Origin of the sequence: Arhodomonas aquaeolei DSM 8974 (assembly GCF_000374645.1) — a bacterium.
GTDB classification, from domain to species: domain Bacteria; phylum Pseudomonadota; class Gammaproteobacteria; order Nitrococcales; family Nitrococcaceae; genus Arhodomonas; species Arhodomonas aquaeolei.
On the sequence record NZ_KB894806.1, the window covers coordinates 1 to 56,948 of the forward strand.

Here is a 56,948-nt window from a genome sequence, read left to right on the forward strand (position 1 = left end):
AGTCGCTCGTCGCCTTCGCCGGGCTCGACCCCAGGCCCTACGAGTCAGGCACCAGCGTGCGTGCCCCGCGCCGGATCTCCAAATGCGGCGACGCCGCCCTGCGCAAGGCGCTGTACTTCCCCACCCTGTGCGCGATGAAACACAACCCCGTGATCCGCGCCTATGTCGAGCGGCTCAAACAGCGTGGCGTAAGAGGTAAATCCCTCGTGTGCGCCGCCGCCAGAAAGCTCCTCCACCTCATCCACGGCGTGCTCAAGTCCGGCCAATCCTTCGATCCCAACATCCCCTTGCAAGCACAGGGGTAAGACGGTATCTACAACACCGGTCTACCCTACAGGCATTCCGTAAGGGATTGGCCGGTGGCAAAGCCGATACCCATTGATAATGGCCGTAGGTCGGCTGCTCGAGGCAGCCGACGTCTCCGGTTTTCCGGACTCCGCCGCCGGCTACCCGCCGCTCGCCGCGGCATCGAGCGGCGGATTGGGCCGGCTGCTGTTACCGGGGCTGCCCGCGAGGCGCTCGTAGCGGCGCTGGCGTTCGTGGCTCGGCGAATGGCCGAAGTGGTCGTGGTAGCACTTGGTGAAGTGGGGCGGCGAGACGAAGCCGCAGGCCAGGGCGACGTCGGTGATGGGCATGTGGGTCTGCTGCAGTAGCTGCCGTGCCCGGGTCAGGCGCAGGTCCATGTAGTAGCGCGCCGGCGGGCAGCCCACGTAGCGCTGGAACAGCCGTTCGAGCTGGCGCCGGGACAGCCGTGCGTGGCCGGCGAGCTCGTCCAGCGACAGCGGTTCGTGGAGGTTCGCCTCCATGAGCGTGACGACCTCCTCGAGCTTGGGCTGGCTGTGACCGAGGCGCACCCGCAGCGGCGCGCGCTGGCGGTCGTCCACGTCGCGGATGCGCTCGTGGAGGAATTCCTCGGCGATGGCCTCGGCGAGCTCCGGGCCCTGCTGGCGTCCGACCAGGGTGAGCATCATGTCCAGCGGGGCGACACCGCCGGAGCAGGTGTAGCGGTCACGGTCGATGACGAACAGCTGGGAGGTGAAAGTCACCTCCGGGAACATCAGCGCCTCGTGGATGCTGGAGATGTGTTCCCAGTGCAGGGTGCAGCGGTAGCCGTTGAGCACCCCGGCGCGGGCGAGCACGTAGCCACCGGTGCACACCGCGGCCAGCGGAACCTGGCGGCCGGCCATACGGCGCAGCCACGTCAGGGTCTCGCGGTCGCAGTGGCTCTGCACGTCCACGCCGGCGCAGACAACCACCATGTCGAGGGGCAGAGGCTCCTCGAGGGCGCACTCAACGCGGGTCTCCAGGCCGCTGCTGGCGCTCACCGGTGCACCGTCCACGCTCATGAGGTGCCAGGTGTAGAGGCGCCGGTCCGCGAGCTGGTTGGCCATGCGGAACGGCTCCAGGGCCGAGGAAAAGGCGAGCTGGGAGTAGCCCGGCACGAGCACGAAGCCGACATCCAGGTGCTCTCGCGGTGAGCCGGATAGCGCTGCCATGAGACCCCTCCTCCTAAGGCCTGATGGATCATGTTATTCGGTGGACAATAAGTAAACGCGCCGCGCTCCCCTCCCGGCTTGCGTGTCTGCGCCGCCCATTTACCCGGCGGCGGCGTTTACCGGTGACGCCTCCGGGAAAGGCGTTGCCGCCCCCTCATAAAACCGCCTCCTGACAGAAACTTAGCCCAATCGGGGCGGTGTCGCTAGGACCATGGTGACCGGCGCCGGTGAGCAAACCCGCGGGCCCCGTGCCGCCGATAATCACACCGTCAACGTCCTCGAAACCGATGAACGACGGAGGAGCGGCCATGGCGAGCAACGCGCAGGAAATAACCGGGGCGTCCCGGCCGGTGGCGGGTAACCTCGAGATCGCCCGGGAGGCCCGGCTCTGGCCGATCGAGGAGATCGCCGGGCGCATGGGCGTGCCGGGCGCCAGTGTCGAGCCCTACGGCCGGGGCATCGCCAAGCTGGATCTCGACGCCGTCCGCGCGGTGGCGGACCGGCCCCGGGGGCGTTACGTGGTGGTCTCGGCGATCACGCCCACGCCCCTCGGCGAGGGTAAGACCACCACCTCCATCGGCCTCGCCCAGGGGCTGCACCACGTCGGGCGTACCGCCACCGTTGCGATCCGCCAGCCCTCCATGGGGCCGACCCTCGGGATCAAGGGCGGGGCCGCCGGCGGCGGCTACAGCCAGGTGGTGCCGATGGAGCGGATCAACCTCCACCTCACCGGCGACATCCATGCGGTCACCGCCGCCCACAACCTGCTCGCGGCGATGATCGACAACCACCTCCACCACGGCCGCGGGGTGGACCTCGACCCGCAGCGCGTGCGCTGGCAGCGGGTGGTGGACATCAACGACCGCGCCCTGCGCAGCACCGTCATCGGCCTCGGTCCGCGGGCCGACGGGGTGCCCCGCCAGGCGGGCTTCGAGATCACCGCGGCCTCGGAGGTCATGGCGGTGCTCGCCCTCGCCGACTCGGTTACCGACCTGCGCCGGCGTCTTGGGCGCATGGTGGTCGGCGAGAACCGCGACGGCGAGCCGGTCACCGCCGAGGACATCGGTGCCGCCGGGGCGATGACCGCCCTGCTCAAGGAGGCGATCAAGCCGAACCTGCTGCAGACCCTGGAGCACACCCCGGCGCTGATCCACACCGGGCCTTTCGGCAACATCGCCCACGGTAACTCCTCCATCGTCGCCGACAACATCGGCATCCACGGCGGCGACTTCCTGGTCACCGAGGCCGGCTTCGGTGCCGACATGGGGGCGGAGCGGTTCTTCAACATCAAGTGCCGCGCCTCCGGGTTGACCCCGGACGCCGCGGTGCTCGTCGCCACCGTGCGCGGGCTGAAGTTTCATTCCGGACGCTATCGCGTGGTCCCGGGCCGGCCGCTGCCCGAGGGCATGAAGGCGGAGAGCCCGGAGGACGTGCACGCTGGCGCCGCCAACCTCACCAAGCAGATCGACAACATCCGCGCCCACGGGGTGACGCCGGTGGTGGCGATCAACGCGTTCCCCTCGGACTATGACAGCGAGCATCAGGCCATCCGCGAGATCGCCGAGGCGGCCGGGGCACGGGCGGCGGTGTGCACCCACGTGCGCGACGGCGGCGCCGGCGCCGCCGAGCTCGCGGAGGCGGTGGCCGAGGCCGCCGAGGCGGGCGGTGACTTCGAGTTCCTATACCCGGACGACATGGCCCTGGACGCCAAGATCGAGCGGATCGCCACGCGCATCTACGGGGCCGACGACGTGTCGTTCAGCGCCGATGCCCGGCGCCAGATCGACACCTATCAGCGCCAGGGCTACGGCGAGCTGCCGGTGTGCGTCGCCAAGACCCACCTCTCGCTGTCCGCGGACGCCAGTCTTCGGGGCGCGCCCACGGGCTGGACGCTTCCCGTGCGCGAGGTCCGGCTGTCCGCGGGTGCCGGGTTCGTCTACGCGCTGTGCGGCGACATCCGGACCATGCCCGGCCTCGGTGCCGACCCCGCCGCCGCCCACATCGATGTGGACGAGAACGGCGAAATCACGGGGCTGTTCTGATGGCCGCCCGGGTGGATGCGCTGGACGGCGCCCCGCAGGCCGGCATCGCGGGCTTCCTGGAGGCGCTCGCCGCGCGCCGCTCCGCCCCGTCGGGCGGCGCGGGTGCGGGCCTGTCGCTGGCCACCGCGGCGGCGCTGGCGGCGATGGCCGCACGCTTTGCGGACACGCGCATGGCCGACGCCGCGGCACTGGCGGGGGAGGCGGACGCGATCCGCGAGCGCGCGCTGGTGCTTATGGACGTCGATGCGGAGTCCTTCGCCCCGGTGCTGAAGGCCAGCCGCTGGGGCGATGCCGGGGCGCTGGAGGACGCCCTGGAGGCGGCCTGCGAGGTGCCGCTGGAGGTACTGGAGACGGCGTTGCGCCTGTGCCGCATGGGCGACCGGCTGGTCCGTGAGGGCAATCCGCGGCTGGTGGGCGACGCCCGCGCGGCGGTGGCGCTGGCCGCCGGGGCCGGGCGGGCCGCGGCGGCGCTCATCGACGAGAACCTGGACGGTGACCGGGACGACGGCCTTGCCGCGCGCACCGAGGCGCTGGTCGCGGCACTGCCGCCGTGAGCGGCCACGGGAGGTCTGCCTGAGCCCGCCGGGCTAGCGTCGCGGCCAGGCGCTCAGCCAGAACAGCCCGCCCAGGGCGCCGAGCACCAGGCTGGCGAGCGGCGTGCCCGCAGCGACCATTACCGGCGTGTAGCCGTCCAGCCCGGCGATGATGAACGCCGAGAGCACGAGGCTCGCGCCGATCACCGCGGCGAAGTTGCGCCGGCCGTTGCGGCGCACGTCTTCGCGCAGGCCCTCCAGGGTGCGCTCCTGTTCGGCGACGCGCTCGCGCAGCTGCTCGGCCTCGGAGAGGGCGGCGTCGAGCCGACCGGGCAGACGCGGCAGGTACTCGCCCCACTTGGGCAGCTCGGTGCGCAGGTTGCGGATGAGCGCACGGGCGCCGAGCTGCTCGCGCATCCACTGCTCCATGTAGGGCTTGGCGGTGCGCCAGAGGTCCAGGTCGGGGTAGAGGTCGCGTCCCAGCCCCTCGATGGCGAGCAGCGTCTTCTGCAGCAGCACCAGCTGGGGCTGGACCTCCATGTTGAACCGTCGCCCGGTCTGGAACAGCCGCAGCAGCAGCGCGCCGAAGGAGATCTCGCCCAGCGGGCGCTCGAAGATCGGCTCGCAGACCACGCGCATGGCGGCCTCGAACTCGTCCACCCGAGTGTCCGCCGGCACCCATCCCGACTCCACGTGCAGCTCGGCGACACGGCGGTAGTCGCGGTTGAAGAAGGCGAGGAAGTTTTCCGCGAGGTAGCGGTGGTCCCGCGGGCCGAGGGTGCCGATGATGCCGAAGTCCACGGCGATGTAGCGCGGCGTATCCGGCTCGTCCGGGTCGACGAAGATGTTGCCCGGGTGCATGTCGGCGTGGAAGAAGCTGTCGCGGAAGACCTGGGTGAAGAAGATCTCCACGCCGCGCTCTGCCAGCGCCTGCATATTCACGCCGCGTTCGCGCAGGGTCTCCACGTGGCTGATGGGGATGCCGTGGATGCGCTCCATGACCATCACCCGGGTGCGGGTGCCGGGCCAGTAGACCTCGGGCACGTAGAGGAGATCCGAGCCCTCGAAGTTGCGCCGCAGCTGCGAGGCGTTGGCCGCTTCGCGCATCAGGTCGAGCTCGTCGTGGATGGTCTTGTCGAACTCGCGCACCACCTCCACCGGGCGCAGCCGGAAGGCCTCGCGCCAGTAGCGGTGGGCCAGCCGGGCGATGGTGTAGAGTAGCTGCAGGTCGCCGTCGATGGTGCGCTGGATGCCCGGGCGCACCACCTTGACCACCACCTCGCGCCCGTCGTGAAGCACCGCGCCATGCACCTGGGCGATGGAGGCGGAGGCCAGTGGCTGCTCCTCGAAGCGCGCGAACATCGCTTCCAGCGGCTGGCCGAGTTCCGCCTCGACCAGGGCCCGGGCGCGCTCGCCGGGGAACGGCGGCACCCGGTCCTGCAGCCGGGCGAGCTCGGTGGCGATATCCGGGGGAACGAGGTCGCGCCGGGTCGAGAGGATCTGGCCGAACTTCACGAAGATCGGGCCGAGGTCCTCCAGGGCGCAGCGGATGCGCTCGCCGCGGGACTGGCGGTAGCGCCGGAACCAGCGCCAGGGCATGAACAGCCCGAGGAAACGCAGCGGCCGGAATAGGTGGGTGGCGAGGATGACCTCGTCCAGGCCGTGCTTGATGAGGATGAGGTTGATGTAGATCAGGCGCAGCAGCAGCGCGGGACGCAGGATCACCGCTCGCCTCCCGCGCCGCCGCGGCGGCGCTCCAGCCGCCGGATGCGCGCCTCCAGGCGGTCCGTGTCGGCGCGCAGGCGGTCGACGTCGCGGATGAAGGCGTCCGCCTCCGCCGCCGGGGGCAGCAGCCGGCGCTCCTCGGTGAGGTAGGCGCCCACGTCCTGGACGAACGCCGCCGCCGTGCGCTCGCCCCAGCGGCGGCCACCGCGCACGCCGCGGCCGACCTGGTGAGCGATGACGTCACCGGTGATCCGCGAGAGCTGTTCCTCCCAGTCCACGTCGAGCTCGGTGAACAGGGCGCGGACCTCCTGGATCACGCCGACGTCGCCGCGGAAGACCACGTCCCGGCTGCGCCGGCCGCGGGAGGTCGCCAGCGTCGCCAGCCCGGCCAGGGTGGCCTCCACCTCGGCGTCGGCGGTCTCCGCCTCGCCCGGCTGTGCCAGGCGCAGTCCGTCGGCCAGGAAGTGCACCCGTGCGGCCACCGTGGGCTCGCTCAGGCGCACGGCGAGGGTGCGTCCGGCCAGCGGTGCGAGCCGGCGGTGCGTCTCCGGGTCGAGGGTGAGTACCCGGTTGAGCGCGCCCTCGACGACGCGCATCAGGCCGGTGCCGAGCATGCCGGGGGTTTCCGTCATAGGGCCGGGCTAGTAGACGTAGCCGCGGTGAATGGCCACGACGCCGCCGGAGAGGTTGGTGTACTCGCAGTCCTCGAAGCCCGCCTGTTCCATCATCCCGGCCAGCGTCTGCTGGTCGGGGTGCATGCGGATGGACTCGGCGAGGTAGCGGTAGCTCTCCGCGTCGTGGGCGACGAGCCGGCCCATGGCGGGCAGCACGCCGAAGGAATAGGCGTCGTAGAGCGGACGCAGCGCGGTGATGTAGAGCCGCGAGAATTCCAGCACCATGAGGTGTCCGCCCGGGCGCAGGACCCGCCGGATCGCGGCGAGGGCGCGCTCCTTGCGGGTGACGTTGCGCAGCCCGAAGGCCATGGTCACGCGGTCGAAGCTCGCGTCCGGGAAGGGCAGCTGCTCAGCGTCGGCGATGACGTAGTCGATGTTGTCCACCGCGCCCTCGTCGATCAGCCGGTCGCGGCCGCGGGCGAGCATCGCCGGGTTGATGTCGGAGCTCACCACCCGCCCCTCGCGGCCGACCCGCCGGGACAGCGCGAGGCTGAGATCGCCGGTGCCGGCGGCGAGGTCGAGGACGTGATGGCCGCGGCGGGTGCGGGTGGCGGCCATGGCCTGGTGCTTCCAGATGCGGTGCAGGCCGAACGACATGAGGTCGTTCATGAGGTCGTAGCGCTCCGCGACGGACTGGAACACGGCACCGACGCGCTGGCGTTTCTCGGCCAGCGGGACCTGCTGGTAGCCGAAGTGGGTGGTGCCGCTGTCCTGCTGCTCGTCGCCGCTCGCCACGGCCTACTCCTTGTTCGGGTTGGTGCGGCGCGCGTGCCCGGCATGGGCGAGCGCGTCGAGATAGTCCTGCCAGTAGCGCGACTGGCCGGTGCCCAGCTCGTAGAGCAGGTCGAACGAGTATAACCCAGAGTCGTGGCCGTCATCGAAGACCAGACGCAGGGCATAGTTGCCCACCGGCTGGACGTCGGTCAGGCCCACGTCCTCCTTGCCGGTGACCAGGACCGCCTGGCCCGGGCCGTGTCCGCGCACCTCCGCGGACGGCGAGTACACGCGGAGGTACTCCGCCGGCAGCTCGAAGCGCGAGCCGTCGTCGAAGGCGATCTCCAGCACCGCCGAGCGCCGGTGCAGGCGGATGTCGGTGGGCGTGCGGCCGGTGTCGGTACGTGGCGGGTGCTGCATGGGGACCTCGCGGTGCCGTCAGGGGGCGGCCGGCTATGGGATGCCGCCGTGGCGGCGTCGTGATTCACGACCGGGAAACGTCCGGCCCGGGCCATCCATGGCCCGGGCCCGGTGTCCGTGTACCGGATTCTAACGCGGCGGCGCGGGCCCGGTGCCAGGGGCGGGACCCGCAGCCGCGCTCAGAGGATGTAGCGGCTGAGGTCCTCGTCCCGGGCGAGGCCGCCCAGGTGCTCGTCCACGTAGGCGGCGTCGACGGTCACCGTCTCGCCGCTGCGGTCCGGGGCCTCGTAGGAGATCGCCTCCAGCAGCCGCTCCATGACCGTGTGCAGCCGCCGGGCGCCGATGTTCTCGGTGCGTTCGTTGACCTCCCAGGCGACCTCGGCGATGCGGGCGACGCCCTCCTCGGCGAAGCGCACGGTCACGCCCTCGGTGCTCATCAGGGCCTCGTACTGGCGCACCAGCGAGGCGTCCGGCTCGGTGAGGATGCTCACGAAGTCCTCCACCGCCAGGGCCTCGAGCTCCACGCGGATGGGCAGCCGACCCTGGAGCTCCGGGATGAGGTCGGAGGGCTTGGAGACGTGGAACGCACCGGAGGCGATGAACAGGATGTGGTTGGTGTTCACCATGCCGTGCTTGGTGGAGACCGTGGAGCCCTCCACCAGGGGCAGCAGGTCGCGCTGCACGCCCTCGCGGGAGACGTCGCCGCCGCTGCCGCTCTCGGCGCGCTTGGCCACCTTGTCGATCTCGTCGAGGAAGACGATGCCGTTCTGCTCGACCCGTTCCAGGGCCTGCTGCTTGACCTCCTCCTCGTTGACCAGCCGTGCGGCCTCCTCCTCCTCGAGCAGCGGCCGTGCCTCGCGGATCGGGAGCTTGCGGGTGCGGGTGCGCTCGCCGCCCATGTTCTGGAACAGGCTCTGGAGCTGGTTGGTCATCTCCTCCATGCCCGGCGGCGCCATGATGTCCACGCCGCCGCCCTGGGTGCGCAGCTCGATCTCGATCTCGCGCTCGTCGAGCTCGCCCTCGCGCAGCTTCTTGCGCATCTTCTGCCGGGTGCCGCTGCCGGCCTCGTCGTCCTCCCAGCCGCGGGCACGGGGGAGCAGCGCGTCGAGGATGCGGTCCTCGGCGGCGTCGGCGGCCTTGACGCGCACGCCCTCCATCGCCTCCTGGCGGGTCATCTTGATGGCGTTGTCCACCAGATCGCGGACGATGGACTCCACGTCGCGGCCGACGTAGCCCACCTCGGTGAACTTGGTCGCCTCCACCTTGATGAACGGCGCCCGCGCGAGGCGGGCGAGGCGCCGGGCGATCTCCGTCTTGCCCACGCCGGTGGGGCCGATCATGAGGATGTTCTTGGGGGTGATCTCCGCGCGCAGCCCCTCGTCCACCTGCATGCGGCGCCAGCGGTTGCGCAGCGCGACGGCCACGGCGCGCTTGGCCTCGGCCTGGCCGATGATGTGCTTGTCCAGCTCCTGGACGATCTCTCTGGGGGTCATGTCGGACATGTCGGTTCCGCTCCGGTCACTCCTCGCCCAGCTCTTCGATGGTGAGGTGGTGATTGGTGTAGATGCAGATGTCGGCGGCGATGTGCAGCGAGCGCTCGACGATCTCGCGGGCGCCGAGCTCCGTGTTGTCCATCAGCGCGGTGGCCGCGGACTGCGCGAAGCCGCTGCCGGAGCCGATCGCGATGAGGTCGCGCTCGGGCTCGACCACGTCGCCGTTGCCGGAGATCATCAGCGTGGTGTCCCGGTCGGCGACCAGCAGCAGCGCCTCCAGCCGGCGCAGCGCGCGGTCGGAGCGCCAGTCCTTGGCCATCTCCACGGCGGAGCGGGTGAGGTTGCCGCGGTGCTTCTCGAGCTGGCCCTCGAAGCGCTCGAACAGTGTGAACGCGTCCGCGGTGCCGCCGGCGAAGCCCGCGATCACACGCTCGTGGAACAGCCGGCGCACCTTGCGCGCGTTGCCCTTCATCACGGTATCGCCGAGGGTGACCTGGCCGTCGCCGCCGAGCGCGACCCGGCCCTGCCGGCGGGCGGCGAGGATGGTGGTGCCGTCGAATTGCCTCACGTTGGTGCTCCGGACTGCCTCGAATGGATGCGCGACGGCCCCGCCGGGCCGCCGGCGCGGCGATTGTACAACGGTGGGGCGCACCGCGACGCCTTTCAAGGGCGACGGTGGTGTGGCACCAACTCTCATTGTGGCAATGCGTGCCGGCTCGATGACGGCCCGGGCTAACGTTGCCCTGTTCTCAAGCGCGGCGGCGATGTCGCACACGGCCTGCCGGACCGGGTAGGTCGTGCGCCGAAGGCGTGCGACGTCTCGCCAGCCGTTTCATGTGCGCCTGCGATCTGTGCCGGGGCATGGGGAGGGGAGCGGTGGCCTCGCGCCCATATTATTCGCGAAGCCTGCTGTACACCTCGCGTAACAAATGTTCTCGGGCGACTTGCCGGAAGTCGTCGTCATTCATCAAACGCCCGAAAATTTCCTCGTTGCCGTCCATGCGCTCGATGAACAGGCTTTCCAGCATCCTGTTGAACACGTATGCGAAATTTTCCATTGAGTTCGCCTGCGCCGCTTCGCGCAGGGTGTCGTTTTCGACCGCACTTTCTGCGATCTGGTCGAAGAACAGCTGATCGGCCGGCGTGAACTCCGTGCCGAAGCGCTCGTTCAGCCTCCTGATAAGCGTGGACAGCTCCACGTTTTCGTCCTCGGCGCGGCCTGTGCCCACTTCCTTTGGGCCGTACAGGGGCTCCGGTTCCCCTACGCCCAGATCGATTGCCCCCTCGCTGATCTTCTGTAGCCGGTAATACTGAAGGGAAACCTCGTCGTCCAGCTCGAAAACGGCGTCGTCAGCGCGGCGTGGCAGCTTGGACAGCAGGAAGCGGCCATAGCTGTAGAGCTTCTCCAGGCTGCTGTCCTGATAAGGGATGATCTGTGCCAGGAAGGCATACAGGTTGCGGAAACTGGTGAGCTGGCCCTTGAACTGCTCCTGGTGGTCTTCGTCCAGGGCCTGGTAGCGCGTCACCGCCTGGTCGAGGATGGCATTGATCTTCTGGTGGTCGGCCGCCGTGGGCTCGCTGCGGTTCTTGTACCAGATCTCCGCGAAGGCGCTGACCTCATCCGGGGCGAACACCTGGGCTTCCTCTAACCGGTGCTGCAAGTCGTAGAGCTGATGGGGATCGGTGGGTTTCCCCTGCGGCGTAACCTCGTAATAGGGCTTGAACGCCTCGTAGATCTCACCGGGCTCGTTGGCGAAATCCAGCACGAAGGTGTCCTCCTTACCCGGCGCCGTTCGGTTCAGCCGGGACAGGGTCTGCACGGCCTGGATTCCCGATAGGCGCCTGTCCACATACATGGTATGCAGCAGTGGCTGGTCGAACCCGGTCTGGTATTTCTCCGCCACCAGCAGCACCTGATAGTGCTCCGAGGCGAACCGGTCCGGCAGCTCGGTTTCCTTGATACCGTCGTTCATGCCCACTTCCGTGTACGACTGCCCGGGAAAATCCGGGTCGGTGACGCTGCCGGAGAAGGCCACCAGGGAGCGGATGCCGGTAATGCGGTGGTCCTGGATGTACTTGTCGAACGCCTGCTTGTAGCGCACGGCGTGCAGGCGCGAGGCGGTGACCACCATGGCCTTGGCCCGGCCGCCGATGCGGTGGCGGGTGTTGTGGCGGAAGTGCTCGACGATCACCTCCACTTTCTGGGCGATATTGTGGGGGTGCAGGGACATGAAGCGCGCCAAGGCCCTGGCCGCCTTGCGCTTGGGTACTTCCGGATCATCGTCGATGGATTTGATCAGCCCGTAATAGGTCTTGTAGGTGGTGTAGTTCTCCAGCACGTCCATGATGAAGCCTTCCTCGATGGCCTGACGCATGGAGTACAGGTGAAAGGGCGGCTGGCCGTCCGGGCCGGGCTCGTTGAACACCGCCTGGGTCTTGAACTTGGGCGTGGCGGTGAAGGCGAAGAAGCTGATGTTGGGCTGGCGGGGGCGCTTGAGCATCTCCTCGAACAGCTTCTTGCGCGCCTCCTCGGAGAGATCCTCCTCCTCCACGTCCAGGAACTCCTCCGCGATGGCCGACTCGATGCCGTCGCGGTTGAGCACCTTGCGCAGCTCCATGGCCGTCTCGCCGGACTGGGAGCTGTGGGCCTCGTCCACGATCACCGCGAAGCGCTTGCCTTCCGTGCTCAGCTCCACTTCCTCGCCCTTATTCGCCAGGGTGTCCATGGCCTGGGTAATGAAGGGGAACTTCTGGATGGTGGAGATGATGATGGGCACGCCGGAGGACAGCGCCTGGGCGAGCTGCTGGGTGTTCTCGTCGATCTTCTGCACCACTCCCTGCTTGTGCTCGAACTGGTAGATGGTGTCCTGCAACTGCTGGTCCAGCACTCGCCGGTCGGTAACCACCACTACGGTGTCGAATACCTTGTGGTCGTCGGTGTCGTGCAGGCTGGCCAGGCGATGGGCGAGCCAGGCGATGGAATTGGACTTGCCCGAGCCCGCGGAGTGCTGCACCAGGTAGTTGTGGCCCGGTCCCTGCGCCCGGGCGCTGGCCACCAGTTGCCGCACCGCGTCCAACTGGTGGTATCGGGGGAAGATCAACGCTTCCTTGCGGTGGCGTTTCACCCCCTTCTTCGTCGTGACCTTGTTTTCCGTCACTTCCAGGTGCAGGAACCGAGCGAGGATGTCCATCAGGCTGTCGCGGGCGAGCACCTGCTCCCACAGGTAGCTGGTGCGGTAGCCGCCCTCTTCGGCGGGCGGATTGCCGGCGCCGAAGTCGTGGCCGCGATTGAAGGGCAGGAAGGTCGTCTGGGCGCCGTTCAGCCGCGTGGTCATGAACGCCTGATCCGGGTCCACGGCGAAATGCACCAGCGCCCGCTCCTTGAAGCGGAAGATCGGCTCGTCCGGGTCGCGGTCGTTGCGGTACTGGTGGATGGCGTCATCCGCCGTCTGCCCGGTCATGGGGTTCTTCAGCTCCAGGGTGACCACCGGCAGGCCGTTTACCGACAGCACCATGTCCAGGGATTGGTGGGGATGGGTCTCGCTGAAATGCACCTGCCGGGTCACGCGCAGGCGATTGTGGCCGTAGGCCGCGGCGGCCTCGGGGTTCATGTCCGTGTTGGGCGCGAAGTAGGCCAGCCGGAAGGTCTTGCCGAAGCACTTGAAGCCGTGACGCAGCACATGCAGGGCGTTCTTCGAGGCCAGTTCCTTCACCAGCGCCCCCAGCAGCGCTTCACCGGCCTGGTCGCCGTGGAGCTTTACCAGGGACTGCCAGCGCTGCGGCTGGCTGGCCTGGATAAAGCTGGTCACCTCGTGAGGGAAGAGCCCGCGCGCCGGGTCGAAGCCCTGGCGGTCGCCCTGCTCATAGCCGCCGTACTCGGTCAGTGACCGTTCCATGGCCTGCTCGAAGTAGGTCTCCTGATGCATCGTCGCCTCGTCTGCCCTCAGGCACTTGAAACGGCCTTCATATAGGCCGATAATGTCGGCAAATGGACTGGGAGTTCCCGGTCGGCGATACGGCCTCGGTGAGTCTCACCGGGGCCTTTCGCTTTTCAGCCCCTTGATTTTTCATGGAAACTTCTTCAGCCCCAACCCGTCGTAACCGTTCCCGGTATTATCGCGGCCACCCCTGCAATAGAACTTGTCCTCAAGCACGCGGAATGCACGATTGTCCTGCTCCGGACGCAGCACACGCAACCCGATGGGCCTGGCGACCAGATCAGCAAGTTGCAAACCGGCTGAATTGGTTTTTTTGTCCGCGAATATCGCTGAAAAAGGAAGCGGTTGCCTGAACCAGTTCGCTCCATCGCATACCCGACGGAATTCCAGCTCAAGCTCGTCGTCTTCCCTTTGGCCTCTGCGTTCCAGCACGACATGTGTGATCTTATTGTGCTGATTTTTTTCCTTTAAGAAGCGATAGATACGCTCAAGCCCGAACGCCAGCGCGAGATGGTAGGGGTTGGCGGGATATTCATACCTTTCGCGAAGCCTTTTCTTTTCAATAACGCAACTAACGAGCACAAAGTTACTGCTCTCGACAATATCCGTAAGCTCACCGAGAAACTGGTTTTTATGTTCTCGGTTGCTAAAAATAGAAAATTCTCCCCTTTCCTTGCGGATATCGTGCTCATGGAGGATGGCCAGATCATGCCCAAAATGCTTGAATTTGAATTTTTGCACCTTCTCGACAACGGTTTCTGAATAGTGCCGTTTGTTAAAAATGCAAAACGCGAGAACGAAAACTGGATAATGGGGGTCCACGCTGGCCAAACCATGGTCGCCGCTCTCGTCGACATAGACAATAAAATCACTAAAACCGGGCATGATTCAGGCCACCTGGATCTGGCCGGTGACGGCGTTAGTAATCAGCGCGGAGCGGTATTCTTCGAGCCTTCCAACAGCGCTTTCGATTCGCGACTGAAGTTGATCAAAATGAACCACCGCAGAACCCAGCCATTGATCTATTTCTCGTTGTTCTTCTGCTGGCGGACATGCGAATGTCAAGTCTTTCAACGTATCCTGGCCGATATTTTGCATTGACCCACTTGTCCCTGTCCCTTCGCGTTCATACTGAAATCGGGATGGGACTGAACGCAGCACTCTTACAAGAAAGCCATTATCGATATTGTCCCTGGTCTCTAGCCGATAAAGCTTGTCGCACAGCAGAATTTTGCTTTGCGTCTTGTCCACCAGGGTCGCACTTCCGAGCAATTCCCTCGTATTGGCTCGGCTGATCAAAATATCTCCCTGGCGAATCTCGTACCGTTCTTTTGGGGAAAGCTCGACGGGCAGAGCCTTGTTCTCGGTCTCATCGTACGCGTCCCCGTTGACGCAACCGACCTTGAGCACACCCCATTCACCGATATTGGCTGGACGGTTTTGGCATTGAGGCGACCAGCCCTGTTCTATTTTCTCGGTCAAATGCCGGAGCCGGACAATCACCCAATGCGCCGGAATCTCCCCCAGCCACTCGATGCCGCTGTCTTTCATGGGGGCGTCAGGGTTAAGCCCCTTGGTGACGGCGCGGGTGATCAGGGCAGTGCGCTTTTCGGCCAGCCGGTCGAGCAGGCGACGCTTTTTGGCGATCAGGGTGTCGATCTCGGCGGTCTTGCGGTCGAGGAAGTCGGCGATTTTCTGCTGATAGGAAAGGGGAGGGATCTTCGCTACAGCATTCCTGAGTGCATATTGCGAAAGCCCGAACCGCGTAACGCCCTTTGCCGCCAATTTAAACTGATCGTTCAGGACAGGGGATTGCGCAAGCCACGCCAGGAACCGGCCATCTACCTCGTCATCATCGGGATCAACGATCGCGAGGTGGTAACCACAGACAACGTCGGGCATCGTTTCCGCAACACAGGCGGGGACAGCGATGTCGTCCCAGCTCTCGCTGTCTTTGGTTAATAGAACCTGGCCCTCCTTCAGGCCAAAGCGCCGGATCTCGCTTTCTGTCGCCGTGGCCTGCATGAATGGCAGGTCCGAGGTAATGCGCTCGTTGTAGTAGACATCGGTATAGTTGCAAAGCCTGACTGGGGTCTCACCGTCAACGATGTGCTTGTCGACGTTGCTGGTGCGGACCTCGGCGAGAAATTTGAGCTTCCGTTCTTTCCAAGCGTTTTCCGCCGGGATGTCGGCTGCGGTGCCATTCGCTTGCGTTGTCACTGGGGCTTCCCCCGCTTTATTTCCTGCTCCCACGCCTCCAGCTCCCTCAGGTCTTCTTCATCGGCCTCCGCCGCCTCGTCCTGCCGCCGCTGGGCGTCGAACTGCTCGTAGCGCTCGTGGGCGATCTGCTCCGCTTGCCTGGCGCTGATGGAGCCCGCCCCTTCCAGCACCGGCCGTTCGTTAAACTCCAACAGCCGGTCCACGTTGTTGCGCCAGTAGTCCAGGGTCAGGTCGTTGTGGTTCTGCACGCGTAGCTCGGCCTGCTCGAGGAAGATGGCCACCAGGCGGTTGAGGGTGTCCACCTCCTCGGCGGTGAGGTAGTTCTTGGCGGTGGTGACATCCTGCTTGCGCACCCGCGAGCCCTGCCAGTTGGTTAGGGCCATGTTGGGCTCGCCGGGGTCGGCGCGGTTGACCACGATCTCGGCGGCGGTGTGGCCGGTGACGGCGTAGGAGTTTGTTCTGAACCTCAGCAAAGAATCGGTTGGCCTCTTGGTCGTCGGAGCGGTAGTCGCTGGAGAGGGCGAAGAGGTCGCGCACTTTCTGGTAGAAGCGCTTCTCCGACGCGCGGATGTCGCGGATGCGGGCCAGCAGCTCGTCGAAGTAGTCCCACCCGCCGGGCTCCTTCAGGCGCTCGTCGTTCATGGCGAAGCCCTTGACCAGGTACTCCTCCAGGTGGGCGGTGGCCCACTGGCGGAACTGGGTGCCGCGCGGCGAGCGCACCCGGTAGCCCACGGCGAGGATCATGGGCAGGCTGTAGGCCTTGAGGCGCCGCCGGACCCGGCGCTCGCCTTCCTGGCGAACTTGTAAGGAATCCTTACAAGTTGCCTCGGGGCCCAGCTCGCCTTCCTCATAGATCGTGCGGATGTGCTGGGTGATGGCCTGGGGCGTGGTGTCGAACAGCTCCGCCATCTCCGCCTGGGTCAGCCAGGCGGTATCCCCTTCTAGACGGAGGTGGATTTCCGCCCGACCGTCCTCCGTTCGATAGAGGATGAGCTCCCCGGCGCTCATTCGGTCACCCTGTTCAGCATCTCCAGGATCTCCTTTTCCAGCCCCTGGATATCGCTTTCGATCTCCTCCAGCGGTCGGGGCGGCTCGTAGACGTAGAAGTGCCGGGTGATGGGGATTTCGTAGCCCACCCTGGTTTTGCCGTGGTCGATCCAGGCGTCGTCGACGAAGGGCAGCACCTCGCGGGCGAGGTAGTCCTCGCAGTGCTCGCGTACCAGTTCCAGCAGCGTGCTGTTGTCGGCGTCCTTGTCATAGCCGATGGGCAGCGGCAGCGGGATATCCGCGGGCAGGGGGACGATCTCGGTATCGCGCAGCTCGGTATCCGGCTCGGGGTTGCCGTCCTTATCGCGGCAGATGGCCGCTTCCGGGGCGCGCTCGGACAGGGCCTTCAGAATGGCTTCCCTGAGCGGCTTGAGAAGCTTCTCATTAGCGTCCTTGAAGGCCGCCTTCAGGACGGTTTCGAACTCGGCCCGGTCGGTGTAGAGGGTGTCATCCATGCCCTGTAGGATCTCGATGATGCGCTGCTGGGTGGCCTCGCCGGCCTGGACCTCGGCGTCGTGCTCGGCCTGGTCCTTGCGCTTCTTGCTCTTGGCCAGGTTGATGAAGGCGGTTTCCTGCCAGAGCCGCTCGATGCGCTCGGCGCTGGCCTGGAAATTGAGCCGCAGGGGGCGTTCGACGGTGAGCTTCAGGTAACCGAAGTCCCGGTTGTCGAAGACCTTGGAGCAAACGCGCTCTTCCCGCTCTCCATTCTGGCCAACCGTGCAAGTGGCGCCGTCGGTGAAATCGCCGTAAAGGCGGGTGAGCTCCTCGATGTGCTCGTCGCCCAGTTCGTTGCGCTTCTCCCCCAGGCTCTTACTCATCTTGCGGTAGTGGCGGGTGCCGTCGACGAGTTGCACCTTGCCCTTGCGGTGGTCCGGCTTGCGGTTGGTGACCAGCCAGATGTAGGTGTAGATGCCGGTGTTGTAGAAGAGTTGGTCCGGCAGGGCGATGATGGCGTCCAGCCAGTCGTTTTCGATGATCCAGCGGCGGATGTTGCTTTCGCTGGGTCCGGGCTCACCGTTGAACAGGGGGGAGCCGTTGAAGACGACCGCGATCTTGGAGCCCTCTCCCCGCTGTTCCGGCGCAGCCTTCATCTTGCTGATCATGTGCAGCAGGAACAGGGTGGCGCCATCGTTGATGCGCGGCAGGCCGGGGCCGAAACGCCCGTTGAAACCCAGCGCCTGGTGCTCCTTCTTGACGTAATCCTCCTCCGGCTTCCACTCCACGCCGAAGGGTGGGTTGGCGAGCATGTAGTGGAAGGTCTTGTCCGGGTGGCCGTCGCCCGTTTCGCTATCCCCCAGGGTGTCGCCAAAGGCGATGTTATCCACGGGCTCGTCCTTGATCAGCAGGTCTGAACGGCAGATGGCCCACGATTCCTCGTTGTACTCCTGGCCGAACAGCTCAAGATGCGCCTGGGGATTCTGCTCGGTGATGTATTCCTCGGAAACGGAGAGCATCCCGCCGGTACCCGCGGTGGGATCATAGATCGTGCGCGCGATGCCGGGAGTATAGATCTCCTCGTCCTGGGTATAGAGCAGGTGCGCCATCAGGCGGATCACCTCGCGCGGGGTGAAGTGGTCGCCCGCCTCCTCGTTCGCCTGCTCATTGAAACGGCGGACCAGCTCCTCGAACACGTAGCCCATGTCGTGGTTGCTGATCCGATCCGGATGCAGGTCGATCTTCGGGTCGGTGAACGCCTTGACGATGAGATACAGGCGGTTGGCCTTGTCCAGTTTCTCGATCTCCGACTCAAAGTCGAAGGCCTCGAACACGACCCGCGCCGACTCGGAGAAGCCGTTGATGTAGCTGGTCAGGTTCGTGGCGATGTTCTCCGGGTCGGCAAGGAGCTTCTCAAAGGTATAGGGGCTAATGTTGTAAAGGGGGTAATTGCGGCCCTTGCTTGCCTTTCCTGCCAGTACCCGATGAAGCGCCTCGCCCTCCAGGCCCTGCGCCTGCAGTTTTTTGTACTCCGCGAGCACTTGCTCCTTGGTTGGCGCGAGCACGCAGTCCAGCCGGCGCAGCACCGTCATCGGCAGCATTACCTTGCGGTACTGGGGCGGGCGATAGGGGCCTCGGAGCTTGTTCGCGATTTCGAAGACGAAATTGATGAGGTTGGCAGTACTGGTCGACATTTGCGCCCTTTGTCCACTTTTACTGGGGCCCGCTTCGTTGGTTCGGGCCCGGAGCGGGGCGGGAAGAGTGGTCCTTTGATAGCGGCCGGCGTCGGCGCCCTATTCCCTGTTAGCAGTTGCAACGGAACGGCCAGGACGGCGGACACCGCCAAATCGCACGCGAACCTTGCCGGTATTTGTTCCGGATACGGCACGTCCGACGTGTTGCCCGGCGGTTTACCCTCGGCTCGGCTGGTAATCCTGGGACCCGGCTTGCTCGCCTCGATGCTATGCGCCACGACTCGTGGCGTCAGTCATTGTCGGGCGTGCATTGCTGGTCCGGCAAGGCAGGCCATTGGAATGGCCATGCAGATATCGACCCGGGCCACTGGTGTCCCGTGTCTTTCGTTGTCTGTCCCAACAGGGCGAGGGTCAGCAAATTCTTCTGGCGCGCCGTCCGGCTGAACCGGTCGCAGGCACGCATGAAACGGCCGAGACGTCGCACGCCTGCGGCGCACGACCTACCCGCGTGTGCAGCCGGACGTCGGCCGTGTGCGACATCGCCACTGCGGTGAACAGGGTAACGTTGGCCCTGGAGTGTCGTTGAGCCACCATGCATTGTCACAATCGGAATTGCCGGGTGATGGTTTGCATCGTAGACGCGGGCGATCACGGCACGGAAACTGTCCACATGGACTACGATCACGCCCGTTACCTGCGCCGCAATCATCCGGCGTGGCGGCTGCTCACCGCCGACAGCGCGCCCCTGATCGTCGGCTTTCTCCACCACGCCTTTATCGGCCCCAACGTTCGGGCCCTGGGCGAGCAGGAGCTGGCGGCGCAGTTGGAGGACTACCTTTTCCATCTGCGCGAAAGCGAGGGTGAGGATGCCTTCCCGCGGGCCGCGCTGGATTATCTCAACGACTGGGCCGGAGACGACCGGGGCTGGCTGCGTCGCTACTACCCCACGGACAGCGACGAGCCCCACTACGACCTCATGCCCGCCACGGAGAAGGCCATACAGTGGGTGGTGGGACTGGAAGAGCGAGTGCAGTTCGTCGGTGCCGAGTCGCGCTTGCGCACGGTCTTTGATCTTCTCCACGAGCTGGTTCAGGGCGCGGAGACCGATCCCCAGGCTCGCATCGATGAGTTGAAGCGCCAGCGCGCGGAGGTCGACGCGCAGATCGAGCGCATTCAGGCTGGTGAGCTGGAGCAGATGAACCCGACCCGGCTGCGCGAGCGTTTCCTCCAGGCCACTGGCACCGCCCGGGCGCTGCTGGCGGACTTCCGCCAGGTGGAACAGAACTTCCGCGAGCTGGACCGGGCGGTGCGCGAGCGCATCGCTACCTGGTCCGGCGGCCGCGGCGAGCTCCTGGAGGAGGTGTTCGGCGAGCAGGACGTCATCGCCGAGTCCGATCAGGGCAGGAGCTTCCGCGCGTTCTGGGATTTCCTCATGTCGCCGGCACGCCAGGAGGAGCTCACCGAGCTGCTGGAACGGGCGCTGTCGCTGGAGCCTGTCGCCGAGCTGGAGCCGGACCCGCGCGTGCGCCGCATCCACTACGACTGGCTGGAGGCCGGCGAGACCACCCAGCGCACGGTGGCCCGGCTCTCCCAGCAGCTGCGCCGTTACCTGGATGACCAGGCCTGGCTGGAGAACCGGCGGATCATGGACCTGATCCGCGACATCGAGCAGCACGCCGTGGCCCTGCGGGAAAGCCCGCCCAGCGGCGACGTGATGGCGCTGGACGAGCCCTCGCCCACCGTGGAGTTGCCCATGGAACGGCCCCTGTTCACCCCGCCGGTCAAGCCCGACATCCGCGACCAGGTATTGGTGGAGGGTGACGAGGACATCGACCCGGAGGCGTTGTTCGAGCAGGTCTACGTGGACCGCGAGCGCCTGCGCGGGCACATCCGCCGGGCCCTGAACCGCCACTCCCCGGTAAGCCTGGCGGCGGTGATCCGCGAGCATCCGCTGGAACAGGGCCTTGCTGAGCTGGTCACCTACCTGGCCCTGGCCAGCGAGGACCCGGACTCGGTTATCGAGGACAGTCAGACCGATCACGTGGAATGGATCGACGCCGACGACGTTATCCGTCGCGCCGCCGTACCCCGGGTGCTGTTCAGCCGCGGCGCCTGAGCCGCCGCGCTTTGGCAGCCCGGCGCGGCCGCGCGAGGGGGTGCGGTCGTCGCGGGGCGATTCCCTCGGCGAAGCTGGGCTTGCGTGTTGTTCCAGGACAGATCTCCTGCGGGAGCCGACACGTGCCCAACAGCAACACGCCGGGGCACGGCGCCACGTAGGCCGGCATTGGCCGGAGAGGACGCCGATATCCATGACGGCCGGCGGGCCCGGGATGTCGGGCACCAAGCGTGCCCGACCTACGGGCTACGGGCATGATCCAAGCGCCAACAACGCTTACCATAGACGCATGACGGACAACGATTACGAGACCGCGCCCACCGCCCTCGACGGCGACCGCCTGTCCCAGGTGCTGGTGGCCCTGTTCCGCGGCGTGCTCCATCGAGACAGCGCGCCGCAGCTCTGGCAGGGGCTGCTGAACCTGCAGGCCCGTGTGCGGGACTATGTCGCCGTGCTGGGCCTGGAGCTGATCCTGGACGAGGCCGAGGGCTACGCCTTTCTGCGCCAGCGCCCCCGGGACCCGGACGCCGGCGACGAGCTGCCGCGGCTGGTGGCGCGGCGCCAGCTCAGCTACCCGGTGAGCCTGCTGCTGGCCCTGCTGCGCAAGAAGCTGGCCGAGCACGACGCCACCGGCGGCGACACTCGGTTGGTGCTCTCCCGCGAGCAGATCGTCGAGCAGATACGGGTGTTCCTCCCGGAGACCGCCAACGAGGCCAGGCTGCTGGATCGCATGGACAGTCACATCAAAAAGGCCGTGGAGCTGGGTATGCTGCGGCGCATGCGCGGCCAGGAGGAGCGCTTCGAGGTCCGCCGTATCCTCAAAGCCTTCGTCGACGCCCAGTGGCTTGGCGAGCTGGACGAACGGCTGCGCGCCTACCGGGCCTACATCGGGGGCACTGGCAGCGACGCCGCCGCGGAGGGATGATGGAGCTGCAGCCGCTGGATTTCACCGCCTCCGAGGCCCGCGCCGGATTTCGCCTGCAGGCCACGGAGGTCTACAACTGGGGCACCTTCCACGACCGCGTCTGGCGCATCGAGCCCGGCGGCGACAACGCCCTGCTCACCGGCGATATCGGCTCCGGCAAATCCACCCTGGTGGACGCCGTCACCACGCTGCTGGTGCCGGCCCAGCGCATCACTTACAACAAGGCCGCCGGTGCCGAGGCCCGGGAGCGCTCGTTGCGCTCGTACGTGCTGGGCTATTACAAGTCCGAGCGCGACGAGGCCGGCGCGGCGGCCAAGCCCGTAGCCCTGCGCGATCACAACAGCTACTCGGTGATCCTGGCCCGCTTTCGCAACGAAGGCTTCGACCACGACGTCACCCTGGCCCAGGTGTTCTGGGTCAAGGACCAGGGCCAGCCCCAGCGCTTCTACGTTGTGGCCGACGCGGCGCTGTCCGTCGCCGGCGATTTCGCCGACTTCGGCGCCGACATCAACGCCCTGAAGAAACGCCTGCGCGACGCGCCGCGGGTGGAGGTCCACGACACCTTTCCGCCCTACGGCGCGGCCTTCCGTCGGCGCTTCGGCATTAACGGCGAGCAGGCCCTGGAGCTGTTCAGTCAGACCGTGTCCATGAAGTCGGTGGGTAATCTCACCGAGTTCGTGCGCAGCCACATGCTGGAAGCCGCCCCGGTCGAGGAGAAGATCGAGGCGTTGATCGGCCACTTCGACGACCTCAATCGGGCCCACGATGCGGTGGTCAACGCCCGCCGCCAGATCGAGGCCCTGGAACCGCTGGTGGCCGATGCTGACCGCCACGCCGAGCTGAACAGCCAGGTGGAGCGTTGGCGGGCCTGCCGCGAGGCCCTGGAGCCCTGGTTTGCCGGGCTCAAGGCGGACCTGCTGGAGCAGCGCCTTGAGCGGCTGGGCGCCGATCTGGCCCGGACCGGCAGCCGCATTGAGCGACTGGACGAGCGCCGTCGGGGTCAGGGGGAGGAGCGCGACGAGCTGCGTCAGGCCATCGCCGAGCAGGGTGGCGACCGCCTGGAGCGCCTGGCCCGGGAGATCGAGGAGCGCCGCTGCGAGGAGCAGGCCCGGCGCGGGCGGGCGGAGCAGTATAACCGGCTGGCTCGATCCCTGGAGTTGCCCGAGGCGGCCGACGCAGACACCTTCCTGGACAACCAGCGGCGCCTGGCCGCCGAGCGCGCGCGCACCGAGGCGCGTGCCGGCGAGCTGCAGAACCAGCGCACCGAGGCCGAGGTGGCCTTCCGCGAGTTGCGCGAGCAGCACGAGGCCATCGACACCGAGCTCACCTCCCTACGTCAACGCCGCACCAACCTGCCGGCGGCCAGCCTGGCCCTGCGCCAGCGTCTGTGCGAGGAGCTGGACCTTGAGCCTGAGGCCCTGCCCTTCGCCGGCGAGCTGATCCAGGTCCGCGACGACGAGCGCGACTGGGAGGGCGCCGCCGAGCGGCTGCTGCACAACTTCGGGTTGTCCCTGCTGGTGCCGGACACGCACTACCCGGTGGTGGCCGAGTGGGTGGAGCGCACCCACCTGCGTGGCCGGCTGGTTTACTATCGGGTGCGCCAGCCCCGCGAGACCCGGTCGGCGGACCTGCACCCGGACTCCCTGGTGCGCAAGCTGGCCATCCGCCCGGATTCGGCGTTCTATCCCTGGCTGGAGAAGGAGCTGGCCCGGCGCTTCGACTACGCCTGCTGCGCCGACCTGGCCCGCTTCCGCCGCGAGCCCAAGGCCGTCACTCGCGCCGGACAGATCAAGACCGGCGGCGAGCGCCACGAGAAGGACGACCGCCACCGCATCGACGACCGCTCCCGTTTCATCCTGGGCTGGTCCAACGAGGCCAAGATCGCCGCCCTGGAAAAGCAGGCCGCCGACCTGCAGCAGCGCATGGCCGAGTCCGGCGATGAGATCGCCACCCTGCAGAAGCACGCCGGCGAGCTCCAGCAGCGGGCCACGGCCCTGGGCCAGCTGGAGATGTTCGCCGACTTTCGCGAGCTGGACTGGCGCGCCGTCACCAGCGAGATCGCCCGGCTGGAGGAGGAGAAACGCCATATCGAACAGGCCTCGGACCAGCTCCGCGCCCTGCAGGGCCAGCTGGAAGCGCTGGAGCAGGCCCGTGCGGAGACCGACGCCGAGCGGGAGAAGGCCCGGGACGAGCGCGCCAAGCTGGAGGAGCGCCGGGAGTGGGCTACCGAGGCCCTGGGGGCTGCCTGGGCGGTGCACCAGGCCGCTACCGACGCGCAGCGCGAGCAGGCCTTCCCGGCCCTACGGGACCTGCGCCCGGAGGCCCTCGGCGAGCAGCAGCTCACCGTGGAGTCCTGCGACAATCGCCAGTCCGACATGCGCCGCTGGCTGCAGGAGCGGATTGACCGGGAGGAGAAACAGCTCAAGCGCCTGGCCGAACGGGTGGTCAACGCCATGAGCGATTTCTGCCACAGCTGGCCCCTGGAGACCCGGGAGATGGACGCGAACCTGGCCGCCGCCGGCGAGTATGCGGCCATGCTGGCGACCCTCAGGGACGATGACCTGCCGCGCTTCGAGCAGCGCTTCAAGGCGCTGCTCAACGAGAACACCATTCGAGAGGTGGCCAGCTTCCAGGCCCATCTCAACCGCCAGCGCCAGGGCATCCGCGAGCGCATCGACATCATCAACCGCTCCCTGCACGGCATCGACTTCAACCAGGGACGCTACATCGAGCTGCTGGCCGAGCCCGCCGTCGACGTGGAGATCCGGGACTTCCAGCGTGACCTGCGCAGCTGTACCGAGGGCACCATCGGCGCCGATGACGACGCTGCTTACTCCGAGGCCAAGTTCCTGCAGGTGCGCGGGATCATCGAGCGGCTGCGCGGCCGGGAGGGCACCGCCGAGGCGGACCGGCGCTGGCGGCGCAAGGTCACCGATGTGCGCAACTGGTTTACTTTCTCCGCCGAGGAGAAATGGCGCGAGGACGACAGTGCCTACGAGCACTACACCGACTCCGGCGGCAAGTCCGGCGGCCAGAAGGAGAAGCTGGCCTATACGGTGCTGGCCGCCAGCCTGGCCTACCAGTTCGGCCTGGAGGCCGGCGCCCGGCGCTCGCGGACATTCCGTTTCGTGGTCATCGACGAGGCCTTCGGCCGCGGCTCGGACGAGTCCGCCCGCTTCGGCCTGGAGCTGTTCCGGCGGCTTAACCTGCAGCTGCTCATCGTCACGCCGCTGCAGAAGATCCACATCATCGAGCCCTTCGTGGCCAGCGTGGGCTTCGTCCATTCCCCGGACGGCGCCCGCTCGATGGTGCGCAACCTCACCATCGAGGAATACCACGCCGAAAAGGCCGCCCGCACCGGCACGGGCCAGGCCGACGCCGCCCAGTCGCTGTGAGCCCAAAGACCGCCTGGACCGACCCCGAGGACCTGCGCCGTCAGCTGGAAAAACGCTGGCGGCGCGGCGAGCTGCTGGCCGCCCGGGTCCACCGCGAATCCCCCTTCCCCTTGCGCCTGCGTCTTCGCACCCCCACCGGCGGCGAGGTGGCCGAGCACTTCGAGGCCGTCCGCGACTGGGTCCGAAACCTACGTGAGCACAGCCGCGAGGTCCGCGGCCACGGCTACCGGCTGGACTGGCAGCCGGTGCGCAACCGCGTCCACGGCACCAACCGGCTGCCCACCGCCGCCTGGGTGGCCGACGCCGACGATGCCCTGGCCCTGCTGGGCCGCAAGCAGGACGCCCGGCGCTTCGACGCGCTGGTGGAAACCACCCGGGCGCGCCAGCCGGCGTTGCTGGAATGGCTGGCCCGCCGGCCGCTCACCGCCCTGGAGCACGCCGAGGAATGGCCCCGGTTGCTGGCGGTGGTGGACTACCTCCAGGCCCATCCCCGCCCGGGGCTGTACCTGCGCCAGCTGGACATCCCCGGCGTGGACACCAAGTTCATCGGCAACCGCCGCCGCCTGCTGGCCGAGCTGCTGGATCTGGCGTTGCCCGAGTCCGCCGTGGACACTCGGCACACCGGGGCCCGCGGTTTCGAGGCGCGTTACGGCCTGCGCCAGCGCCCGCTGCGGCTGCGCTTCCGTGTGCTGGACCCGGCCCTGGCCATCCGCGGCCTCACCGACCTGGCCGTGCCGGTGGCGGAGCTCGCCGCCCTGGATCCGGACCAGGCCGAGCCGCCGGTGCGCACGGTGTTCATCACCGAGAACGAGATCAACGGCCTGGCCTTCCCCGACCACCCCGCCGGCCTGGTCATCTTCGGCCTGGGCTACGCGCTGGATCAGCTCGGCGCCATCCCCTGGCTGCACCGGGTGGCCGTCCATTACTGGGGCGATATCGATACCCACGGCTTCGCCATCCTCGAGCGCCTGCGCAGCCACCTGCCCCATACCCGCTCCCTGCTCATGGACCGGGAGACCCTCGATGCCCACCAGGCCCTGTGGGTCAGCGAGGCCGCCGAGCAGCGCTTCACCGGCGAGCTCCACAGGCTCACCGGGGCCGAGCAGGCCCTGTTCCGCGACCTCCGTGACAATGCCCTGGGAGCGAACCTGCGTCTGGAACAGGAACGAATCGGGTTCGGCTGGCTGGAGCGATACCTGTGCGAGCTTCCCTCAATGGCTGCGCCCCGGCGATGACCGTCGCCGCAGCGGTCAGTCTCGCTTGCGCCGGGCCCGCGGGTGGGTGCGGTCGTAGACCTCGGCTAGGTGCTGGAAGTCCAGGTGGGTGTAGACCTGGGTGGTCGCGAGGCTGGCGTGGCCCAGCAGCTCCTGGACGGCGCGGAGGTCGCCGCTGGACTCCAGCAGGTGGGTGGCGAAGGCGTGCCGGAGCATGTGCGGGTGCACCGGGCGGCCGAGGCCGCGCTCGTCGGCGAGGGCGCGCAGGCGCTGCTGGATGGAGCGGTGGGCGAGCCGCCGGCCGCGGCGACTGACGAACAGTGCCGGCTCGGTGGCCGGGGCCAGGCCCTCGCGTACGGTGAGCCACGCCTGCAGGGCCGCGCGGGCGGTGCGTCCGACCGGGACGATGCGGGTGCGCGCGCCCTTGCCGACGACGCGGAGGGTCTCCGGGTCGTGGGTGACGTCGGCGGCGTCCAGTGCCGCGACCTCGGCGAGGCGCAGGCCGCTGGAGTAGACCAGCTCGAACAGGGCACGGTCGCGCAGCGCCAGGGTGTCATCGTCGGCGGGGCCGTCGAGCAGCCGGGCGGCCTCGTCCACCGCCAGGGTCTCCGGCAGGCGGCGCCCGCTCTTCGGTGCGGTCACGTCGGCGGCGGGGTTGGCCGTCGCGATGCCCTCGCGCATGAGGTAGGCGAAGAAGGTGCGCAGGGCCGAAAGCGCCCGTGCCAGGGACCGTCCGCCGAGCCCGCGGCGGTGGCCGGCGGCGACGAAGGCGCGCACCTCGGCGCTGGTGACCCGCGACCAGTGCGTGGTGCCGGCGTCGCGGCAGTAGTGGGCAAAGGCCTCGAGGTCGCGGCGGTAGTGGTGACAGGTGGCAGCGGAGAGGCCGCGCTCGTCGCGGAGATGGGCGCCGAAGGCGGCGACGCCGGCGTCGAGGTCGTCGACGTCAGCCATCGTGGTCCGTGGCGTCGCGGCGGAGCTGGCGGGCCACGACCTCGCCGAGGCGCTGCAGGAAGACGGTGCCGAGCTCTCCGTGATAGCGCTCCGGGTCGCGGCTGCCGATGGCCACGATCCCCTGCACCGGGCCGTCGTCCAGCGGGATTACCGCCGCGGAGCGCAGCCCCTCGGCCCCCTCGCCGAAGGCCGCCTGCATCTGGTCGCCGCTCAGGCGGCCGACCACCGGCTGGTGGCCGAGGAAGAGCTCGCGCAACCGCCGTGCCAGGCTGTCCTCGCGGCCTGTGTGGCGGGCGTGGACGTGGCCGAGGGCGTTGCCGATCAGCGTGACCTCGACGCGGTCGGCGCGGAAGTCGCTCTGCAGCACGCCCTGCAGGGCGTTGACCGCCGCCTCGCCGCTGCCGGCGTCGAGCAGCTCCAGGGTCAGGCGGTGGAGCTGCCCGGAGAGGCGGTCGTTGTCCCGGGCGATGCGCAGGAGCTGGTCCAGGCGCCGGCGCAGGCGGCGTTCGTCGTCGCGGAGCACACGGACCTGGTACTCCAGCAGCGAGATCGCGGGGGCCACGTCATGGGGGATGTGCAGGGTGACGAGCAGGCCCTTGTGACGGGTGAAGAAGCCGGGGTGGTCGGCCAGGTAGCCCGCGATCCGGGCCTCCTCCGCCTCGTCCACGGCCGGCTCGTTTTCGGCGTACTCGTTCATGGTGCCGGGTCTTCCGTTGCCGGGGGCGCGGGCATGACGCCGTCGAAGACGTGACGCGCCGGTCCGGTCATGATCACCGGTGCGTCACCGCCCGCCCAGTCTATCACCAGTGTACCGCCGCGCAGTGCCACCTCGACGTGCTCGTCGAGCAGGCCGCGGAGCCGGCCCGCCACCACCGCGGCGCAGGCGCCGGTGCCGCAGGCCAGGGTCTCGCCGGCGCCGCGTTCGTAGACGCGCACGCGGGCGTGGCCACCGTCGACGACCTGGAGGAAACCGGCGTTGACCCGGTTGGGGAAGTCGGAATGGCGCTCGATGGTGGGGCCGAGCTCGGTGACCGGTGCGCGGTCGACGTCCTCGACGAGCAGCACGGCATGGGGGTTGCCCATGGATACCGCGCTGATCTCGAGCTCGGCGCCGTCGACGAGCAGCGGATACGCCACCGCGCGTTCCTCGGTGCGGAACGGGATGGCGTCGGGCTCGAGCTCCGGCGGGCCCATGTCCACGGAGACGTCGTCATCGCGCAGGGTGACCGTGATCAGCCGGCCCGCGGTTTCGATGCGCAGGGTCCCGGTGCCGGCGAGGCCGCGTTGCTGGAGAAACCGGGCGAGGCAGCGGATGCCGTTGCCGCAGTGCTCCACCTCGCCGCCGTCGGCGTTGAAGATGCGGTAGCGGAAGTCCGCGTCGTCGCGGGTCGGGGGTTCGGCGAGCAGCACCTGGTCGCAGCCCACGCCCAGGCGCCGGTGGGCGATCGCCCGGACCTGCGGGGCGGTGAGCTCGACGGGCTCGGCGGTGGCGTCGATGACGACGAAATCGTTGCCGAGGCCCTCCATCTTGGCGAAGTGCAGTGCCTGCATGAGGATGTCCGTCACAGCATGAAAAACAGTATCAGGGCGATCAGGCCGAGCCCCGCGACGAGCGCGCGCGGCGTGACCTGCCGGCCGTACGGCCGCCCGGCGAACCGGTTCAGGCTCTGCCAGAACTGCCAGAGGAAGAAGACGAGTACGGGTATCAGCGCTACCAGCGCCACCGGCAGGTTGTCGCCAGACACCGTCGTGGTGATCCTCTTGTCTCGCGCGGGGGCTTGATCATCCCCTCGGGCCGAGGATATGGCCCGGCGCGCGAGGTGACAAGCGCACACGCCGGGCGGTGGTTCAGTCCGGTCCGGGGAGATGCTCGCCGTGCCAGAGATCGGCGTAGCGCTCGCGCTCGCGCACGACTGTGACCCGGCCACCGTCGACCAGCAGCTCCGGCGGCCGGGGCCGGGCGTTGTAGTTGGAGGCCATGACGAAGCCGTAGGCCCCCGCGGAGTGCACCGCGAGGACGTCGCCGGCGGCGAGCGCCAGCTCGCGCTCGCCGCCGAGAGTATCCGCGCTCTCGCACACCGGGCCGACGATGTCGTAGGCGGCGGCCGGGCGGTCGCTGCGCGGTTGCACCGCCTCGATGGCCTGCCAAGCTTGGTAGAGCGCCGGGCGCAGCAGGTCGTTCATGCCGGCGTCCACCACCGCGAAGTCGCGCCCGCCGTTGTGCTTGAGATATTCCACCCGGGTGAGCATGACGCCGGCGTTGCCGACGATGGCCCGCCCCGGCTCGATGAGCAGGCGCTGGGTGCGGTCTGCCAGGCGCTCGAGCAGTGCGGCGGCGTAGTCGTCCGGCGCCGGCGGCGCCTCGTCGCGGTAGCGGATGCCGACACCGCCGCCGAGGTCCAGGTGCTCCAGTTCGATGCCGTCGGCGGCGAGGCTGTCCACCAGCACCAGCAGGCGGTCGAGGGCGTCCGCGACGGGGGTCACGGAGGTGAGCTGTGAGCCGATGTGGCAGTCGGCGCCGGTGATCCGGATGCCGGGCATGGTCGCGGCCTCGCGGTAGAGCGCGGCGGCCTCGTCGATGCCCACGCCGAACTTGTTCTCCTTGAGCCCGGTGGAGATGTACGGGTGTGTCTGCGGGTCGACGTCCGGGTTCACGCGGATGGAGACTGGTGCCTGCCGGTCCGCTGCCCGGGCGACGCGGTCCAGGCGTTGGAGCTCGGCCGCGGACTCCACGTTGAACGCCAGGATGCCCGCCTCAAGGGCGCGGCGCATCTCCGCCTCGCTCTTGCCCACGCCGGAGAACACCACCTTCGCCGGATCGCCGCCGGCGGCGAGCACGCGCTCCAGCTCGCCGCCGGAGACGATGTCGAAGCCGGAGCCGAGACGGGCGAGGAGGTTGAGCACGGCGAGGTTGCCGTTCGCCTTGACCGCGTAGCAGACCAGGTGGTCATGGCCGGCGAAGGCCGCGTCGAAGGCGCGCCATGCCGACTCGATGGCGGCGCGGGAGTAGACGTACGCGGGGGTGCCGTGCTCGTCGGCGATGGCCTGCAGGGGGACGTCCTCGGCCCACCACTGGCCGTCGCGAAGCTCGAAGCCCATGGATGCTCCTCAGTCGTTTGCGGTGTTGGCTGGCTGGCCGTCCGCGGGGGTGTCCGCCGGCGGCGGCAGGTAGAGATCCCCCTTGCGCCCGCATCCGGCCAGGGCCGTGAGGGCGGCGAGGGCGACGGCAATGGCGGCGGCTCGAAGCGTCATGGGACCTCCTGGGAAAACACGGCATTATAGCGATGATGCCCGGCGCTGTTGACGGGCGCCACCCGTCGCCGCACGTGAGAACGCGGTGTTCCTAGTAGAATGCCCGCGGCAAACGTATGCGGAGGATCGAGATGAGCGAGGAACTGCTGGAGACGGTCGAGACCGGTGCCCGCGAGGACGCGGATGCCGCCGTGATCTGGCTGCACGGGCTGGGGGCCGATGGCCATGACTTCGAGCCCGTCGTCCCGGAGCTGGGGCTGCCCCGTGACGCACGGGTGCGGTTCGTCTTCCCCCACGCACCGGTGCGCCCGGTCACGCTGAATGCCGGCATGTCCATGCGTGCCTGGTACGACCTCTACGGCCTCGACGAGTCCATGCACGAGGACGCCGATGGCCTGGAGCGCAGCCGCGCGGCGGTCACCGCGCTGATCGAGCGGGAGTCCGGGCGCGGTGTCCCCGCGGAGCGGCTGGTGCTCGCGGGTTTCTCCCAGGGCGGCGCCGTGGCCCTGCACACCGCGCTCAACCATCCGCAGCGGCTTGCCGGCATCATGGGCCTGTCCACCTACCTGCCCCTGCGCGAGCGCCTCGCGGAGGCGCCAGCGGCCAACGCGGACACCCCGGTGTTCATGGCCCACGGCCGTCAGGACCCGGTCCTGCCCTTCGAGTTCGGGCGGCGCTCCGCCGAGCGCCTGGAACAGGCGGGCTACACCGTGGAGTGGCACGACTATCCCATGCAGCACGCCGTGTGCATGGAGGAAATCCACGCCATCGGCGCCTGGCTGCGGCGGGTGCTCTCGCTGTAAGGGGCCGCGCGGGGCGGGCGGAGGCCGGCGTTCCCCGGCGGCATTGCACGGATCGCACTTCGCCCCACGGGTTAGCGGTGCCGGTCCGTGTGCAGGACCTGCCAGCGTGCCGCGGTCTCCAGATCCGGTTCGACGCCGAGACCGGGATCGCCGGAGAGCGTCATCCCGCCGTCGCTGACGGCGGGATAGGGCTGTGCCAGTGTCCGGCGGAGCGGATTCGGGTTGCTGTCGACCTCCAGCAGGCCATCGCCGCCGGCCGCGGCGAGCAGGTGCGCCGAGGCGATAAGCCCGATACCGCCACCCAGATAGTGGGGGCAGTACCGGCGCCCCGCCCCCCGCGCACGCCGGGCGACGGTGTAGCAGCCGGTGATACCGCCCCATTTGCAGAGGTCGGGCTGCAACACCGACAGGGCGCCGAGCTCGATGCTTTGGTCGAACCCGGGGGCATCGGCGAGGTTCTCGCCGCCGGCCAGCGCCACCGGCGAGGCCCGGGCCAGTGTCGTCCAGTCCGCCGCGGGTGAATCCACCGGCATGGGCTCCTCCAGCCATTCGAGCCGCTCATGGGGCAGGTGCCGCACCATGTCCAGCGCGGTGTCCCGGTCCCAGGCCTGATTGGCGTCCAGCATGAGCTGCTCGCCGTCGCCGAGATCGTCCGCCGCGGCGCGGGCCACCGACAGGTCCGCGGCGGCGTCGAATCCCACCTTGATCTTGAATGCCCGGTAGCCGGCGGCGCGGCATTCGGCAACGCGCTCCCCGGCCAGCTCCGGATTGATGCCGCTGGCATAGACGGGTACCCGCTGCCGGTCGGCGCCCAGCAGCTGCCACAGGGGGACGCGGCGGCGGCGTGCCGCCAGGTCCCACAGGGCGAGGTCGACGCCGGCCAGCGCCTGGGCTACGGGTCCGTATTCGCGTGTCTGCAGCACCAGCGTGTGCGTTTCACCGGCGAGCCGGGCGTAGGCCTGATCGGGGCTGGTGAAGGAGCGGCCCACCAGCCTGGGCGCGAGCACGGAGTCCACCAGCCGGGCCCGGTGCTCGGCCCCGCAGGTGGGAAAATTGCACCAGATCTCTCCCCATCCGAAGGCGCCGTCCGGGTCCTCGACCCGGACCAGGACCGCCGGGCGGTCGGTCATCACCCCGAACGATGTACGCACCGGGGTGTCGATCGGTGCCCGGAAGACCCATGCCTGCACACGGCTGACCGAGACCGGGCCGGCGTCGGGAAGCGTCACGGGGGCGTTCATGCCGGTTCTCCTCCTACGCGTGCCGGAGATAGGCGGAATGCTCGGTGGTGTAGAAGGTGACGGCGGAACGGCCCACGGAGTAGGCGCCCACGCCGGAGTGACGGATACCGCCGAAGGGCATGTGGTCGTCCGGCACGGTGCCGTGATTGACGTGCATCATGCCGTTCTGGCTGTGGTCCAGAAACCGCTGTACCAGGTGGTTGTCGTTGGAGAACAGCGCCGAGGTCAGGCCGTACTCGACGCCGTTGAGGATCGTCAGGGCCTCGTCGAAATCGCGGTAGGTCAGCACCGAGAGCACCGGCCCGAAGATCTCCTCCCGGGCGACGCTCATCTGCGGGGTGACGTCGGCGAGGACCGTGGGCTCGAAGAAGAAACCGTCCTCGCAGCCGGAGACCTGTGCCCTCCGGCCGCCGGTGAGCGCACGGGCGCCCGCTTCCAGGCCCTCGCGGACGTAGGCGTCCACGCGCTCCAGCTGGTCGCGGTTGGTCAGCGGTCCCATGGTGGTGCCGTCGACGGCGCCGTCGCCCAGGCGTTCCGCCTCGGCGCGGGCGACCAGCCCCCGGAGGACGTCGTCGCGGAGATCCTCCCGGACGATGACCCGGCTGATCGCGGTGCAACGCTGTCCGGCGCACTGGTTGGCCGCGCCCACCACCTGGTCCAGGCAGCCGTCGAGATCGTCGCTATCGTTGATGACCACGGCGTTCTTGCCGCCGAGCTCCAGCGATACCTCGGCCAGATTCGCTGCCGCCGCGGCGTAGATCCGGCGCCCGGTCGCCACCGAGCCGGTGAAAGTCACGCCGTGCACGCCCGGGTCGGAGACCAGCGCGGTCCCGGCCCCGGCGCCGCCGTGGAGCAGCTGCAGCAGCCCCGGGGGCAGTGTCTCCAGTGCCGCCTCGGCGATGATGGCCGCGGCTGCCGGGGTGAACTCCGAGGGCTTCAGTACGATGGCGTTGCCGAAGGTCAGCGCGGGTGCGATCTTGCGCATGGGGGTGAGCACGGGGAAGTTCCACGGCGTGACCGCGGCGATGACGCCGCGTGGCCGGCGCAGCACCAGGTTGCGCATGCCCGGCCGCTGGCCGGGCATGACCTCGCTGTGAGGGCGGGCGGCCTCGCCGGCCATGAAGCGGGCCTCCCGGAGTGATTTACCGGTCTCGCCGCGCGCCTCGGCGAGGGGCTTGCCCTGCTCCCGGGTCACCGCCACGGCGATGGCCTCCGCGCGCGCCTCCACTGCGTCGAGGAACCGCTGTACCTGCCGGGAGCGCTCCACCGGCGGGCGCGCGCCCCAGTCCCGCTGAGCGACGTCCGCCGCGCGGACCATGCCGGCCACTGCCTCCGGCGGAGTGGCCGTGTAACGTCCGGCCCGCTCGCCGGGGCGCGCGGGATTGTGCGTCTCGAAGCGCTTGCCGTGGTCGATCCACTCGCCGCCGCTCAGGTAGCCGTACTCGTACATGGAAGCATCCTCCGGGTCGTGCGCCGTCGGCCGGGGCGGATTGTTCGCCCCGGCCTGAAAGCGCTAACATTCAAAAAACAGATGAACAGCCGCGACAGGTACTGACTCCCGCCGCTATGCAGAAAAAGCCCCCGGTCCGCATGGAAGACGTCGCCCGGATCGCCGGCGTGTCCTCGATCACCGTCTCGCGTGTGCTCAATCAGCCGGGCAAGGTGGCGGAGGAGACCCGGGAGCGCGTCCTGAATGCGATCGAGGCGGTCGGCTACGTACCCAACAGCGTCGCCGGCAGCCTGGCGTCCCGGCGAACCAGCGTTATTGCGGCGCTGGTGCCGACCATTACCAACTCCATCTTCGCGGATACGATTCACGGCCTGACCGACGTGCTCACGCCGGCGGGCTATCAGCTGCTCCTCGGTGCCACGGGGTATTCGCTGGAGAGGGAGGCACAGCTGATCACGGCCCTGCTGGCGCAGCGGCCGGCCGGGTTGCTGGTGACGGGGCTCGCCCATGCGGAGCGGGCCCGCACGCTGATGAAGTCCGCGGGTATACCCGTGGTCGAGACCTGGAACGTCCAGGGCGAGGCCGTGGACATGGCCGTGGGCTTCTCCAATTACCGCGCGTGCTACGACATGGTGGTTCGCCTCGCCGGGAACGGACACCGGTGCATCGGCTTCGTCTGTGCCCCTACCGAGGCCAATGACCGCGCCCGGGAGCGGCTGCGGGGGTACCGCAGTGCGATCCGGGACCTCGGGCTGCCGGAGCGGGCGGAACTGGTTCGCGAGGCCAAGTTCTCGTTCCACGCCGGTGCCGAGAGCGTGAACCGCATGCGTGCCGAGGTGCCGGACCTGGACGCCGTCTTCTGCGCCAACGATATCCTGGCGATCGGCGCGCTGTTCGAGTGCCAGCGCCGGGGGGTCGATGTCCCTGGCGACCTCTCCATCGCCGGCTTCGACGACGTCGAGCTGGCCTCCCAGGTCAATCCGGGCCTGACCACCGTGCGCATCCCCCGCTACGAGATCGGCCGTGAGGCCGCGCGCATGCTGATGCAGCGCGTCGACGGCCGGCCGGTCAGTCCCGGCATCCTCGATCTCGGCTTCGAGATCGTCGAGCGCCAGAGTACTGTTCGCCCCGGGTGACGGCCGGTGTCGGGGCGCGGGGTTCGCACGCAGCGGCGGCATCATCCCTCCGCGTGGTCCGTCACCAGGCCGCGCATGGTTTCGTACAGGGCGGTCCAGTCCTGGCGGCCGCGGCCGTCCTGCCGTGCCAGGGCGTAGGTCTGCCGGGCTACCGCGCCCATGTAGGTGGGCACGTTGAGCCCGGCCGCCAGCTCCAGGGCCAGACCCAGGTCCTTGTGGGCGAGGTCGACCATGAAGCCGGGGGTCAGGTCGCCCTTGAGGACCTTGCTCGGGTAGGTGGTGCCCATGTGCCCCTGGCCGGCCACTGTGCCCAGCATCACCTGCCGCGACTGCTCCCGGTCCAGGCCGCTGGATTCGGCCAGCACCAGAGCCTCCGCCGTCAGCGCGTTAAGGGCGATGGACATGTAGTTATTGACCACCTTCATGCGCTGTCCGGTGCCCACCGGTCCGCAGTGAAAGATGGTGTCGCCCATCCGCTCGAGCAGCGGCCGGGCGCGTTCGACGTGCGCCGCCTCGCCACCGGCCATGATCAGTAGCCTGCCTTCCACGGCGTGCTGCGAGGAGCGTCCGACCGGGGCGTCGACGACGGCCACGTCCTGCTCGGAGAGCCGGCGGTGGAAGGCGTCGGTATGGGCCGGGAGGATCGTGCTCATGTCGATGTACAGGGTATCCGGGGCGAGTGCGCCGGCGATGCCGTCGGCACCGAACAGGGCATCCCCGACGATATCCCCGTTGGGCAGCATGGTGATGACCGCGTCCCGTCCCTCGGCGGCCTCTCGCGGTGAAGCGGCTCGTTCGGCGCCGTCTGCCTCCAGTGCGGCGGCCGCATCGGCGTTGACGTCATGGACACGCACCGCGTAGCCGGCGCGCAGCAGATTGCGCGCCATGGGGGTGCCCATGGTGCCGACGCCGACGAATCCAATGGTTCGAATCATCTGTCTCTCCCTTGATGCTCCTGCGGGACCGGCGGGCGCGGCCGACGCCGCGCCCGCGATGCGTTAGCTCACGACGTCGAGGTAGCGTTTGGGGTGGAAGTACTCGGAGGCCGGACGCGGATTGTCGATGGCACCGATGTCCACGAAGAAGTCTGTGACCTGGTCCAGCCATTCGGTGACCGTGCCGTCGCGGAATTTCCCGGCCCATGCGTCGCTGGTGAAGACCTTCTCGTACTTGTACTGGGCCCTGAGCTCCTCCAGCGGCACCTTCGTGTAATGGGTCTTCTGGAGCTTCGCCAGGGCCTCGTCGGGCTTGTTCACCAGGAAGTCGTTGGCGGGGACCCAGCCCTTGATGACCTTGTCGATGACCTCCGGGTGCGCCTTGAAGAAGTCGTTGCGGGCCGCCCAGCCACCGACGATCGCCGCTTCCGGGTAGTACCTGGAGGCATCCACCAGCTTCTTCGCGCTGGGCACCTGCTTCTCGACCTGGACATTGAACGGGACCCACAGGGCCACCGCCGGTACGGCCCCCGAGATGAAGGCGGTCACCGCCGCGCTCATGCTCTGGTTGACGAGCTCCACGTCCTTGTCCGGGTCCAGCCCGGCCTCGGTCAGCGCGCGGTGCAGGAAGACGTGGGCGGTGGTGCCGCGGGTCGTCGCGATCTTCTTGCCCTTCAGGTCCTCGATCCTGTTCGCCCCCATATCCGGGTGGACCCAGAGCTGGGCGGTGGCCCATTCCACGTTGTTGATCATGAACACCTCGCCCTGGCCACGGGCGGGGAAGTTGGAGACCACGGCACCGGTGGCGAGCATATCGAGGCTGCCGCCCACCATCGCCTGAAACAGGCCCAGGCCGGTGGTGAACTGGATGAACTCCATGTCCAGCCCCTGGTCCTTCCAGGTCCCCATCTCGTCGGCCAGCCACATCTGGCCGTCAACGGCCAGCGTGTGCAGGTAGCCGACCTTGACCTTGGTCCTCGGTTTGGCGATGAGCGGGCCGACACCGCCCATCGCGAACAGGGAGGCGCCGGCGCCGACGCCTTTCAGGAAGTTCCTGCGATTGGTCTGGTAGCTCATTCTCTGTGTCCTCCTCACGGGTCTCAGTGGCTCTTCCGGGCCTGTTGCTCCTGTGCCGCGTATTCCGCCATCACCATGTCGCGGACCTCGGAGCGCAGCTCCGCGAATTCCTGCGTGTCGTGAAGCTCCGGGTGACGCGGATAGGCAAACGGGACCTCGATGACCCGGCGGATCCGCGACGGGCGGGCGCTGATTACCAGTATCTTGGAAGAGAGGTAGAGCGCCTCTTCGACGGAGTGGGTGATGAGCATCACTGTCTTGCCGACCTCCTGCAGGACGTTGAGCAGCAGGTCCTGCATGGCGGAGCGGGTCTGCGCGTCCAGCGCGCCAAACGGCTCGTCCATTAACAGGAATTCGGGATTGACGGCGTAGGAGCGGGCCAGCGCGAGGCGCTGGCGCATGCCGCCGGAGAGCATTTTGGGGTAGTCCCGGCGGAAGTCGCCCAGCCCCATGAGCTCGATATAGCGGTCGACGATCTCCCGGCGCTGCGCGGCGGGGACGCGGTTGGCCTTGAGCTTGAGGCCGAAGGCGATGTTCTCCTCGATGGTCAGCCACGGGAACACGCCGTACTCCTGGAACATCATGCCGCGCTGCGCCGAGGGGCCCCGGATCGGGGTGCCGTCCAGGGTCACGCTGCCCTCGGAGGGCTGGATGAAGCCGGCGACCATGTTGAGCATGGTGGTCTTGCCGCAGCCCGACGGTCCGACCAGGGAGATGAATTCGCCGCTGTCGACGCAGAAGGAGACGTCGTCCACGACCTTGAGCGGCCCCTTGTCCGTCGCGAAGGCCTTGCTGACGCCATCGAAAACGATTCTCGTATCGCTGGATTGCATGATCTTCCCCTCAGTCGGTGGAGCCTTCCTGCCAGCTCAGAAGGCGGCGGGTCAGCGCGCGTAGTGCCATGTCCATGAACAGCGCGATGAAGCCGATGCAGATGATGCCCATGTAGATCGTGTCGAGCTGGAAATAGGCGGAGGCGTCCTGGATAACGGCGCCCAGCCCCTGCTGGGCGGCAACCAGCTCGGAGGCGACCAGCGTCGCCCAGGCAACACCGAGGGCGACGCGCAGCGCGGTGAGCATGTGGGGGATCGACAGGGGAATGATGACGCGGTGGAAGATCTCGAACTCGCTCGCCCCCAGCGTGCGCGCCACCCGGATATAGATGGGGCTGATCTGGCTTATCCCCTCGTACATGACGATAACGCTGGCGAAAAAGGACGCGTAGAAGAGGATGATGACCTTGGCCGTCTCACCGATGCCGAAGTAGACGATCACCAGCGGAATGAGGGCGATCGGGGGCAGGGCGCGGAAGAAGTTGATCAACGGGTCCATGAAAGACCGCAGCCCCCGGTACCAGCCGAGCAGGAATCCGACCGGCACCGCGCACAGCGTGCCGAGGACGACCCCGACGAATACGCGCTGCGTGGACATGTACATGTCGAGCAGCAGCCCGTCCCGGGTCAGCAGGGTCCAGAACTTGACCGCGACTGCGTCGGGCGTGGGTATGAGCTGCGGCCGGAACAGACCCGAGTAGCGCAATCCGTACCAGAGGGCGACCAGAACCACCCACGGTGCGAGCAGCCTGAACGCCCGCCACGCGATCAGCCGGGCGATCCGGCTGCCACCACGGGCGGCTTCCGGGCGTGGCTCGGAGGTGGCGCCCTCCCGGGGACCCGACGCAGCAGAAGGACTGCTTGGCATGTGTCTCCTCCTCCTCGTTGTCAAAGCAAGCGTGCCTGCCGGTATGACAGCGCTAACATCGATATTCGGATTCTCACCGCTCCTGTTCGCTGCAGAAACGGACCACACGCCGGTGGTTGCCTATTATTGCGATGTTAGCGCAAACATAACCCTCCCCATCGGGCGTTTGTCAAGGGTGGCCTGCGATGCGACCCCGCCACCACGTCGCCCATGGGCCTGGCACTCCCACGAGCCAGTCGTGGCCAGTGCATGTCCGCGAGCGGGTATCCCGGGGCGGAAGAATAGGACGCGGAGCCGTTGCACCCGACATAAAGGTGGTCGCTCCAATGAGGTGCAGGAACAACGCGATCGGGATGTAAATTCGGCAAATCAGAGGACGTGGCTATCCCATGCAGCACGCCGTGTGCATGGAGAAAATCCACGCCATCGGCGCCTGGCTGCGGCGGGTGTTGGGTCTTTGACCGTCGCCCTCTCCGGGATAGCGCCGGCCCATTGCGGGCCGGTTCGGGTATGGCAGAATGGATACTTCTGACATGCCTACCGGTATCGCGATGATCAGTCGGCAGGACGCAAGGTCCACAACGGGCGGCCCGATAAGGAGCCCCTCTCTCCGGACGGGGCTGCGAGCTGCCGTGGTCGTGGTGCTGGTCATGGCAGTACAGGCGGCCGCCCTGTGCGCGCCGCTGCATGGCAATGCGCGTCCCGGTAGTGGCGGTCAGGTCCATAGCGGCCTTATCGGCGATCATGGCGATCACCACGCCACGTGCGCGCCCGGGGCGATGGATGTCACCGGGGTCCTCACGGCCTCCGACCGGGACCCGGATGTGTTGCCGGCGGCCGCGGGCCCTCGGCCCGTCACCGGTTCCTGGACGATAGCGGGTCCGGCGCATCGTCCCGCTGCGCCTCGACTCCACTCCCCCGGCCTCTATCTGACTACCCGCCGAATCAGACTCTGACTGCCTCGGGATAGCCCCCTGTAGGAGCCGGATGCATTTCCGGTTCCCCGGTGAGCGCCGGCAGGGCGTTCCGGGCGTGAGCGCACCCGGTTTCTCCGGCCGGTAGCCGGCCGGTTTCCAGGTGTGTACCGGCGCCGCATCGGCGCGGGTTCCGGATTCCGTCCCGGCCAGCCGGGATGCCCGGGGGCTTACAGGCCGGTGATCCACCGGCTGCATTCCCGTTCGCTGCACTTGAAGGCCGCCGTCGTGGAAGGGCAGCCCCTGATGTGGGCGTGTCCGTCCGCGGCCGGGAACGGCCCCGTCGCCGAGCAGGCGAATACCAGGCATGAGGAGACCGAGAATGACGCGTACGTCAACGATCATTTCCGTCGCGGCGGCGTTTGCCGTGGCGCTGGCAGTCAATGTCGCCATCGCCGGTCCGGGGCATGGCGATCAGCACGGCTCCGGCTTCGCCGGCGGCCGGCCCGGCGACCCCGCGGAGGTTGACCGCACGGTCCGGATCACCGCCGGGGATACGTATTTCGATCGCCAGAGTATCGAGATCAGGGCGGGTGAGACGGTTCGCTTCGTCGTGACCAATAAGGGAGAGCTTGAACACGATTTCACCCTGGGGACGCCGAAGGTCCAGAAAGCCCATCGGGCCGAGATGGCCAGGCGCATGAGCGATGGCGGGGCTGAGGCTCACGCCGACCCGAATGCCGTGATGATCGACCCCGGAGAGACCGCGTCCGTCATATGGACGTTCGAGAGAACGGAGCGGTTTCTGTTCGCGTGCAACGTCCCGGGCCACTTCGAGGCCGGTATGCAGGGTGAGATCGACATCCGGCCCGTGCCGTCCGCGGGCGCCTGAGATAGGGGAGCAGGCGGCTTCCGCGCGCGTCGGGGCGTCCCGGCGCGCCTGAGACGAGCGAAAGTTGCGGAGCCGTTTCCTGCCGGCGTATTCTAAGCATATCCCACCCCACCCGGGGTGGGATTACGTATGGGTCTGGAGGGAGCCATGCACGGGAGTCGAGATAGCGTGAATCCGGGCACGGCAGGGACCCGGGATTCCGGCCAGGAGGCCGGGGCATCGGGAGGCGTCCGTTACACCTGCCCCATGCACCCCGAGGTCGTCTCGGATGCCCCGGGTGAGTGCCCGAAGTGCGGCATGGCGCTGGAGCCCCAGCAGGTCAGCGCGGCGCCTGCAGAGAACCCGGAGCTGAAGGACATGACCCGGCGTTTCTGGGTGAGCCTGGTGCTGGCGCTGCCGGTGCTGGCACTCGCGATGGGCGGCATGGTGCCCGGGGTGGATATGCAGGCGCTGGTACCCCACGCCGTGCGCAACTGGCTGGAGTTCGCCCTGGCGACGCCGGTGGTGTTGTGGGGCGGCTGGCCGTTCTTCGTCCGGGGCTGGCGTTCCATCGTGAATCGCAGCCTGAACATGTTCACCCTCATCGCCCTGGGGGTGGGGGTAGCCTACGTCTACAGTGTCGTCGCCGCCATTGCACCGGGGCTCTTTCCGGCATCGTTCCGGGGCGTCGGCGGGCGCGTCGACGTCTATTTCGAGGCGGCTGCCATGATCGTCACGCTGGTGCTGATCGGCCAGGTGATGGAGCTGCGTGCCCGCAGCCAGACCAACGCCGCGATCCAGTCGCTGCTCGGGCTCGCGCCCAAGACCGCACGCCGGATCGACGACGATGGCAGCGAGGCGGACGTCCCTCTCGAATCGGTGCAGATCGGTGACCGCCTGCGGGTTCGTCCCGGGGAGAAGGTTCCCGTAGATGGCTCGGTGATTGAAGGCGGCAGCTCCGTGGACGAGTCGATGATCACCGGCGAGCCCATGCCGGTGGCGAAGGCGTCGGGGGACCGCGTGATAGGCGCCACGGTCAACGGCCGGGGGTCGCTGATCATCGAGGCCGAGCGCGTCGGCAGTGACACGCTGCTCTCCCGGATCGTGGAGATGGTGGCCGAGGCGAGCCGCAGCCGGGCGCCGATCCAGAACCTCGTGGACGTGGTGGCAGCCTATTTCGTCCCCGCCGTCGTGGCCGCTGCCGTGATCACCTTCGCCATCTGGGCGCTGGTCGGGCCCGAGCCCGCCATGGCCTATGCGCTGATCAACGCGGTGGCGGTGCTGATCATCGCCTGCCCGTGTGCCCTGGGCCTTGCGACTCCGATGTCCATCATGGTGGCGAGTGGCAAGGGGGCCACCGCCGGCGTGCTGTTCCGGGACGCCGAGGCGATCCAGACGCTGCGCCGGGTGGATACCCTCGTCGTCGACAAGACGGGGACGCTGACGGAGGGGCGCCCGCGGCTCCAGGAGGTATCCGTTGCGGACGGGTTCGGCGAGGACGACGTGCTGTGTCTCGCGGCCACCCTGGAGCGGGGCAGCGAGCATCCGCTGGCCGCTGCCATCGTGGACGGTGCCGGCGAGCGGGGCGTCGAGCTCAAGCGCTACAGCGACTTCGAGTCCATTACCGGCAAGGGGGTGCGCGGTGCCATAGACGGACGCCGGGTCGCCCTGGGGAACCGGGCGCTGATGGACGCTCTGGGCATCGATGCGCAGGCACTGACTGAGCGTGCGGAGTCCCTGCGGGCCGAGGGCCGGACGGCCATGTTCGTTGCTGTCGACGACCGGGTCGCCGGACTCATCGCCGTCGCGGACCCGGTCAAGGCAGGGACGCCGGAGGCGGTTCGCGCGCTCCACGACGAGGGCGTGAGTATCACCATGCTTACCGGCGACAGCCGGACGACCGCGGAGGCGGTGGCCCGGGAGCTCGGTATCGACGAGGTGATCGCGGAGGTGCTGCCGGAGCAGAAGGCGGAACAGGTCCAGGCGCTGCAGTCGCAGGGGCGTTTCGTCGCCATGGCCGGTGACGGCATCAACGATGCCCCGGCCCTGGCCCGCGCCCAGGTCGGTATCGCCATGGGTACCGGCACCGACGTGGCCATGGAGAGCGCCGGCGTGACCCTCGTGAAGGGCGACCTGCGCGGTATCGTGCGTGCCCGCCGGCTCAGCCGGGCGACCATGCGCAATATCAAGCAGAACCTGTTCTTCGCGTTCGTCTACAACAGCCTCGGTGTGCCCGTTGCCGCCGGTGTGCTGTACCCGGTATTCGGCGTGCTGCTCTCGCCCATCATCGCCGCGGCGGCCATGTCGCTCAGCTCGGTATCGGTGGTGGGGAACTCGCTGCGCCTGAGGCGGCTGTCCATCGAATGATCGCTCGACGGCGGTGCGGTTTCTCCGGGGCGTTTCGCAGGGAGGATGGTAACGATGACTGACGGACACGGCGGCCACGGACACGCCGGGCATATGCCTTCCAGTGGGCCGGCCATGGTGGTGTCGGCCTGGCTGACCGGGATCTACTTCTTCATCGAGATGGGCATCGGCCTGTGGACCGGCTCAATCGCGGTGATTTCCGACGCCTTCCACACCTTTTCGGCGGTCGGGGGCGTCCTCGTCGCGATAGTGGCGGCCAGGATTGCCCGCCGTCCTGCCGATGCCGATCGCAGTTTCGGCTGGTATCGCGCGGAGATCATCGGTGCGCTCGTCAACGGGGGGTTTCTCGTGGGCATGGCACTGGTGGTGATCGTGATGGCGGCCATGCGAATGCTGGATCCGATCGAGTTGCCCACCGGCCCGATGCTCCTGGCGGCGGCCGGTGGCCTGGCCACGGAGCTCATCTCGCTGGGCATGATGTGGCGTCACAGCCGCAGTGATCTCAATGTCCGGGGGGCGCTGTGGCATATCGTCCAGACCTTCGTCGGGAGCCTGCTGATCATCGTCACCGCGGTGGTGATCCGCTTCACCGGTTTCCTGCTCATCGATCCGCTGCTCGGTATGGCGTTCGGCTTCGTACTGCTATGGGCGAGCTGGGGAATCCTCCGCGACTCCGCGCACGTCCTGATGGAGGGGACGCCCCCAGAGGTTGCCCTCGATGACGTGAGCCGGGCACTGAACGGGGTGGATGGGGTCGAGGACGTGCATCACGTCCATGCGTGGGAATTGACCAGTGGGCGCCGCGTGTTCTCAGGGCATCTGCGCGTCGCTGAAGGCGTCGATACCCAGTCGGTCCTGAGGCGGGCCCACCATATGCTCCGCCACGATTACGGGTTCTTCTTCGTAACGCTTCAGGTCGAGCGGGGCTGCCTGGATGAGTCCGGTGCGGAGACGATCGACGTGACCCGCACCCCGGAGCCTGGCGCATGAATCCGCGAGCCATCGGGCTGCTGACGCTGATCACGCTTGGCGAGGCCACGATCGGCGTGTTCGTCAAGCTCACCGGTGGCGCGATACCGGTACAGACGCTGACGTTCTACGCGATGGGGTTCGCGGCCGTGTTCCTGGTCCTGGCCCGGGCGGCAGTGGAGCGGCGCTGGCCGCGGTTTCCCCGCGGCAATGTCCGGGATACGGCGGTTATCGGTGTCCTGATCGCCGCCCAGGGTGCTGCATTCAATTTCGCCATGTCGCTCGTGCCCATCGCCAATGCGGTGATCTTCTGGAGCATCGCGCCGTTTTTCGTCTTCATCTTTTCCGCCCTGTTTCTCCGTGAGCCGGCACGGCGTAGCTACATCCTCATATTCGCCGTCGCGCTTGCTGGCGTGGTGATGGCGAGGCCCTTCAGCGGCGGGTATGCGCTTGGCAATGCCGTGGCGCTGTCGACCGGCGCGATCTACGCGGCGATGGTCACCTACCTGCGCCACGAGGGGAAAACCGAAACCGGCAGTGACATCGCGTGGTCCATGCTCGTGGCCGCACTGGTGCTTTCACCGTCGCTGTTTGTCGCCGGCCCCGGCGAGGTGACCGCGTCAACGACATTCGGCTCAGGTGGTCTGGAGGTCCCCGTATTGCTCTGGGCTGCCGGGCTGGGCGTTGTCTCGACGGGTGTTCCCTACTTCGGGATAGCGATCGTGCTCAAGTCGATCAGTGCGAATGTCTATGCGCTGGTGGACATCATTGTCTCACCGGTGGTCGCTTCGTTTCTGGGGTTCCTGGTTTTTTCCGAGGTGCCGGGCGAGGGGATGGTCTACGGCGGCGCCCTGCTGCTGGGCGCGGGTTTCTGGTTGACCCGGGAGATGTCCCGGGATTCGGGTAACAGGGCGGTGCATCCCTGCCAGTGCACTGCCCCGTCCGTTAGCGGTTGATGGCAGCACAAGGAGGCCAAGATGATGTGGGACGGCATGGGGTGGCACATGAACGCCTCGGGCTGGGAATGGTTTCTTCCCGGCGCGATTCATATGGTGCTTTTCTGGGGGGTTCTCATCGCGGCAGCGGTGCTGTTGGTGAAGGCGCTCTCCGACGTGACAGCGGGCAGGCGGCGCGGCAGCTCGGTCGCGCACACGATCCTCGCCGAACGTTACGCCAAGGGCGAGATCGACGAGGAGGAGTATCAGCGGCGGCTATCGCATCTGAAACGATCCATCCATTAACGGCAGACAGGTCATTCTACCGCCATATCATGACGAGCCTGACGCTACATCGTGAACGGGGCCACGGCCACGCATGTGTGACGGGGGATCGCGCATGAATCCCGCAGTCTGGCGACGGCTGCTGCTGATGCTGATCATCTGCGGCATTGCCCTGCCCGTCCTCGCCGATCGTGGCGCCGGCGTCACGTTGCGAGTGGGTGATGACGAGGTGCGGGTCTATGCCGTGACGGCCGAAGCGCGGCTTCCTGCGCCGGGACTCGGCTCGTCCGGCATCGAACTCACCGATGCCGATCTGCACTGTGCCCAGACCCACGGTATGGTGCGCGCCAGCCTCGTTTCACTCGATCCCTGTGCGCCGTCCGTCGCCGTCGTGACGGCGAAAGGCGCGGCGCCGGGCTATGCGGTGCCGCCTTTCCGCCCGCCCCGGACCTGACGTTCTTCATCCCTGATTGCCTTGTTCCCCCGCGCCACGGTGTATCCCGGGCCCGGGGGTGAGAATCCGGACTTCAAGGAGAACGTCCATGTCGATCGACGACCGATCCGTGCCCGCACGGCCGCATCGCCGTCCGGGCGAAGCCACACGTAGCGTCTCCGGGGCGCGGTCCAAATACATGCTGCCGTTACTGGCGCTGGGAACCGTTGTCGCGGTATTCGGCGTCTCGCAGACGGGAGCGTCCCTGGGGATGCTCTTCTACCTGGTGCTGCTCGCCTGTCCGCTCATGCACCTGTTCATGCATCGGGGGCGCCACTCGGGCGCATCCGGGGACCACAAGGGAGGGGGCGAGAATGAGGGCTAGGCTGTTTTCGCTGCTATTCGCCGGGTTCGTCGCTGCCGCCTCCGCCGAGGTCTCGGCGGGACAGGCCTATCTCCCAATGGGACAGGCGCGGGGTATCGCGGTGGTCGATACACAGCGCGATGCCGTGGTCGGCCATCTGCCGGGGGTACCCTCCGGGCACGGCCTGGCCCTGAGTCCGGACGGTGGGCTGCTGGTGGCGGCGAGCCTGGCCGCCGGGGCCACCATGGAGGCCGGGGAACCGGAGCACGCGGCCCATCACGGCGGAAAGGCCGCTGCGCGTGAATCCGGCGGCGGTGGTGTCGTCACCCTGATCCGGGCCGCTACCGGGGCGGTGGTGGCGCGGATCGCGATCCCCGGGCCGAGCCATCACGTGGCAATCACGCCGGACGGGCGTTATGCCGTGGCGACGCTGATGCGTGACGGTGGCGTCGCGGTCATCGACCTGCGTGAACGACGCCTCGCCAGGGTGGTTCCCACCGGGGTCGCGCCTAACTATGCCGTGCCGGCCGCGGACAGCCGGACCGTGTACGTGAGCAATTCGGGCAGCGCGACGGTGAGCGTCGTCGACGTGGTCACGGGCCGCGTTCGCGACAGCGTGACCGTCGACGCCGGCCCCGAGCACATGGTGCTGTCCGGGGACGGGGAACGGCTGTACGTGAACGCCGCAGGTGCCGGGGCCGTTACGGTGGTGGCCCTCCCGGAGGGCCGGGTTGTGCGTAGCCTCGAGACGGGGCGTGATCCCCACGGCATCGCGCTCGGTCGCTCCGGGCGCCGGCTGTTCGTGGCCCTGACCGGCGAGGACCGGCTCCTGGCCATCGATCTGCGCGACGGTTCCCGCACCAGCCGCGTGCTGGCGCCGATGCCCTACCACCTCGCGAGGGTTCCCGGTAACGGCCGGCTCTACGTCTCCAGCCGCGGCGAATCCCGCGTCTGGGTGGTGGACGGCCGCGATCTGGGTGTATCGGCGTCGATCCAGACGTCCGCGGTCGTCCACCAGATGGCGATGTCCGCGGAGGCGGGGCAGTGAGGCGGACGATCCTCCCACTGGCCATATTTCTCGCCGCCGCGGTGCTGCTCGGCGTCGGCCTTTGGCTGGATCCCTCCCGGGTGCCGTCTCCCCTTCTGGGGAAGGCGGCCCCCGCCTTCTCGGCACCGCGTCTGTTCCGGCCGGCGGAGACGGTCACGGAGGGCGATCTGCAGGGGCAGGTCGTCGCCGTCAACGTGTTCGCGAGCTGGTGTACCGCCTGCCGGGAGGAGCACCCCTTCGTTGCCGCACTGGCGGAGCGGATCCCGGTGTATGGGCTGAACTACAAGGACACGCGCGGCGACGCCCGCGCGTGGCTCGCCCGCTACGGTAACGCCTATCGCGCGGTGGCCTTCGATCCGAAGGGGCGGGTCGGACTGGAGTGGGGTGTGTACGGGGTGCCGGAGACCTATATCCTAGACGCCGACGGCGTCATCCGGCACAAGCACATCGGTGCGATAGATGCCCGCGGCCTGAACGAGGAAATCCTGCCGCTGGTCTCGCGGCTGCTCGGGGAATCGGCATGATGGCCGTAGCGCACGCCATTGTGCCGGTGCGGACAATGCCCGGCCCCTGTCGCTGCCACGAACGCGCCATTCGGGTTCGTTATCGATCGAAGGGGAGGTAGGCGTGCCTGAAATCGCCGGTATCGGTCTGCTGACCGCGTTCGCCGCGGGCATCATCTCCTTCCTCTCGCCCTGTGTGCTGCCGCTGGTGCCCGGGTACGTCTCCTTCGTCGCCGGGCGCTCCGTGGAGGAGCTGCAGACGCTGTCGGGCTACCGCGAGCGCCTGGCGGTCGTCGGCATGAGTCTGTCGTTCGTGCTCGGGTTCGCCACGGTCTTCATGCTCCTGGGCGCGAGTGCCACCGCCATAGGCCGTGTGATGCTGGCCTACAAGGAGACGGCCAACATCGTCGGCGGCACGTTCGTGATCGTCTTCGGCCTTTTCATGAGCGGAGCGCTACGGCTGCGGTGGCTCCATGGCGACACGCGGTGGATCCACCGCCTCGAACAGGGGGGAACCCCCTGGCTGAGCTATCTCCTCGGCGTGGCCTTCGCGTTCGGGTGGACCCCGTGCATCGGCCCCGTTCTCGGCAGCATCCTGACCGTGAGTGCCTCCGGGGCGGGGAGCGGTGTCGCCTTGCTCGGCGTCTACTCGCTCGGGCTCGGTGTGCCCTTCCTCGCAACCGCGCTGTTCATCAACCGCTTTCTCGACAACCGTGCCCGCCTGCGTGCCTGGGGGCGGCCGCTGCACATCATCGGTGGCGTGGTCATGATCGTGGTCGGCGTGGCGATGGTGACCGGACAGCTCGCGCGGTTCAGCTACTGGCTCCTCGACGTTTTCCCCTGGCTCGGCCGTATCGGTTAGTGCCCCCGGTCGGCAGGCGTCCGTGACGGTGGGTACGAGGCCCGTGGGCCACCTCGCCACCCCGCCGGAAGCGCTGCACCGCCATGATGCATTGGCGCCGGTGCAGTGCACCACGCCGGGGTGCGTGTCGACCACCGGTTACGTTTCCGGGTTTGCCGGTATTCCGTGAATAACCTTTTAAGACAGTGTCTTGGGCCTATTGGCACGATCCCTGTAATGCCCCTTTCCGATGCCGCCGGGCGGCGGTGCCAAATCAAGCAACGATCGAGGAAGGGGCAGCCATGAGAACAATTCGTAAACGTCTGGCCGGAGTCGTCGCGGGCCTGGCGCTCGCCGGTTCGGTGGGCGGCGCCCACGCCGCCGAGGAGCCCATCAAGGTCGGTGTCCTCCACTCGCTGTCCGGCACCATGGCCATCAGCGAGAGCACGCTGAAGGACACCATGCTCATGCTCATCGAGGAGCAGAACGCCAAGGGCGGCGTACTCGGCCGCAAGCTGGAGCCGGTGGTGGTCGACCCCGCCTCCGACTGGCCGCTGTTCGCCGAGAAGGCCCGCCAGCTCATCACCCAGGAGGGCGTGGACGTGATCTTCGGCGCCTGGACGTCGGTGTCGCGGAAGTCCGTGCTACCGGTGGTCGAGGAGCTCAAGGTGCCGCTGTTCTATCCGGTGCAGTATGAGGGCGAGGAGTCCTCGAAGTACGTGTTCTACACCGGTGCGGCGCCGAACCAGCAGGCGATCCCGGCGGTCAACTACCTGCGCAACATGCTCGGCATCGAGCGCTTCGTGCTCGAGGGCACCGACTACGTCTACCCGCGCACGACCAACAAGATCCTCAAGCGCTACCTGATGGACCGCGGCGTGGCCGAGGAGGACATCCTGGTCAACTACACGCCGTTCGGCTTCTCCGACTGGCAGAGCGAGGTCGCGCGGATCAAGGAGTTCGGTTCCCAGGGCAAGCCCACGGCCGTGGTGTCCACCATCAACGGTGATGCCAACGTGCCCTTCTACAAGGAGCTGGCCAACCAGGGCGTGTCCGCCGCGGACATCCCGGTCATCGCCTTCTCGGTGGGCGAGCAGGAGCTCTCGGGCATCGACACCGCGCCGCTGGTCGGGCATATGTCCGCCTGGAACTACTTCCAGAGCATCGATACCCCGGCCAACGAGGCCTTCATCGAGCGCTGGCACGAGTACATCGGTGACGACTCCCGCGTGACCAACGACCCCATGGAGGCCCACTACATCGGCTTCAACATGTGGGTGAAGGCCGTGGAGAAGGCCGGTACCGCCGACCCGGAGGCCGTGGTCGACGCGATGATCGGCGTCACCGCGCCGAACCTCACCGGCGGCGTGGCGGCGATGATGCCCAACCACCACATCACCAAGCCGGTGTTCATCGGCGAGATCCAGGACAACGGCCAGTTCGCCGCCGTCTGGCAGACCCCGGGCATGGTCGCGGGTGATGCCTGGTCGGATTTCCTGCCGGAGAGCAGCAAGATCATCTCCGACTGGCGCGAGCCGCTCGCCTGCGGCAACTACGACGTCACCACCGGCGAGTGCTCCGGCCAGGAGTACTGATCGTCGCTGCGGGGCGGTGCCGCCGGCACCGCCCCCACCCCACGGAGGACGGACGATGAGCCCAATGCTGCGCACCGCGCTCGTGATCGGGCTGTCGCTGGCGCTGAGTGCCGCGGCGGTGGCCGCGGACTTCGCCACCCTGCTCCAGGGCCTGGACACCCGTAACTTCCGCGAGAAGATGACGGTGACCGAACAGATCGCCGGCTCCGGCCATCCCCGGGCGGCGGCCGTGCTCACCGCCCTGTCGGCGGGGGATCTCTACGTCGACGACGCCAGCGGCCGCGTGGTCATCCGGCATGACGACGGGCCGGTGACCGACGCGGCGACCGGCGAGCCCGTGGCCTCCCACGGCGGACTCGACCGGGTGATCGCGAACATCCTCATGCGCCGCCGCATCGAGGGTGCCCTGTCGCGGCTGCGCCTCAACGCGCCTGCGCCGCAGATGCGCCTGAAGGCCGTGCGCGGGCTCTTCGGCGACCTCGACGAGAACACCGTGGCGCTGCTGCGCGAGCGCCGCGACGCCGAGGACGACCCGCGGGTGGCCGCGGCGCTCGCCGTCGGTCTCGCGCTCTACGACCTGCGCGAGGGCAGCCGCGGCGAGCGCATGGCCGCCATCGATGAGCTCGGCGGCAATCTCGCGCCGGAGGCGCGCAATGCCCTGCGCCAGGCGGCGGCGGACGGGGCGCTGCCCGGGCCGGTGCGCGAGGCGGCCGCCTCGGCACTGGCGCGCACCCAGACCTGGGTGAGCTTCTACGACCGCGTCGAGCAGATCTTCTTCGGCCTGTCCCTGGGCTCGGTGCTGCTGCTCGCCGCGGTGGGACTCGCCATCACCTTCGGCGTGATGGGCGTGATCAACATGGCCCACGGCGAGCTGATCATGCTCGGCGCCTACACCACCTTCGTGCTCCAGCAGCTCATGCCCGGCCATATCGGCCTGGCCCTGGTGCTGTCGGTGCCCGCGGCCTTCCTGGTCGCCGGGGCCTTCGGCGTGGTCATCGAGCGCGGGGTGATCCGGCACCTCTACGGCCGGCCGCTGGAGACCCTGCTCGCTACCTTCGGCATCAGCCTCATTCTCCAGCAGCTCGTGCGCACGGTGTTCTCGCCCCTCAACCGCTCGGTGAGCGCGCCGGAGTGGCTGAGCGGCTCGGTCGTGCTCAACCCGGTGCTCTCGCTCACCGTCAACCGCCTGGTGATCATCGCCTTCGCCCTGGCCGTGTTCACCCTGCTGGTGCTCGTGCTCAACCGCACCTCCCTGGGCCTGAAGGTACGGGCGGTTTCGCAGAACCGTGCCATGGCCCGGGCCGTCGGCGTGCGCAGCGACTGGGTCGATGCGGCAACCTTCGGCCTCGGTGCCGGGGTGGCGGGGATCGCCGGCGTGGCGCTGTCCCAGCTCACCAACGTCGGTCCGAACATGGGCCAGTCCTACATCATCGACTCGTTCCTGGTGGTGGTCTTCGGCGGCGCAGGCAACCTGCTGGGCACGCTGGTCGGGGCGATGACGCTGGGCGTGCTCAACAAGTTCCTGGAGCCGGCGACGGGTGCGGTGCTCGCCAAGATCCTGGTGCTGGTGTTCATCATCCTGTTCATCCAGAAGCGGCCGAAGGGACTCTTCCCCCAGCGCGGCCGCGCGGCGGAGGCCTGACCCCCTATGACCGCTGACGCCAAGTCCCTGCCCCGGCTCGGCTACCGTGGCGGGCTGCTCACCGGCGACATCGCCGGGCGGGTGCTCATCGCGCTACTCCTGGCGGCGGCCGTGGCGGTGCCCGCCGCCAACCTTCTGGCCCCCGAGGGCTCGCTGCTGCACCTGTCGAGCTACACGGTGACGCTGCTCGGCAAGTACCTGTGCTACGCCCTGCTGGCGCTCTCGGTGGACCTGATCTGGGGCTACTGCGGCATCCTCAGTCTCGGCCACGGGGCGTTTTTCGCCCTGGGCGGCTACGCCATGGGCATGTACCTGATGCGCCAGATCGGTACCCGCGGCGTCTACGGCGATCCGGTGCTGCCGGACTTCATGGTCTTCCTCAACTGGGACCGGCTGCCCTGGTACTGGTACGGCTTCGACCAGTTCCCGGTGGCGCTGGTGGCCATCGTGCTGGTGCCGGCGGTGGTGGCCTTCGTGTTCGGCTGGCTGGCGTTCCGCTCCCGGGTCACCGGCGTCTATCTCTCGATCATGAGCCAGGCGCTGACCTATGCGCTGATGCTCGCGTTCTTCCGCAACGAGATGGGCTTCGGCGGCAACAACGGCCTTACCGACTTCAAGGACATCCTCGGTTTCGATATCCAGGCGGACACCACCCGGGCGGCACTGTTCGCCGCCTCCGCACTGGCGCTCGCCGGCGGCTACGCGATATGCCGGTTCATCGTCTCGAGCAAGCTCGGGCGGGTGGTGACCGCGGTGCGCGACGCCGAGGCACGGGTGCGCACCGTCGGTTACCGGGTGGACCACTACAAGGTCTGGCTGTTCACGGTCTCGGCGATGCTCGCGGGCGTCGCCGGGGCGCTGTACGTGCCCCAGGTGGGGATCATCAACCCCGGCGAGTTCTCGCCGCTGAACTCCATCGAGATCGTGGTCTGGGTGGCGGTTGGCGGGCGCGGCACCCTCATCGGTGCCGTGGTCGGTGCGCTGGCGGTGAACTACGGCAAGACGGTGTTCACCGGGGTCTGGCCGGAGGGCTGGCTGTTCGCCCTCGGGGCGCTGTTCGTGGTGGTCACGGTGTTCCTGCCCCGGGGCATCGTGGGGCTGCTGCGCCGCCGGCGCGGCGAGGAGGCGGCATGACGGTACTCGCGGAGGTCCTGCGTCGGGACCGGGTGTTCGACTTCGTCCTGCCCGAGCCGGACTTCGCCGGCGGGCTGGACACCCGCCACGGCCCGATCCTTTACGTCGAGGACGTGACCGTGGCCTTCGATGGCTTCCGCGCCCTCGACCGGCTCAGCCTGTACGTCGACGACGGCGAGCTGCGCTGCATCATCGGGCCGAACGGCGCCGGCAAGACCACCATGATGGACGTGCTCACCGGGCGCACGCGCCCGGACAGCGGCAGCGTGTGGTTCGGCAGCCGTATCGACCTGCGTCGGGCCTCGGAGACGGCCATCGCCCGCGGCGGTATAGGCCGCAAGTTCCAGACCCCGACGGTGTTCGAGCACCACAGCGTGATGGAGAACCTGGAGCTGGCGATGGCCGCGGACAAGCGCGTGTGGCCGACGCTGTTCGCGCACATGGACAGCGCCGACCGCGACCGGCTCGCCGAGGTGCTCGCGCTCATCGGCCTGGCCTCGCTGGAGCGCCAGCCCGCCGGCGCGCTCTCCCACGGCCAGAAGCAGTGGCTGGAGATCGGCATGCTGCTGATGCAGAACCCGCGGGTGCTGCTCGTCGACGAGCCGGTGGCGGGCATGACCCATCAGGAGATGGAGCAGACCGGCGAGCTGCTCCAGCGCCTCGCGGGCCGGCACTCGGTGATTGTCGTCGAGCACGACATGGCCTTCGTGCGCTCCATCGCCCGGCAGGTGACGGTGCTCCACCAGGGCAGCGTGCTCGCCGAGGGCACGATGGACGAGGTCCAGAACGACCCGCGGGTGGTCGAGGTGTATCTCGGTGAATAGTCGGACGCGTATCAGTCGCGGATCGTGGCGGGATGGGCCCGGCCGGGGAGGCCGATCCCGGACGCGCCATGAATCCTTCCGGGGACGCTCGGCCGCGGCCCTCCATGGCTGTAGACGGTCTGCGACCGGTCTGCCCGAGCGATCCGGCCCCCCGCGGTGGCACCGGCCGCGCCTTATCAATCAGACAGGGGAGGAGCGGACAGCCCTATGCTCTCGGTGATCGGCCTCAACCAGTACTACGGCCAGAGCCACATCCTCCGCGACATCGACCTGGAGGTCCCGGCCTGCGGCTGCACCTGCCTGATGGGGCGCAACGGCGTCGGCAAGACCACCGTGCTGAAGACCCTCATGGGCCTGGTGCCCGCCGCCTCGGGCACGATCACCCTGGAGGGCGAGTCCATCGAGCGCCGCTCCACCGAGGCCCGCGCCCGCGCGGGTATCGGCTACGTGCCCCAGGGCCGGGAGATCTTCCCGCGGCTGTCGGTGGAGGAGAACCTGCGCATCGCGCGCGCCGCCGTGGGGCGGCGGGACATCCCCGAGCGGGTGCACGAGCTCTTCCCGGTGCTCCACGAGATGCGCCACCGCCGCGGTGGCGACCTCTCCGGCGGCCAGCAGCAGCAGCTCGCCATCGGCCGGGCGCTGTGCCTGGAGCCGCGGCTGCTGATCCTCGACGAGCCCACCGAGGGCATCCAGCCCAACGTGGTGCGCGAGATCGGCGACGTCATCCGCCACCTCAACCGCGAGGGCGGGCTCACCGTGCTGCTGGTCGAGCAGAAGCTGCCCTTCGCCCGCCGCGTCGCGGACCACTTCGTGATCCTCGACCGCGGCGAGCGTGTCGCCGCCGGGGCCATGGACGAGCTCGACGACGATCTCGTGCGCGAGTACCTGACCGTCTAGCGCCCGGACCGGCGGCTACAGCCGCAGGCCGCCGTCGACCTCCAGCACCCGGCCGTTGAAGTAGTCGTTCTCCAGCACGTAGACCACCGAGTGGGCGATCTCCTCGGGCCGGGCGAGGCGGCCCAGGGGGACCTGGGCGCGAATGCGGTCCAGGGCCTTCTCGGGCATCTGGGCGACCATCGGCGTCTCCGTGAAGCCGGGGGCGATCGCCGCGGCGCGGATGCCGTGGCGCGCCAGCTCCTTGGCCCAGGTGACCGTCATCGAGGCGATGCCGGCCTTGGCCGCGGAGTAGTTCGTCTGCCCGAAGTTGCCGGCCCGGGAGATGCTCGAGATGCTGGCGATCACGCCGCCGCTGCCGAGGCCGATCATCTGCTCTGCCGCCTCGCGGGTGCAGAGGAAGACGCCGCGGAGGTCCACGCCGATGACCGCGTTCCAGTCCTCCAGGCTCATCTTCTTCTCGACCCGGCCCTCGCGGGCCTTCACCAGCAGGCCGTCGCGGGTGATGCCGGCGTTGTTGATCAGTGCGTCCAGGGCGCCGAAGTCCCGGGCGATGGCCGCGAAGCGCTCCTCGACCGCGGCCTCGTCGGAGACATCCAGGTGATAGACGCGGGCCTCGGCGCCGGCCGCTTCGCACAGGCGCAGGGTCTCCGCCAGGCCTTCGTCGTTGACGTCCGCCAGCGCCAGTCGCGCGCCGCGGTCCGCCAGCGTCTGTGCCGTCGTCCGGCCCAGGCCGCGGCCCGCGCCGGTGATCACCACCGTCCTGCCTTTGATCTCCATGGGTGAGTACTCCTGTGGCTCCGTTGGTGAAAGGCCGCACGCCTCAGGCGTGACGGCGCAGCAGTGCGAGCGTGTGTTCGGCGATCATGCGCTCCTCGTCGGTGGGGATGACCCACAGCGCCGGGGTGCTGTCCGCGGTGCTGATGCATGGTCCGCCGCGGGTGTTGGCGTCGTGGTCGAGGCGCGCGCCGAGCCATTCCAGGCCGGCGCTGACGCGCTCGCGGATGGCGGCGGCGTGCTCGCCGATGCCGGCGGTGAACACCACGGCGTCGAGTCCGCCGAGGGCGGCGGCGAGCGAGCCGATCTCGCGCACCGTGCGGTAGACGAACAGCGCCACGGCCTCGGCGGCGGCGGGCGCATCGCTGTCGAGCAGCGCGTGCATGTCGTCGCTGATGCCGGAGACGCCGTAGAGGCCGCTGTGGCGGTAGAGCAGGTCCTCGATCGCGTCCGCCGACAGGCCCTCGCTGCGCATCAGGTGGAGGACGACCCCGGGGTCCAGGGCGCCGCAGCGCCGGCCCATGGGCAGGCCGTCGAGGGCGGTGAAGCCCATGGTGGTGGCCACGCTGCGCCCCTCCGAGAGGGCGCACAGGCTGGCGCCGTGGCCGAGGTGGGCGACCACCGCGCGCCCGCGGGCCGCCGCCGGGTCGTAGGCTGGCAGCGCGCCGGCGATGTACTCGTAGGACAGACCGTGGAAGCCGTAGCGCAGCACTCCCTGATCGCGGTAGCGCCGCGGCAGGGCGAACCACTGGGCCACCGGGGGCTGGCTGCGGTGGAAGGCGGTGTCGAAGCACGCCACCTGGGGCATGTCCGGGTGCGAGGCACGGAGCTGGCGTACCGGCTCCAGGTTGTGGGGCTGGTGCAGCGGGGCCAGGGGTTCCAGCGAGGTGAGGTAGTCGAGCTCGGCGTCGTCCACCCGCACCGGGGCATGGTGCCGCGGGCCGCCGTGGACCACCCGGTGGCCGACGGCGCGGACGCTGCGCCCGCTGCCCACGTAGTCGTCGAGCCAGCCCACCAGCCCGGCGATGAGCGAACCCTCGTCGCCGTCGGCGGGCAGGGCCGGGGCATCGACCGCGGCGCCCCCGGCGTCCTCGGCGGTGAATTGCGGGGCGTCGCCGATGCCCGCCAGCTCGCCGTGCAGCGCCCGGCTGAGGGCGTCGCCGGCGTCCACGTGGTAGAGCGCGAACTTTACGCTGGAGGAGCCGGCGTTGAGGACGAGGACGGCGTCTCCCTCACCCATGGCCGTTGCCCCCGCCGGCGGCGTGCATCAGTGCTGCTGTGGCGCAGGAGGCCATGCGTGCGAGCTCGTCGTCCGCCCGGCTGGTGAGCGCGATGGGCACCTGCGCGCCGAGCACCACCCCGGCGGCGGCGGCGTGGGAGATGTACTCGAGCTGCTTGGCAAGCATGTTGCCGGCCTCCAGGTCCGGGGTGAGGAGGATGTCCGCGTGGCCGGCGACCGGCGAGCGGATGCCCTTGGTCCGCGCGGCGTTGACGTCGACGGCGTTGTCGAAGGCGAGCGGGCCGTCGAGCACCGCACCGGTGATCTGGCCGCGGTCCGCCATCTTGCAGAGCACGCTGGCGTCGACGGTGCACGGCATCGCCGGGTTCACCGTCTCCACAGCGCAGAGGATCGCCACCTTCGGTGCCTCGGTGCCCAGGGCGTGGGCGAGGTCGACGGCGTTCTGCACGATGTCGACCTTGTCCGTGAGCGAGGGGGCGATATTGATCGCGGCGTCGGTGATCAGCAGCGGGCGGTCGTAGCCGGGGATGTCCATGACGAAGACGTGGCTGAGCCGCCGTCGCGTGCGCAGGCCGGTGTCCGTGTCCACCACCGCGCCCATGAGCTCGTCGGTGTGGAGCATGCCCTTCATGAGCGCGTCCGCCTCGCCGGTGTGGACCAGTTCCACCGCGCGGTTGGCGGACTC

At 68.3% G+C, this 56,948-nt stretch carries 50 protein-coding genes and 1 pseudogene (1 of these 51 running past the window's edge); 24 read left to right on the top strand and 27 right to left on the bottom strand.

Translation table 11 applies throughout. The features are described 5' to 3' along the window. Positions 1-305 (top strand): IS110 family transposase (locus C516_RS19105; protein ID WP_040409408.1); only part of this gene is annotated, 305 nt, incomplete at its 5' end. Positions 306-446: 141 nt separating this feature from the next. Here the strand turns inward: C516_RS19105 and C516_RS0108725 are convergent. Continuing rightward, entirely contained in the window at positions 447-1,496 is a 1,050-nt protein-coding gene (locus C516_RS0108725; protein WP_018717991.1) for a GlxA family transcriptional regulator, read from the bottom strand. Positions 1,497-1,804: 308 nt separating this feature from the next. Between C516_RS0108725 and C516_RS0108730 the strand changes: the two genes are divergently transcribed. Next, positions 1,805-3,538 carry a formate--tetrahydrofolate ligase gene (locus tag C516_RS0108730; RefSeq protein ID WP_018717992.1) on the top strand — a complete coding sequence of 578 codons (1,734 nt, stop codon included), beginning with the start codon at positions 1,805-1,807 and terminating at the stop codon, positions 3,536-3,538. Then, positions 3,538-4,092 carry a cyclodeaminase/cyclohydrolase family protein gene (locus tag C516_RS20480; protein WP_018717993.1) on the top strand — a complete coding sequence of 185 codons (555 nt, stop codon included), beginning with the start codon at positions 3,538-3,540 and terminating at the stop codon, positions 4,090-4,092. The genes C516_RS0108730 and C516_RS20480 overlap by 1 nt, the downstream gene beginning before the upstream one ends. Positions 4,093-4,125: 33 nt before the next feature. Here C516_RS20480 and ubiB read toward each other — a convergent pair whose 3' ends face one another. From ubiB to C516_RS0108795, 11 genes and pseudogenes are all read right to left on the bottom strand, one after another. After that, the gene (gene ubiB, locus C516_RS0108740) at positions 4,126-5,796 is read right to left on the bottom strand and encodes a ubiquinone biosynthesis regulatory protein kinase UbiB (RefSeq protein ID WP_018717994.1); all 1,671 of its coding nucleotides are present in this window, start codon (positions 5,794-5,796) and stop codon (positions 4,126-4,128) included. After that, entirely contained in the window at positions 5,793-6,428 is a 636-nt protein-coding gene (locus tag C516_RS0108745; protein ID WP_026321047.1) for a ubiquinone biosynthesis accessory factor UbiJ, read from the bottom strand. Before C516_RS0108745 ends, ubiB begins: the two co-directional genes overlap by 4 nt. A gap of 9 nt (positions 6,429-6,437) precedes the next feature. After that, entirely contained in the window at positions 6,438-7,205 is a 768-nt protein-coding gene (gene ubiE, locus C516_RS0108750) for a bifunctional demethylmenaquinone methyltransferase/2-methoxy-6-polyprenyl-1,4-benzoquinol methylase UbiE (RefSeq protein ID WP_018717996.1), read from the bottom strand. A gap of 3 nt (positions 7,206-7,208) precedes the next feature. Next, entirely contained in the window at positions 7,209-7,604 is a 396-nt protein-coding gene (locus C516_RS0108755; RefSeq protein WP_018717997.1) for a gamma-butyrobetaine hydroxylase family protein, read from the bottom strand. A gap of 179 nt (positions 7,605-7,783) precedes the next feature. Beyond that, positions 7,784-9,106: an ATP-dependent protease ATPase subunit HslU gene (gene hslU, locus C516_RS0108760; protein WP_018717998.1), complete on the bottom strand. Its 1,323-nt coding sequence runs from the start codon at positions 9,104-9,106 to the stop codon at positions 7,784-7,786. A 16-nt stretch (positions 9,107-9,122) separates the two neighbouring features. Further along, entirely contained in the window at positions 9,123-9,665 is a 543-nt protein-coding gene (gene hslV, locus C516_RS0108765; RefSeq protein ID WP_018717999.1) for an ATP-dependent protease subunit HslV, read from the bottom strand. A 325-nt stretch (positions 9,666-9,990) separates the two neighbouring features. Then, positions 9,991-13,023: a type I restriction endonuclease subunit R gene (locus C516_RS0108770; protein WP_018718000.1), complete on the bottom strand. Its 3,033-nt coding sequence runs from the start codon at positions 13,021-13,023 to the stop codon at positions 9,991-9,993. A gap of 141 nt (positions 13,024-13,164) precedes the next feature. Next, a complete protein-coding gene (locus tag C516_RS20800) occupies positions 13,165-13,920 on the bottom strand; it encodes a DUF3800 domain-containing protein (protein WP_084594148.1) in 756 nt (251 codons plus the stop codon). Between the two features lie 3 nt (positions 13,921-13,923). Continuing rightward, positions 13,924-15,255: a restriction endonuclease subunit S gene (locus tag C516_RS19115; protein ID WP_018718003.1), complete on the bottom strand. Its 1,332-nt coding sequence runs from the start codon at positions 15,253-15,255 to the stop codon at positions 13,924-13,926. After that, positions 15,252-16,263, bottom strand: a pseudogene (locus tag C516_RS21685) (virulence RhuM family protein). The gene C516_RS19115 and the pseudogene C516_RS21685 overlap by 4 nt, the downstream one beginning before the upstream one ends. Next, the gene (locus tag C516_RS0108795) at positions 16,260-18,431 is read right to left on the bottom strand and encodes a type I restriction-modification system subunit M (protein WP_018718005.1); all 2,172 of its coding nucleotides are present in this window, start codon (positions 18,429-18,431) and stop codon (positions 16,260-16,262) included. The pseudogene C516_RS21685 and the gene C516_RS0108795 overlap by 4 nt, the downstream one beginning before the upstream one ends. Before the next feature lie 670 nt (positions 18,432-19,101). On the opposite strand from C516_RS0108795, the gene C516_RS0108800 reads away from it, so the two are divergent. From C516_RS0108800 to C516_RS0108815, 4 genes are all read left to right on the top strand, one after another. Then, positions 19,102-20,547: a DUF3375 domain-containing protein gene (locus C516_RS0108800; RefSeq protein ID WP_018718006.1), complete on the top strand. Its 1,446-nt coding sequence runs from the start codon at positions 19,102-19,104 to the stop codon at positions 20,545-20,547. Positions 20,548-20,836: 289 nt separating this feature from the next. Beyond that, on the top strand, positions 20,837-21,472 hold the full coding sequence (locus C516_RS0108805; RefSeq protein WP_018718007.1) for a DUF4194 domain-containing protein: 636 nt from the start codon (positions 20,837-20,839) through the stop codon (positions 21,470-21,472). Beyond that, positions 21,472-24,867: an ATP-binding protein gene (locus tag C516_RS0108810; RefSeq protein ID WP_018718008.1), complete on the top strand. Its 3,396-nt coding sequence runs from the start codon at positions 21,472-21,474 to the stop codon at positions 24,865-24,867. Before C516_RS0108805 ends, C516_RS0108810 begins: the two co-directional genes overlap by 1 nt. After that, positions 24,864-26,102: a DUF3322 domain-containing protein gene (locus tag C516_RS0108815; RefSeq protein WP_018718009.1), complete on the top strand. Its 1,239-nt coding sequence runs from the start codon at positions 24,864-24,866 to the stop codon at positions 26,100-26,102. Before C516_RS0108810 ends, C516_RS0108815 begins: the two co-directional genes overlap by 4 nt. Positions 26,103-26,117: 15 nt before the next feature. On the opposite strand, the gene xerC is transcribed toward C516_RS0108815, so the two are convergent. From xerC to lptM, 6 genes are all read right to left on the bottom strand, one after another. Beyond that, positions 26,118-27,032, bottom strand: coding sequence for a tyrosine recombinase XerC (gene xerC, locus C516_RS0108820; protein ID WP_018718010.1), 915 nt, complete (start codon positions 27,030-27,032; stop codon positions 26,118-26,120). After that, complete coding sequence (locus tag C516_RS0108825; RefSeq protein WP_018718011.1) at positions 27,025-27,729, bottom strand: DUF484 family protein; 705 nt, start codon at positions 27,727-27,729, stop codon at positions 27,025-27,027. Before C516_RS0108825 ends, xerC begins: the two co-directional genes overlap by 8 nt. Next, positions 27,726-28,583 carry a diaminopimelate epimerase gene (dapF, locus tag C516_RS0108830; RefSeq protein ID WP_018718012.1) on the bottom strand — a complete coding sequence of 286 codons (858 nt, stop codon included), beginning with the start codon at positions 28,581-28,583 and terminating at the stop codon, positions 27,726-27,728. The genes C516_RS0108825 and dapF overlap by 4 nt, the downstream gene beginning before the upstream one ends. Positions 28,584-28,594: 11 nt before the next feature. Next, entirely contained in the window at positions 28,595-28,777 is a 183-nt protein-coding gene (locus C516_RS0108835; protein WP_018718013.1) for a hypothetical protein, read from the bottom strand. Positions 28,778-28,880: 103 nt separating this feature from the next. Beyond that, positions 28,881-30,131, bottom strand: coding sequence for a diaminopimelate decarboxylase (lysA, locus tag C516_RS0108840; RefSeq protein WP_018718014.1), 1,251 nt, complete (start codon positions 30,129-30,131; stop codon positions 28,881-28,883). 9 nt (positions 30,132-30,140) lie between these two features. After that, positions 30,141-30,284, bottom strand: a complete 144-nt coding sequence (lptM, locus tag C516_RS20805; RefSeq protein ID WP_018718015.1) for an LPS translocon maturation chaperone LptM — start codon at positions 30,282-30,284, stop codon at positions 30,141-30,143. A 131-nt stretch (positions 30,285-30,415) separates the two neighbouring features. Between lptM and C516_RS0108850 the strand changes: the two genes are divergently transcribed. After that, entirely contained in the window at positions 30,416-31,087 is a 672-nt protein-coding gene (locus tag C516_RS0108850; RefSeq protein ID WP_018718016.1) for an alpha/beta hydrolase, read from the top strand. Positions 31,088-31,158: 71 nt separating this feature from the next. Here the strand turns inward: C516_RS0108850 and C516_RS0108855 are convergent, their stop codons facing one another. Continuing rightward, positions 31,159-32,328: a mandelate racemase/muconate lactonizing enzyme family protein gene (locus C516_RS0108855; protein ID WP_018718017.1), complete on the bottom strand. Its 1,170-nt coding sequence runs from the start codon at positions 32,326-32,328 to the stop codon at positions 31,159-31,161. A 13-nt stretch (positions 32,329-32,341) separates the two neighbouring features. After that, the gene (locus C516_RS0108860; protein WP_018718018.1) at positions 32,342-33,778 is read right to left on the bottom strand and encodes an aldehyde dehydrogenase family protein; all 1,437 of its coding nucleotides are present in this window, start codon (positions 33,776-33,778) and stop codon (positions 32,342-32,344) included. Between the two features lie 116 nt (positions 33,779-33,894). Here C516_RS0108860 and C516_RS0108865 point away from each other — a divergent pair, with 116 nt between their 5' ends. After that, positions 33,895-34,914, top strand: coding sequence for a LacI family DNA-binding transcriptional regulator (locus C516_RS0108865; protein ID WP_018718019.1), 1,020 nt, complete (start codon positions 33,895-33,897; stop codon positions 34,912-34,914). A gap of 41 nt (positions 34,915-34,955) precedes the next feature. Here C516_RS0108865 and yihU read toward each other — a convergent pair whose 3' ends face one another. The 4 genes from yihU to C516_RS0108885 all read right to left on the bottom strand — a co-directional run bounded on the left by yihU (position 34,956) and on the right by C516_RS0108885 (position 38,627). Next, complete coding sequence (yihU, locus tag C516_RS0108870; protein WP_018718020.1) at positions 34,956-35,849, bottom strand: sulfolactaldehyde 3-reductase; 894 nt, start codon at positions 35,847-35,849, stop codon at positions 34,956-34,958. A 63-nt stretch (positions 35,850-35,912) separates the two neighbouring features. Continuing rightward, positions 35,913-36,926: an ABC transporter substrate-binding protein gene (locus C516_RS0108875; RefSeq protein WP_018718021.1), complete on the bottom strand. Its 1,014-nt coding sequence runs from the start codon at positions 36,924-36,926 to the stop codon at positions 35,913-35,915. Positions 36,927-36,949: 23 nt separating this feature from the next. Continuing rightward, positions 36,950-37,759 carry an ABC transporter ATP-binding protein gene (locus tag C516_RS0108880; protein WP_018718022.1) on the bottom strand — a complete coding sequence of 270 codons (810 nt, stop codon included), beginning with the start codon at positions 37,757-37,759 and terminating at the stop codon, positions 36,950-36,952. Between the two features lie 10 nt (positions 37,760-37,769). Further along, on the bottom strand, positions 37,770-38,627 hold the full coding sequence (locus C516_RS0108885) for an ABC transporter permease (protein ID WP_018718023.1): 858 nt from the start codon (positions 38,625-38,627) through the stop codon (positions 37,770-37,772). Positions 38,628-39,968: 1,341 nt separating this feature from the next. Between C516_RS0108885 and C516_RS0108890 the strand changes: the two genes are divergently transcribed. From C516_RS0108890 to urtE, 15 genes are all read left to right on the top strand, one after another. Continuing rightward, positions 39,969-40,433, top strand: a complete 465-nt coding sequence (locus C516_RS0108890; RefSeq protein ID WP_211210601.1) for a cupredoxin domain-containing protein — start codon at positions 39,969-39,971, stop codon at positions 40,431-40,433. Positions 40,434-40,580: 147 nt separating this feature from the next. After that, positions 40,581-42,779 carry a copper-transporting P-type ATPase gene (locus C516_RS19125; RefSeq protein WP_256379717.1) on the top strand — a complete coding sequence of 733 codons (2,199 nt, stop codon included), beginning with the start codon at positions 40,581-40,583 and terminating at the stop codon, positions 42,777-42,779. Between the two features lie 54 nt (positions 42,780-42,833). Beyond that, entirely contained in the window at positions 42,834-43,769 is a 936-nt protein-coding gene (locus tag C516_RS0108900) for a cation diffusion facilitator family transporter (protein ID WP_026321054.1), read from the top strand. Beyond that, positions 43,766-44,704, top strand: a complete 939-nt coding sequence (locus tag C516_RS0108905; RefSeq protein ID WP_018718027.1) for an EamA family transporter — start codon at positions 43,766-43,768, stop codon at positions 44,702-44,704. The genes C516_RS0108900 and C516_RS0108905 overlap by 4 nt, the downstream gene beginning before the upstream one ends. A gap of 21 nt (positions 44,705-44,725) precedes the next feature. Beyond that, positions 44,726-44,989 (top strand): SHOCT domain-containing protein, encoded by a 264-nt coding sequence (locus C516_RS0108910; RefSeq protein WP_018718028.1) that lies wholly within the window; start codon positions 44,726-44,728, stop codon positions 44,987-44,989. Between the two features lie 94 nt (positions 44,990-45,083). After that, complete coding sequence (locus C516_RS0108915) at positions 45,084-45,422, top strand: hypothetical protein (protein ID WP_018718029.1); 339 nt, start codon at positions 45,084-45,086, stop codon at positions 45,420-45,422. An 88-nt stretch (positions 45,423-45,510) separates the two neighbouring features. Further along, positions 45,511-45,786, top strand: coding sequence for a DUF2933 domain-containing protein (locus tag C516_RS19130; RefSeq protein ID WP_018718030.1), 276 nt, complete (start codon positions 45,511-45,513; stop codon positions 45,784-45,786). Continuing rightward, the gene (locus C516_RS0108925; protein ID WP_026321055.1) at positions 45,776-46,813 is read left to right on the top strand and encodes a YncE family protein; all 1,038 of its coding nucleotides are present in this window, start codon (positions 45,776-45,778) and stop codon (positions 46,811-46,813) included. Before C516_RS19130 ends, C516_RS0108925 begins: the two co-directional genes overlap by 11 nt. After that, a complete protein-coding gene (locus C516_RS0108930) occupies positions 46,810-47,337 on the top strand; it encodes a DsbE family thiol:disulfide interchange protein (protein WP_018718032.1) in 528 nt (175 codons plus the stop codon). Before C516_RS0108925 ends, C516_RS0108930 begins: the two co-directional genes overlap by 4 nt. 103 nt (positions 47,338-47,440) lie before the next feature. Beyond that, positions 47,441-48,178 carry a cytochrome c biogenesis CcdA family protein gene (locus C516_RS0108935; RefSeq protein WP_018718033.1) on the top strand — a complete coding sequence of 246 codons (738 nt, stop codon included), beginning with the start codon at positions 47,441-47,443 and terminating at the stop codon, positions 48,176-48,178. 281 nt (positions 48,179-48,459) lie between these two features. Beyond that, a complete protein-coding gene (gene urtA, locus C516_RS0108940; protein WP_026321056.1) occupies positions 48,460-49,752 on the top strand; it encodes an urea ABC transporter substrate-binding protein in 1,293 nt (430 codons plus the stop codon). 55 nt (positions 49,753-49,807) lie between these two features. Next, positions 49,808-51,394, top strand: coding sequence for an urea ABC transporter permease subunit UrtB (gene urtB / locus C516_RS0108945; RefSeq protein ID WP_026321057.1), 1,587 nt, complete (start codon positions 49,808-49,810; stop codon positions 51,392-51,394). Between the two features lie 6 nt (positions 51,395-51,400). Then, a complete protein-coding gene (gene urtC, locus C516_RS0108950; protein WP_018718036.1) occupies positions 51,401-52,528 on the top strand; it encodes an urea ABC transporter permease subunit UrtC in 1,128 nt (375 codons plus the stop codon). Further along, positions 52,525-53,352, top strand: coding sequence for an urea ABC transporter ATP-binding protein UrtD (gene urtD, locus C516_RS0108955; protein WP_018718037.1), 828 nt, complete (start codon positions 52,525-52,527; stop codon positions 53,350-53,352). The genes urtC and urtD overlap by 4 nt, the downstream gene beginning before the upstream one ends. Before the next feature lie 207 nt (positions 53,353-53,559). Further along, positions 53,560-54,249, top strand: a complete 690-nt coding sequence (gene urtE, locus C516_RS0108960) for an urea ABC transporter ATP-binding subunit UrtE (RefSeq protein WP_018718038.1) — start codon at positions 53,560-53,562, stop codon at positions 54,247-54,249. A 15-nt stretch (positions 54,250-54,264) separates the two neighbouring features. On the opposite strand, the gene C516_RS0108965 is transcribed toward urtE, so the two are convergent. The 3 genes in view from C516_RS0108965 to C516_RS0108975 are tightly spaced (at most 43 nt apart) and all read right to left on the bottom strand, a layout consistent with a single transcriptional unit that may run on beyond the window. Further along, positions 54,265-55,026, bottom strand: a complete 762-nt coding sequence (locus tag C516_RS0108965) for an SDR family oxidoreductase (RefSeq protein WP_018718039.1) — start codon at positions 55,024-55,026, stop codon at positions 54,265-54,267. Positions 55,027-55,069: 43 nt separating this feature from the next. Then, positions 55,070-56,263 (bottom strand): acetate/propionate family kinase, encoded by a 1,194-nt coding sequence (locus C516_RS0108970; protein WP_018718040.1) that lies wholly within the window; start codon positions 56,261-56,263, stop codon positions 55,070-55,072. After that, on the bottom strand, positions 56,256-56,948 hold the final stretch of the coding sequence (locus tag C516_RS0108975; protein ID WP_018718041.1) for a bifunctional enoyl-CoA hydratase/phosphate acetyltransferase. The gene runs 744 nt beyond the window's last position; 693 of the gene's 1,437 nt are visible here — the last part of the coding sequence; the start codon falls outside the window, past its right edge; its stop codon occupies positions 56,256-56,258. The genes C516_RS0108970 and C516_RS0108975 overlap by 8 nt, the downstream gene beginning before the upstream one ends.

Excerpts from the sequence above, each read along its gene's own strand:
- C516_RS0108725 (WP_018717991.1), bottom strand. The coding sequence starts at position 1,496 with ATGGCAGCGCTATCCGGCTCACCGCGAGAGCACCTGGATGTCGGCTTC.
- C516_RS0108730 (WP_018717992.1), top strand. The coding sequence starts at position 1,805 with ATGGCGAGCAACGCGCAGGAAATAACCGGGGCGTCCCGGCCGGTGGCG.
- C516_RS20480 (WP_018717993.1), top strand. The coding sequence starts at position 3,538 with ATGGCCGCCCGGGTGGATGCGCTGGACGGCGCCCCGCAGGCCGGCATC.
- C516_RS0108745 (WP_026321047.1), bottom strand. The coding sequence starts at position 6,428 with ATGACGGAAACCCCCGGCATGCTCGGCACCGGCCTGATGCGCGTCGTC.
- C516_RS0108755 (WP_018717997.1), bottom strand. The coding sequence starts at position 7,604 with ATGCAGCACCCGCCACGTACCGACACCGGCCGCACGCCCACCGACATC.
- hslU (WP_018717998.1), bottom strand. The coding sequence starts at position 9,106 with ATGTCCGACATGACCCCCAGAGAGATCGTCCAGGAGCTGGACAAGCAC.
- C516_RS0108770 (WP_018718000.1), bottom strand. The coding sequence starts at position 13,023 with ATGCATCAGGAGACCTACTTCGAGCAGGCCATGGAACGGTCACTGACC.
- C516_RS20800 (WP_084594148.1), bottom strand. The coding sequence starts at position 13,920 with ATGCCCGGTTTTAGTGATTTTATTGTCTATGTCGACGAGAGCGGCGAC.
- C516_RS0108795 (WP_018718005.1), bottom strand. The coding sequence starts at position 18,431 with ATGTCGACCAGTACTGCCAACCTCATCAATTTCGTCTTCGAAATCGCG.
- C516_RS0108800 (WP_018718006.1), top strand. The coding sequence starts at position 19,102 with ATGGACTACGATCACGCCCGTTACCTGCGCCGCAATCATCCGGCGTGG.
- C516_RS0108805 (WP_018718007.1), top strand. The coding sequence starts at position 20,837 with ATGACGGACAACGATTACGAGACCGCGCCCACCGCCCTCGACGGCGAC.
- C516_RS0108810 (WP_018718008.1), top strand. The coding sequence starts at position 21,472 with ATGGAGCTGCAGCCGCTGGATTTCACCGCCTCCGAGGCCCGCGCCGGA.
- xerC (WP_018718010.1), bottom strand. The coding sequence starts at position 27,032 with ATGGCTGACGTCGACGACCTCGACGCCGGCGTCGCCGCCTTCGGCGCC.
- C516_RS0108825 (WP_018718011.1), bottom strand. The coding sequence starts at position 27,729 with ATGAACGAGTACGCCGAAAACGAGCCGGCCGTGGACGAGGCGGAGGAG.
- dapF (WP_018718012.1), bottom strand. The coding sequence starts at position 28,583 with ATGCAGGCACTGCACTTCGCCAAGATGGAGGGCCTCGGCAACGATTTC.
- lysA (WP_018718014.1), bottom strand. The coding sequence starts at position 30,131 with ATGGGCTTCGAGCTTCGCGACGGCCAGTGGTGGGCCGAGGACGTCCCC.
- lptM (WP_018718015.1), bottom strand. The coding sequence starts at position 30,284 with ATGACGCTTCGAGCCGCCGCCATTGCCGTCGCCCTCGCCGCCCTCACG.
- C516_RS0108850 (WP_018718016.1), top strand. The coding sequence starts at position 30,416 with ATGAGCGAGGAACTGCTGGAGACGGTCGAGACCGGTGCCCGCGAGGAC.
- C516_RS0108855 (WP_018718017.1), bottom strand. The coding sequence starts at position 32,328 with ATGAACGCCCCCGTGACGCTTCCCGACGCCGGCCCGGTCTCGGTCAGC.
- C516_RS0108860 (WP_018718018.1), bottom strand. The coding sequence starts at position 33,778 with ATGTACGAGTACGGCTACCTGAGCGGCGGCGAGTGGATCGACCACGGC.
- C516_RS0108865 (WP_018718019.1), top strand. The coding sequence starts at position 33,895 with ATGCAGAAAAAGCCCCCGGTCCGCATGGAAGACGTCGCCCGGATCGCC.
- yihU (WP_018718020.1), bottom strand. The coding sequence starts at position 35,849 with ATGATTCGAACCATTGGATTCGTCGGCGTCGGCACCATGGGCACCCCC.
- C516_RS0108875 (WP_018718021.1), bottom strand. The coding sequence starts at position 36,926 with ATGAGCTACCAGACCAATCGCAGGAACTTCCTGAAAGGCGTCGGCGCC.
- C516_RS0108880 (WP_018718022.1), bottom strand. The coding sequence starts at position 37,759 with ATGCAATCCAGCGATACGAGAATCGTTTTCGATGGCGTCAGCAAGGCC.
- C516_RS0108885 (WP_018718023.1), bottom strand. The coding sequence starts at position 38,627 with ATGCCAAGCAGTCCTTCTGCTGCGTCGGGTCCCCGGGAGGGCGCCACC.
- C516_RS19125 (WP_256379717.1), top strand. The coding sequence starts at position 40,581 with ATGCACGGGAGTCGAGATAGCGTGAATCCGGGCACGGCAGGGACCCGG.
- C516_RS0108900 (WP_026321054.1), top strand. The coding sequence starts at position 42,834 with ATGACTGACGGACACGGCGGCCACGGACACGCCGGGCATATGCCTTCC.
- C516_RS0108905 (WP_018718027.1), top strand. The coding sequence starts at position 43,766 with ATGAATCCGCGAGCCATCGGGCTGCTGACGCTGATCACGCTTGGCGAG.
- C516_RS0108910 (WP_018718028.1), top strand. The coding sequence starts at position 44,726 with ATGATGTGGGACGGCATGGGGTGGCACATGAACGCCTCGGGCTGGGAA.
- C516_RS0108915 (WP_018718029.1), top strand. The coding sequence starts at position 45,084 with ATGAATCCCGCAGTCTGGCGACGGCTGCTGCTGATGCTGATCATCTGC.
- C516_RS19130 (WP_018718030.1), top strand. The coding sequence starts at position 45,511 with ATGTCGATCGACGACCGATCCGTGCCCGCACGGCCGCATCGCCGTCCG.
- C516_RS0108925 (WP_026321055.1), top strand. The coding sequence starts at position 45,776 with ATGAGGGCTAGGCTGTTTTCGCTGCTATTCGCCGGGTTCGTCGCTGCC.
- urtA (WP_026321056.1), top strand. The coding sequence starts at position 48,460 with ATGAGAACAATTCGTAAACGTCTGGCCGGAGTCGTCGCGGGCCTGGCG.
- urtB (WP_026321057.1), top strand. The coding sequence starts at position 49,808 with ATGAGCCCAATGCTGCGCACCGCGCTCGTGATCGGGCTGTCGCTGGCG.
- urtC (WP_018718036.1), top strand. The coding sequence starts at position 51,401 with ATGACCGCTGACGCCAAGTCCCTGCCCCGGCTCGGCTACCGTGGCGGG.
- urtD (WP_018718037.1), top strand. The coding sequence starts at position 52,525 with ATGACGGTACTCGCGGAGGTCCTGCGTCGGGACCGGGTGTTCGACTTC.
- urtE (WP_018718038.1), top strand. The coding sequence starts at position 53,560 with ATGCTCTCGGTGATCGGCCTCAACCAGTACTACGGCCAGAGCCACATC.
- C516_RS0108965 (WP_018718039.1), bottom strand. The coding sequence starts at position 55,026 with ATGGAGATCAAAGGCAGGACGGTGGTGATCACCGGCGCGGGCCGCGGC.
- C516_RS0108970 (WP_018718040.1), bottom strand. The coding sequence starts at position 56,263 with ATGGGTGAGGGAGACGCCGTCCTCGTCCTCAACGCCGGCTCCTCCAGC.